The organism is Salipiger marinus (assembly GCF_900100085.1).
GTDB classification, from domain to species: domain Bacteria; phylum Pseudomonadota; class Alphaproteobacteria; order Rhodobacterales; family Rhodobacteraceae; genus Salipiger; species Salipiger marinus.
On the sequence record NZ_FNEJ01000006.1, the window covers coordinates 1 to 55,198 of the forward strand.

The 55,198-nt window shown below is 67.5% G+C and carries 54 protein-coding genes, 1 tRNA gene and 1 riboswitch (1 of these 56 cut by a window edge); of the genes, 25 read left to right on the top strand and 30 right to left on the bottom strand.

Annotated features, from left to right (window positions below; translation table 11 throughout):
* Both BLR51_RS07815 and BLR51_RS07820 read left to right on the top strand, forming a co-directional pair.
* On the top strand, positions 1-337 hold a 337-nt coding region (locus BLR51_RS07815), incomplete at its 5' end, for a transposase (protein ID WP_165616772.1).
* An 85-nt stretch (positions 338-422) separates the two neighbouring features.
* Complete coding sequence (locus BLR51_RS07820) at positions 423-890, top strand: hypothetical protein (RefSeq protein WP_089845696.1); 468 nt, start codon at positions 423-425, stop codon at positions 888-890.
* A 151-nt stretch (positions 891-1,041) separates the two neighbouring features.
* On the opposite strand, the gene BLR51_RS07825 is transcribed toward BLR51_RS07820, so the two are convergent.
* Both BLR51_RS07825 and BLR51_RS07830 read right to left on the bottom strand, forming a co-directional pair.
* A tRNA-Arg gene (locus BLR51_RS07825) sits at positions 1,042-1,118 on the bottom strand.
* A 479-nt stretch (positions 1,119-1,597) separates the two neighbouring features.
* Complete coding sequence (locus BLR51_RS07830; RefSeq protein ID WP_089845699.1) at positions 1,598-2,695, bottom strand: CaiB/BaiF CoA transferase family protein; 1,098 nt, start codon at positions 2,693-2,695, stop codon at positions 1,598-1,600.
* A 255-nt stretch (positions 2,696-2,950) separates the two neighbouring features.
* Here BLR51_RS07830 and BLR51_RS07835 point away from each other — a divergent pair, with 255 nt between their 5' ends.
* Together BLR51_RS07835 and BLR51_RS07840 are read left to right on the top strand one after the other, a co-directional pair.
* Positions 2,951-4,441 (top strand): fumarate hydratase, encoded by a 1,491-nt coding sequence (locus BLR51_RS07835; RefSeq protein ID WP_089845701.1) that lies wholly within the window; start codon positions 2,951-2,953, stop codon positions 4,439-4,441.
* Between the two features lie 159 nt (positions 4,442-4,600).
* Positions 4,601-6,043 (top strand): aldehyde dehydrogenase family protein, encoded by a 1,443-nt coding sequence (locus BLR51_RS07840; protein ID WP_089845703.1) that lies wholly within the window; start codon positions 4,601-4,603, stop codon positions 6,041-6,043.
* A 254-nt stretch (positions 6,044-6,297) separates the two neighbouring features.
* Here BLR51_RS07840 and BLR51_RS07845 read toward each other — a convergent pair whose 3' ends face one another.
* Positions 6,298-6,609 carry an ETC complex I subunit gene (locus tag BLR51_RS07845; protein WP_089845705.1) on the bottom strand — a complete coding sequence of 104 codons (312 nt, stop codon included), beginning with the start codon at positions 6,607-6,609 and terminating at the stop codon, positions 6,298-6,300.
* A gap of 180 nt (positions 6,610-6,789) precedes the next feature.
* Here BLR51_RS07845 and uvrB point away from each other — a divergent pair, with 180 nt between their 5' ends.
* Positions 6,790-8,988 (top strand): excinuclease ABC subunit UvrB, encoded by a 2,199-nt coding sequence (gene uvrB / locus BLR51_RS07850; RefSeq protein ID WP_089845707.1) that lies wholly within the window; start codon positions 6,790-6,792, stop codon positions 8,986-8,988.
* A 91-nt stretch (positions 8,989-9,079) separates the two neighbouring features.
* On the opposite strand, the gene BLR51_RS07855 is transcribed toward uvrB, so the two are convergent.
* Complete coding sequence (locus tag BLR51_RS07855; protein WP_089845709.1) at positions 9,080-9,316, bottom strand: hypothetical protein; 237 nt, start codon at positions 9,314-9,316, stop codon at positions 9,080-9,082.
* Between the two features lie 212 nt (positions 9,317-9,528).
* On the opposite strand from BLR51_RS07855, the gene BLR51_RS07860 reads away from it, so the two are divergent.
* Positions 9,529-9,918 carry an excinuclease ABC subunit B gene (locus tag BLR51_RS07860; RefSeq protein ID WP_089845711.1) on the top strand — a complete coding sequence of 130 codons (390 nt, stop codon included), beginning with the start codon at positions 9,529-9,531 and terminating at the stop codon, positions 9,916-9,918.
* An 8-nt stretch (positions 9,919-9,926) separates the two neighbouring features.
* On the opposite strand, the gene BLR51_RS07865 is transcribed toward BLR51_RS07860, so the two are convergent.
* A complete protein-coding gene (locus BLR51_RS07865; RefSeq protein ID WP_089845713.1) occupies positions 9,927-10,334 on the bottom strand; it encodes a universal stress protein in 408 nt (135 codons plus the stop codon).
* Positions 10,335-10,574: 240 nt separating this feature from the next.
* On the opposite strand from BLR51_RS07865, the gene BLR51_RS07870 reads away from it, so the two are divergent.
* From BLR51_RS07870 to BLR51_RS07910, 9 genes are all read left to right on the top strand, one after another.
* Complete coding sequence (locus tag BLR51_RS07870) at positions 10,575-11,270, top strand: winged helix-turn-helix transcriptional regulator (RefSeq protein WP_089845714.1); 696 nt, start codon at positions 10,575-10,577, stop codon at positions 11,268-11,270.
* Positions 11,271-11,420: 150 nt separating this feature from the next.
* Positions 11,421-12,128, top strand: coding sequence for a DUF484 family protein (locus tag BLR51_RS07875; protein ID WP_089845716.1), 708 nt, complete (start codon positions 11,421-11,423; stop codon positions 12,126-12,128).
* A complete protein-coding gene (locus BLR51_RS07880) occupies positions 12,125-13,048 on the top strand; it encodes a tyrosine recombinase XerC (RefSeq protein WP_089845718.1) in 924 nt (307 codons plus the stop codon). The genes BLR51_RS07875 and BLR51_RS07880 overlap by 4 nt, the downstream gene beginning before the upstream one ends.
* Before the next feature lie 74 nt (positions 13,049-13,122).
* On the top strand, positions 13,123-13,728 hold the full coding sequence (locus BLR51_RS07885) for a glutathione S-transferase (RefSeq protein WP_089845720.1): 606 nt from the start codon (positions 13,123-13,125) through the stop codon (positions 13,726-13,728).
* An 81-nt stretch (positions 13,729-13,809) separates the two neighbouring features.
* Positions 13,810-14,487, top strand: a complete 678-nt coding sequence (locus tag BLR51_RS07890) for a phosphatidylserine decarboxylase (RefSeq protein WP_089845722.1) — start codon at positions 13,810-13,812, stop codon at positions 14,485-14,487.
* Positions 14,477-15,265 (top strand): CDP-diacylglycerol--serine O-phosphatidyltransferase, encoded by a 789-nt coding sequence (gene pssA, locus BLR51_RS07895; RefSeq protein WP_089845724.1) that lies wholly within the window; start codon positions 14,477-14,479, stop codon positions 15,263-15,265. The genes BLR51_RS07890 and pssA overlap by 11 nt, the downstream gene beginning before the upstream one ends.
* Positions 15,262-15,552, top strand: coding sequence for an alkylphosphonate utilization protein (locus BLR51_RS07900; RefSeq protein ID WP_089845726.1), 291 nt, complete (start codon positions 15,262-15,264; stop codon positions 15,550-15,552). The genes pssA and BLR51_RS07900 overlap by 4 nt, the downstream gene beginning before the upstream one ends.
* A gap of 39 nt (positions 15,553-15,591) precedes the next feature.
* Complete coding sequence (locus BLR51_RS07905) at positions 15,592-16,095, top strand: GNAT family N-acetyltransferase (protein ID WP_089845730.1); 504 nt, start codon at positions 15,592-15,594, stop codon at positions 16,093-16,095.
* Positions 16,096-16,172: 77 nt separating this feature from the next.
* Positions 16,173-16,595: a hypothetical protein gene (locus BLR51_RS07910; RefSeq protein ID WP_089845732.1), complete on the top strand. Its 423-nt coding sequence runs from the start codon at positions 16,173-16,175 to the stop codon at positions 16,593-16,595.
* 47 nt (positions 16,596-16,642) lie between these two features.
* Here BLR51_RS07910 and BLR51_RS07915 read toward each other — a convergent pair whose 3' ends face one another.
* Complete coding sequence (locus BLR51_RS07915; protein WP_089846095.1) at positions 16,643-17,305, bottom strand: outer membrane protein; 663 nt, start codon at positions 17,303-17,305, stop codon at positions 16,643-16,645.
* A 222-nt stretch (positions 17,306-17,527) separates the two neighbouring features.
* On the opposite strand from BLR51_RS07915, the gene petA reads away from it, so the two are divergent.
* From petA to BLR51_RS07930, 3 genes are read left to right on the top strand one after another with little or no spacing between them, the layout of a single operon-like run.
* The gene (petA, locus tag BLR51_RS07920; RefSeq protein ID WP_089846097.1) at positions 17,528-18,103 is read left to right on the top strand and encodes a ubiquinol-cytochrome c reductase iron-sulfur subunit; all 576 of its coding nucleotides are present in this window, start codon (positions 17,528-17,530) and stop codon (positions 18,101-18,103) included.
* Between the two features lie 12 nt (positions 18,104-18,115).
* Positions 18,116-19,456 (top strand): cytochrome b, encoded by a 1,341-nt coding sequence (petB, locus tag BLR51_RS07925; RefSeq protein ID WP_089845735.1) that lies wholly within the window; start codon positions 18,116-18,118, stop codon positions 19,454-19,456.
* 18 nt (positions 19,457-19,474) lie between these two features.
* Positions 19,475-20,263 carry a cytochrome c1 gene (locus BLR51_RS07930; RefSeq protein ID WP_089845737.1) on the top strand — a complete coding sequence of 263 codons (789 nt, stop codon included), beginning with the start codon at positions 19,475-19,477 and terminating at the stop codon, positions 20,261-20,263.
* Between the two features lie 78 nt (positions 20,264-20,341).
* On the opposite strand, the gene BLR51_RS07935 is transcribed toward BLR51_RS07930, so the two are convergent.
* Genes BLR51_RS07935 through thiB form a run of 3 tightly spaced genes read right to left on the bottom strand, consistent with a single transcriptional unit; the run spans position 20,342 to position 23,539 of the window.
* Positions 20,342-21,055, bottom strand: a complete 714-nt coding sequence (locus BLR51_RS07935; RefSeq protein WP_089845739.1) for a thiamine ABC transporter ATP-binding protein — start codon at positions 21,053-21,055, stop codon at positions 20,342-20,344.
* Positions 21,042-22,583 (bottom strand): ABC transporter permease family protein, encoded by a 1,542-nt coding sequence (locus BLR51_RS07940; RefSeq protein WP_089845740.1) that lies wholly within the window; start codon positions 22,581-22,583, stop codon positions 21,042-21,044. The genes BLR51_RS07935 and BLR51_RS07940 overlap by 14 nt, the downstream gene beginning before the upstream one ends.
* Positions 22,559-23,539 carry a thiamine ABC transporter substrate binding subunit gene (gene thiB / locus BLR51_RS07945; RefSeq protein ID WP_207543592.1) on the bottom strand — a complete coding sequence of 327 codons (981 nt, stop codon included), beginning with the start codon at positions 23,537-23,539 and terminating at the stop codon, positions 22,559-22,561. The genes BLR51_RS07940 and thiB overlap by 25 nt, the downstream gene beginning before the upstream one ends.
* A gap of 37 nt (positions 23,540-23,576) precedes the next feature.
* Positions 23,577-23,680: riboswitch (TPP riboswitch) on the bottom strand.
* Positions 23,681-23,772: 92 nt separating this feature from the next.
* Between thiB and aroC the strand changes: the two genes are divergently transcribed.
* Positions 23,773-24,873 (top strand): chorismate synthase, encoded by a 1,101-nt coding sequence (gene aroC / locus BLR51_RS07950; protein WP_089845746.1) that lies wholly within the window; start codon positions 23,773-23,775, stop codon positions 24,871-24,873.
* Positions 24,874-24,907: 34 nt separating this feature from the next.
* On the opposite strand, the gene BLR51_RS07955 is transcribed toward aroC, so the two are convergent.
* From BLR51_RS07955 to BLR51_RS07975, 5 genes are all read right to left on the bottom strand, one after another.
* A complete protein-coding gene (locus BLR51_RS07955) occupies positions 24,908-26,782 on the bottom strand; it encodes a methyl-accepting chemotaxis protein (protein ID WP_089845748.1) in 1,875 nt (624 codons plus the stop codon).
* Positions 26,783-26,950: 168 nt separating this feature from the next.
* Positions 26,951-28,063, bottom strand: a complete 1,113-nt coding sequence (locus tag BLR51_RS07960) for a site-specific DNA-methyltransferase (RefSeq protein ID WP_089845750.1) — start codon at positions 28,061-28,063, stop codon at positions 26,951-26,953.
* A gap of 92 nt (positions 28,064-28,155) precedes the next feature.
* Positions 28,156-28,785 (bottom strand): ribonuclease HII, encoded by a 630-nt coding sequence (gene rnhB / locus BLR51_RS07965; RefSeq protein WP_089846099.1) that lies wholly within the window; start codon positions 28,783-28,785, stop codon positions 28,156-28,158.
* A 113-nt stretch (positions 28,786-28,898) separates the two neighbouring features.
* Entirely contained in the window at positions 28,899-30,542 is a 1,644-nt protein-coding gene (gene groL, locus BLR51_RS07970) for a chaperonin GroEL (protein WP_089845752.1), read from the bottom strand.
* A 77-nt stretch (positions 30,543-30,619) separates the two neighbouring features.
* Positions 30,620-30,913, bottom strand: a complete 294-nt coding sequence (locus BLR51_RS07975; protein WP_089845754.1) for a co-chaperone GroES — start codon at positions 30,911-30,913, stop codon at positions 30,620-30,622.
* Positions 30,914-31,248: 335 nt separating this feature from the next.
* Here BLR51_RS07975 and BLR51_RS07980 point away from each other — a divergent pair, with 335 nt between their 5' ends.
* Entirely contained in the window at positions 31,249-32,163 is a 915-nt protein-coding gene (locus BLR51_RS07980; RefSeq protein ID WP_242656682.1) for a DMT family transporter, read from the top strand.
* Here the strand turns inward: BLR51_RS07980 and BLR51_RS07985 are convergent.
* On the bottom strand, positions 32,160-32,825 hold the full coding sequence (locus BLR51_RS07985) for a DUF2161 domain-containing phosphodiesterase (RefSeq protein WP_089845756.1): 666 nt from the start codon (positions 32,823-32,825) through the stop codon (positions 32,160-32,162). The two genes, BLR51_RS07980 and BLR51_RS07985, sit on opposite strands and share 4 nt — an antisense overlap.
* Positions 32,826-32,893: 68 nt before the next feature.
* Between BLR51_RS07985 and BLR51_RS07990 the strand changes: the two genes are divergently transcribed.
* The gene (locus BLR51_RS07990; RefSeq protein WP_089845758.1) at positions 32,894-33,883 is read left to right on the top strand and encodes a TraB/GumN family protein; all 990 of its coding nucleotides are present in this window, start codon (positions 32,894-32,896) and stop codon (positions 33,881-33,883) included.
* Positions 33,884-33,893: 10 nt separating this feature from the next.
* Here BLR51_RS07990 and BLR51_RS07995 read toward each other — a convergent pair whose 3' ends face one another.
* The 8 genes from BLR51_RS07995 to BLR51_RS08030 all read right to left on the bottom strand — a co-directional run bounded on the left by BLR51_RS07995 (position 33,894) and on the right by BLR51_RS08030 (position 42,274).
* Positions 33,894-35,915: a M3 family metallopeptidase gene (locus BLR51_RS07995; RefSeq protein WP_089845759.1), complete on the bottom strand. Its 2,022-nt coding sequence runs from the start codon at positions 35,913-35,915 to the stop codon at positions 33,894-33,896.
* A 125-nt stretch (positions 35,916-36,040) separates the two neighbouring features.
* Positions 36,041-36,823 carry an amino acid ABC transporter permease gene (locus BLR51_RS08000; protein ID WP_089845762.1) on the bottom strand — a complete coding sequence of 261 codons (783 nt, stop codon included), beginning with the start codon at positions 36,821-36,823 and terminating at the stop codon, positions 36,041-36,043.
* A gap of 10 nt (positions 36,824-36,833) precedes the next feature.
* Positions 36,834-37,616, bottom strand: a complete 783-nt coding sequence (locus BLR51_RS08005) for a transporter substrate-binding domain-containing protein (RefSeq protein ID WP_089845764.1) — start codon at positions 37,614-37,616, stop codon at positions 36,834-36,836.
* Positions 37,617-37,661: 45 nt separating this feature from the next.
* Positions 37,662-38,720 (bottom strand): HesA/MoeB/ThiF family protein, encoded by a 1,059-nt coding sequence (locus tag BLR51_RS08010; protein WP_089845766.1) that lies wholly within the window; start codon positions 38,718-38,720, stop codon positions 37,662-37,664.
* Entirely contained in the window at positions 38,720-39,175 is a 456-nt protein-coding gene (dut, locus tag BLR51_RS08015) for a dUTP diphosphatase (protein WP_089845768.1), read from the bottom strand. Before dut ends, BLR51_RS08010 begins: the two co-directional genes overlap by 1 nt.
* A 14-nt stretch (positions 39,176-39,189) precedes the next feature.
* On the bottom strand, positions 39,190-40,386 hold the full coding sequence (gene coaBC, locus BLR51_RS08020; RefSeq protein ID WP_089845771.1) for a bifunctional phosphopantothenoylcysteine decarboxylase/phosphopantothenate--cysteine ligase CoaBC: 1,197 nt from the start codon (positions 40,384-40,386) through the stop codon (positions 39,190-39,192).
* A gap of 104 nt (positions 40,387-40,490) precedes the next feature.
* Positions 40,491-41,234 (bottom strand): ChaN family lipoprotein, encoded by a 744-nt coding sequence (locus BLR51_RS08025; protein WP_242656690.1) that lies wholly within the window; start codon positions 41,232-41,234, stop codon positions 40,491-40,493.
* A gap of 161 nt (positions 41,235-41,395) precedes the next feature.
* Positions 41,396-42,274, bottom strand: a complete 879-nt coding sequence (locus tag BLR51_RS08030) for an RNA polymerase factor sigma-32 (protein WP_089845772.1) — start codon at positions 42,272-42,274, stop codon at positions 41,396-41,398.
* Positions 42,275-42,595: 321 nt separating this feature from the next.
* Here BLR51_RS08030 and BLR51_RS08035 point away from each other — a divergent pair, with 321 nt between their 5' ends.
* Positions 42,596-44,110 (top strand): YifB family Mg chelatase-like AAA ATPase, encoded by a 1,515-nt coding sequence (locus tag BLR51_RS08035; RefSeq protein ID WP_089845774.1) that lies wholly within the window; start codon positions 42,596-42,598, stop codon positions 44,108-44,110.
* Here BLR51_RS08035 and BLR51_RS08040 read toward each other — a convergent pair.
* From BLR51_RS08040 to rsmI, 4 genes are all read right to left on the bottom strand, one after another.
* A complete protein-coding gene (locus BLR51_RS08040; protein ID WP_089845775.1) occupies positions 44,080-44,979 on the bottom strand; it encodes an alpha/beta hydrolase fold domain-containing protein in 900 nt (299 codons plus the stop codon). The genes BLR51_RS08035 and BLR51_RS08040 overlap by 31 nt on opposite strands.
* Positions 44,976-45,920 carry a glutathione synthase gene (gshB, locus tag BLR51_RS08045; RefSeq protein WP_089846105.1) on the bottom strand — a complete coding sequence of 315 codons (945 nt, stop codon included), beginning with the start codon at positions 45,918-45,920 and terminating at the stop codon, positions 44,976-44,978. Before gshB ends, BLR51_RS08040 begins: the two co-directional genes overlap by 4 nt.
* Positions 45,921-45,996: 76 nt before the next feature.
* Positions 45,997-46,446 carry a YraN family protein gene (locus BLR51_RS08050; protein WP_089845777.1) on the bottom strand — a complete coding sequence of 150 codons (450 nt, stop codon included), beginning with the start codon at positions 46,444-46,446 and terminating at the stop codon, positions 45,997-45,999.
* On the bottom strand, positions 46,443-47,321 hold the full coding sequence (gene rsmI / locus BLR51_RS08055; RefSeq protein WP_089845779.1) for a 16S rRNA (cytidine(1402)-2'-O)-methyltransferase: 879 nt from the start codon (positions 47,319-47,321) through the stop codon (positions 46,443-46,445). Before rsmI ends, BLR51_RS08050 begins: the two co-directional genes overlap by 4 nt.
* Positions 47,322-47,413: 92 nt before the next feature.
* On the opposite strand from rsmI, the gene BLR51_RS08060 reads away from it, so the two are divergent.
* The 3 genes from BLR51_RS08060 (at position 47,414) to BLR51_RS08070 (ending at position 52,493) form a co-directional block, all read left to right on the top strand.
* Positions 47,414-48,610: a penicillin-binding protein activator gene (locus BLR51_RS08060; protein ID WP_089845780.1), complete on the top strand. Its 1,197-nt coding sequence runs from the start codon at positions 47,414-47,416 to the stop codon at positions 48,608-48,610.
* Positions 48,570-51,374, top strand: a complete 2,805-nt coding sequence (locus tag BLR51_RS08065) for a [protein-PII] uridylyltransferase (RefSeq protein ID WP_089845782.1) — start codon at positions 48,570-48,572, stop codon at positions 51,372-51,374. The genes BLR51_RS08060 and BLR51_RS08065 overlap by 41 nt, the downstream gene beginning before the upstream one ends.
* A gap of 93 nt (positions 51,375-51,467) precedes the next feature.
* On the top strand, positions 51,468-52,493 hold the full coding sequence (locus tag BLR51_RS08070; RefSeq protein WP_089845784.1) for a hypothetical protein: 1,026 nt from the start codon (positions 51,468-51,470) through the stop codon (positions 52,491-52,493).
* Positions 52,494-52,514: 21 nt separating this feature from the next.
* On the opposite strand, the gene BLR51_RS08075 is transcribed toward BLR51_RS08070, so the two are convergent.
* The 3 genes from BLR51_RS08075 to BLR51_RS08085 all read right to left on the bottom strand — a co-directional run.
* Positions 52,515-53,912: an SPOR domain-containing protein gene (locus tag BLR51_RS08075; protein ID WP_089845786.1), complete on the bottom strand. Its 1,398-nt coding sequence runs from the start codon at positions 53,910-53,912 to the stop codon at positions 52,515-52,517.
* Positions 53,913-53,980: 68 nt separating this feature from the next.
* Positions 53,981-54,610, bottom strand: a complete 630-nt coding sequence (upp, locus tag BLR51_RS08080) for a uracil phosphoribosyltransferase (protein WP_089845788.1) — start codon at positions 54,608-54,610, stop codon at positions 53,981-53,983.
* Positions 54,607-55,198 carry the 3' portion of an adenosine deaminase gene (locus BLR51_RS08085; protein WP_242656683.1) on the bottom strand. 434 nt of this gene lie beyond the right edge of the window, so 592 of the gene's 1,026 nt are visible here — the last part of the coding sequence; its start codon lies beyond the right edge, outside the window; the stop codon is at positions 54,607-54,609. Before BLR51_RS08085 ends, upp begins: the two co-directional genes overlap by 4 nt.

Below are 55,198 nucleotides of genomic sequence, written 5' to 3' on the forward strand. Positions count from 1 at the left end.
GCAGACATCCGATTACCTGGGGTTCGACCTGGTCATGGTCAACAACCTGCCAGAGCCGAGCGTCCTGCTGGCTGACAGAGGCTATGATGCTGACCGCATTCGGAAAAAGATGGAGGCGCGGGAGGTGCTCACCCAAATTCCCATGCGCAAATCACGCAGGATGCGCGTGGGTGTGGATCATTCTCTCTATTCCTTGCGCAACCTTGTCGAGCGGTGCTTCAACAAGTTGAAAAACGCACGCCGTGTCGCCACACGCTACGACAAAACCGCTGAGAGCTTCTTGGGCTTCATCGACATCACCTCCATCCGACTTTGGCTGCGCCTTTTGTCAACATGACCTAGGGTGGGAGACGATCCAAATCGTTCACAAGCGGCTGGACCTTCCTGTTGGCGAGATCATTACGGCCATCCGGACGGGTGCTTTGCGCCTTGGTCAGCGCCCTGATGTGTTCGGCTACCACGGGCTTGTGGTGGAAATCACTGAGGTTGCTGCGTTCAAAGCAAAGGCCGCGCCGAAGCCTAAGCCATCGACCAACCAGGGAGAGGTGACCGCAGCGGCCTTTGCCCGGTCGGCGGGTATTCGGGGGAAAGGGCAATTCCTGGCTCTGATCGAAGGTGGTTACACGCCCGCGACGCTGGTTTTGAATCCTACGACTAAGCGTCGGGAATGGCGCATGAGCCGCGACGACATCGCTGCGTTTGAGGCCAACTACACGACACCATCGATGCTGTCGGCCGAAACCGGTGCGCATTTGAACACGATTCGGGCCGTTCTGCAGAGCGAGGGGGTCCAGCCGTTCCGCCCGAACGGCCTGGATGTCGGACCGGTCTATCTTCGCAACGCTGTTGAGCCGGTTGTGGCACTCCTGAAATCTCAGGAAGGAAAGTGACCGCCAGCCACGGGTCATGCTGAGACACCGTTCTATCTCAGTGCGCTAGAAGAAATCGTTTACATGGCACCTCAAGCCTCTTGACAGCGGGTGTGCATGAAAAACGCCAAATCGTGCAAGCTTATGGTGCATTGGCAAAATGGAAGGGCGGTGGCGATCCCGGGAGGACTCGAACCCCCAACATCCTGATTAGAAGTCAGGTGCTCTATCCAGTTGAGCTACGGGACCGCTGCCGCCTGTCGGGTGCGGGACCGGCGGGGCGGTCTGCGCCCGGCGGGTTGCCGACACCTCGGTCTGGACGGGTCCGAGGTCGCAGAGTCTGTGACTCTTGTCAAGAACCCGCAGCCGCGTCCCCCTGCCCCAAACAGCGACCTTGCCGGGGGGTGCGGTCCAGCAGCCGCAGGGCCGTGGATCATCTGCCCGTCAAGGCGCGCGGTCTCTTCGTCCGCCACAGCCATCCGAGTTCGGCCTCGGAGGGGCGGACGGGGGGATGCACGTCTTGCCACCCGTCCCCAGTTCGCGGCCATGGGCCGCATCCCGCGTCGCCAAGCTGCAGCGTGACCCCGTCCAGCGGCGGCACGATCCCCGCCAGTCACGCGCAAGTTCGCAGCGCCCGCTGAGCAGCGTCGTTTCCAGATCAACGATCCGCCCCCCGCCGCCTTGGCAAAGGGCTCCGTCCGGTCAGCGGGCGACCAGCGGCGGCAGGGTCATGGCAGGCTCTCTCCGACGGCGGGCACGGCGCGATAGGCGCGCGGCGCCTCGGCCACGCGCGGCGCAGGCGCGGGATAGCGCACCGGCCCGCCCGGGGTCTGCACGGTGATGCGGCGCAGATGCGGGTGGCTGGACAGGCCCGCCATGTCATTGACCCGTGCCAGCGCCACATCGGCCTCGCGCAGCCGCGCCTCGGCCTGATCGGCGGTCAGGGTGGCAAAGGCCTGCGCCACCAGCGCGTCGGTCTGGTCGCGATGGGCCACGCGGGCCACGTTGGTGGCGAAACGCGGATCCGTCCCAAGACCGGGCTCCCCCAGAAACACCTCCGCCAGCTTGCGCCATTCCCGGTCGCTCTGGACAGAGATCAGGATCAGCTGCCCGTCGGCGGTGGAAAAGGCGCTGTAGGGTGAAATCGACGGATGCGCCATGCCCACCCGCTGCGGGCTGCTGCCCGCCTCGTGGTTCAGCAGCGGCACGGTCAGCCAGTCCGCCATCACGTCGAACATCGACACCGACAGCGTGGCCCCCTGCCCGGTGATGCCGCGCGCGATCAGCGCCTCCAGAATGGCGGCATGGGCGGTGGCCCCGGTCGCCACATCGACGATGGACATGCCCACCCGCGCGGGTTCGGACGGCCCCCCGGTGATGGAGCACAGCCCGGATTCGGCCTGTATCAGCAGATCATAGGCCTTGCGGTCGGCCAGCGGCCCGCCTTCGCCATAGCCGGTGATGGAACAGGTGATCAGCCGGGGATGACGGTTCCGCAGATCCTCGGGGGCAAAGCCCAGCCGGGCCAGCGCGCCGCGTTTCAGATTCTGCACCAGCACATCCGCACCCGCCACCAGATCGGCGAACCGGGCCTTGTCGGCGGGATCGGTCAGATCCATCACCACCGAGGACTTGCCCCGGTTCAGCCAGACAAAATAGCTGGACTGCCCGGCGGCGGCAGTGTCGTAGCCACGCGCAAAATCGCCCTCGGGGCGTTCGATCTTGATGACCTCCGCCCCGGCATCCGCAAGGCGCGAGGTGGCAAAGGGGGCGGCAACCGCCTGTTCAACGGCCACGACCCGCAGGCCGGTCAGCGGCAGGGTCATGGCCGCCTCCGGAATTCCCGCCGCTCAGGCGTCGTCAGAACCGTTGTCATGCACTCCTCCGCTCAAGGCTGGTCCCATGGCGGGTGCCGCCGCGCCATCCGGCCCCGCCACGTCCCGCAGGGCCAGTCTACGCAGCGGGCGGGGCGCGCAAAAATAGCAAGGCGCGCTAGAGGCGATAGGTTTTGCCTTTAGCCCCCCCGGCTTTGCCTGCCGCCTGCCGCATGGCAGTCTTGCCCCATGCAAGGGAGAGGCAGAATGCCGGCCATCACCGAAAGCCACGTCACCGACAGCATCGCCGAGGCGCTGCAGTTCGTCGCCTGCTACCACCCGCCCGATTTCATCGCCGCCCTGAGCCGCGCCCATGCCGCCGAAGAAAGCCCCGCCGCCCGCGAGGCCATCGCACAGATCCTTGTCAATTCGCGGATGTGCGCGCTGGGGCAGCGCCCGATCTGTCAGGATACCGGGGTGGCCAATGTCTTTGTCGACATCGGCGTGCAGGCCCGGCTGGACTGGCACCGCCCCCTGCAGGACATCGTTGATGATGCCGTGCGCCGCGCCTACCGGCTGGACAGCAATCCGCTGCGCGCCTCGGTGGTGCGCGATCCGTTCGACAGCCGTCAGAACACCGGCGACAACACGCCCGCGATGATCCAGACGCGGATGGTGGCGGGCGACCGGGTAGAGATCACGGTTTCGGCCAAGGGCGGCGGGTCGGAAAACAAGACGCGCTTTGCGGTGCTGGCGCCTTCGGCCTCCGTGGCGGACTGGGTGGTGGAGCAGATGCGCGGCATGGGCGCGGGCTGGTGCCCGCCGGGGCTGCTGGGTCTTGGCATCGGCGGCAGCGTCGACAAGGCCATGGCCATGGCCAAGGAGGCGCTGAACGATCCCATCGACCTTGACGCCCTGCGCGCCCGCGGTCCGCAGTCCGCCGCAGAGCGCCTGCGGCTGGAAATCTGCGACCGCGTGAACGCGCTTGGTCTGGGCGCGCAGGGGCTGGGCGGGCTGACCAGCGTTCTGGACGTAAAAATCCGGCATTTTCCGACCCATGCAGCCTCGCTGCCGGTTGCGCTGATCCCCAATTGCGCGGCAACGCGGCATGTGCGCTTCACGCTTGACGGCACGGGGCCCGCGCGGTTCACCCCGCCGGATCTGGCGCTCTGGCCGCAGATCACGCTGGAGACGGCAGCGGCACAGGCGCGCCGCATCGATCTGGATACGCTGGATCAGAGCACGCTGGACAGTCTGCAGCCGGGCGAGCGGCTGCTGCTTTCGGGCACGCTGTATACGGGGCGCGACGCGGCGCACAGGCGCATGGTCGATCATCTGGACCGGGGCGAGGCGCTGCCCGTCGATCTGCGCGGGCGCGCCCTCTATTACGTGGGCCCCGTCGATCCGGTCGGGGCGGAGGTGATCGGCCCCGCCGGTCCCACAACCGCCACGCGCATGGACCGCTTCACCGACCGGATTCTGCGCGACACCGGGCTGAAGGTGATGATCGGCAAGGCGGAACGCGGCCCCGAGGCCCTGCGCGCCATCGCCGAACATGGCGCGGTCTACATGGTCGCCGTCGGGGGCGCCGCCTATCTGGTGGCACAGGCCATCCGCGAAGCAACACAGGTGGCATGGCCCGATCTGGGAATGGAGGCGATCTATCGCTTCCGGGTGGAGGACATGCCGGTGCTGCTGGCCGTCGACACGCAGGGCCGCTCCATCCACGAGATCGGACCCAAGGCGTGGCGGCGCTGAGCCCGCGCCCCTTGCGGCCATAGCCCCCGGCTCTGGCGCCAAGACCGGAAAGATATTTCCGCCCCGCCCCGCGCCGCGCCAGACTTCGGCCCGCAGGGCGCACGGTTCCGCCGGACCGCAACGGCGCGCGCCCTTTCAGGACAAAGGGAGAGGACAGGCATGTATCGGCTGGAGCACTGGATCGGCGGCGCCTTGGTGGCGCCCGAGCGCGGCGCCTATCTGGACGCCGTGAACCCCGCAACCGGACAGGTGGCGGGACAGGTGGCGGCAGGCGACCGCGCGGATGTCGACCGGGCCGTGGCTGCGGCGCAGGCCGCCGCCGAAGGCTGGCGCCGCTACCCCGCGGCAGAGCGGGGCCGGATCATGCTGGCCATCGCCGCCGCCCTGCGCGCCAACCGCGACCGGCTGGCGGCGCTGGAACGCGCCGATACCGGCAAGCCGCTGCCCACCGCACTGGCCGAGGTCGAGGGCAGCGCCGCCTATTTCGAATTCTACGGCAGCCTCGTCTATCTGCCTGCGGGCGATGTTCTGGACGTGGCACCCGACCAGCATGTGTTCACCCGGCGCGAGCCTTTCGGGATCGTGGGTGTGATCACGCCGTGGAACCTGCCGCTCAATCAGGCCGCGCGGGCCATCGCCCCGGCGCTGACCGCAGGCAATGTGGTGGTGGCCAAACCGTCCGAGGTGACCTCGCAGTCCACCCTCGCGCTGGCGGAACTGGCCGCCGGGGCGGGTCTGCCTGCCGGGGTGATCAACGTGGTGCTGGGCACGGGTCCGGAGGCGGGCGAGGCGATCGTGCGCCATCCTCAGGTGCGCAAGGTGGCCTTTACCGGCTCGGTCGGCGTGGGTCAGGCCATCGGGCGCATCGCCGCCGACCGGATCATTCCCCTGACGCTGGAACTGGGCGGCAAATCCGCCAACATCATTTTCGAGGATGCCGATCTGGATCTGGCGGCGCGGGAGTCGGTCCGGGGCTTTACCCTGAACGCCGGGCAGGTCTGTTCCGCAGGCACGCGGATTCTGGTGCAGCGCGGCGTCTATGACCGCTTTCTGGACGCTGCCCGCACCGCCGCAGAGGCGCTGATCCCCGGCGACACGCTGGGCCCCATCATCACCGAGGCACAGTTCCGCCGCGTTCAGGGGTTTTTCGAGGTGGCCCGGCAGGACGGCGCGCGGCTGGTCACCGGGGGCCGGGTGGCCGAGGTGGCGGGGCATCCGCAGGGGCATTTCATCGCGCCCACGCTTTATGCCGATGTCTCGAACGACATGCGCATCGCCCGGCAGGAAATCTTTGGCCCGGTCGGGGTGGTCATCCCCTTCGACACCGAGGCGGAGGCGGTGGCGCTCGCCAATGACAGCGAGTACGGGCTGATCGGCACGCTCTGGACCCGCGATGTCAGCCGCGCGCTGCGGGTCGCGGACCGGATCGAGGCCGGGCAGATTTTTGTCAATGTCTGGAACACCATGTCGGTGCAGACCCCGTTCGGCGGCCACAAGAACAGCGGCTACGGGCGCGAAAAGGGCATCGAGGCGCTACACCATTACGGCCATGTAAAGACCGTGACGCTTCGGGTGGACCCGGCTCCGGACGGGCGGCATTGACGGTCTCTGCCAAGCCCGCAGCCTCGACGGCGAGGCCCCCGCTTTCCGGGTGACCAAACCATTCCGAAAGCACGCATCCCGGAAGGCTGCCTGAGGGACCGTCTGGGCCGCCTCTGCCGGGACATTGCCCCCTGCAGAAACCCCGACCGCCGTCGCCAAAAGTCAATGGGCGCCCAAGGGCGCCCTGCATATGGGTAAGCAAAAGCCTCGGCGCACGCTGTCGCCTCTTCGGCCCTTGAGCCCGGTCTGCAGCCTCAATGCGTCCAGGCGCCGCGGCGGTCTACGGCGAAGTTTTCGGCATAGCCGCGGGCGCGGACGTTGGGCTTGCGCTTGTGCGGTTCGGTCACCACGGCCTCGATGCCGTTTTCGCGGGCATAGGCCAGCGCCGCTTCCTTGCTGTCAAAGCGCAGCCGCACCTGGCTCTGGGTGTCGGCGGAGGAGGTCCAGCCCATCAGCGGATCGACTTCGCGCGCGCTGGCGGGGGCGAAATCCAGAATCCAGTCCTTCGTCTTGCCCTGCCCCGAAGACATGGCGGTTCTGGCGGGCTGATAGATCCGTGCGCGCATGGACACTCTCCTGACAATCTGCCGCTTTATCGGCAATTCCCGCGCGCAGGGCAAGAGAGCGCCGCGGATTTTCGGCAGATCGCCCCGCCCCTGCCGCCGCAGATGGGACAGAGGGACGCGCTCTCTTGAATCCGCGCGCAGACGGGCCAATTCTGGACAGGTCTCAGGAAAGTGTCCCCCATGTCCTACGCCCATTCCGACAAATCCGCCCCTTCGGTGCTGCAGGCCGTTCCCGACCGTGCGCCACGCGAAAAGCTGGAGGGCGGGCGCCGCTTCGTGATGAAGACCGAATTCCAGCCCGCGGGCGACCAGCCGACGGCGATCGTCGAGCTGGCGCAGGGGGTGACGTCCGGAGAGCGCAATCAGGTGCTGCTGGGGGCGACCGGCACCGGCAAGACCTTTACCATGGCGAAGATCATCGAAGAAACCCAGCGCCCCGCCATCATCCTTGCGCCGAACAAGACGCTGGCGGCGCAGCTTTATGGCGAATTCAAGGGCTTCTTCCCCGACAACGCGGTGGAATACTTCGTCAGCTACTACGATTACTACCAGCCCGAAGCCTATGTGCCGCGCTCGGACACCTATATCGAGAAGGAAAGCCAGATCAACGAACAGATCGACCGGATGCGCCATTCGGCCACCCGGGCGCTGCTGGAGCGGGATGACGTGATCATCGTGGCCTCGGTCAGCTGCATCTACGGCATCGGCTCGGTGGAGACCTATGGCGCGATGACGCAGGATCTGCTGGCCGGGCAGGACTATGACCTGCGCAAGGTCATGGCCGATCTGGTGGCCCAGCAATACCGCCGCAACGACGCGGGCTTCCAGCGCGGCAGCTTCCGGGTGCGCGGCGATTCGCTGGAAATCTGGCCCGCCCACCTTGAAGACCGGGCATGGCGGCTGTCCTTCTTTGGCGAGGAACTGGAGGCGATCACCGAATTCGACCCGCTGACCGCCGAAAAGACCGGCAGTTTCGACCGCATCCGGGTCTATGCCAATTCGCACTACGTGACCCCCAAGCCCACGATGAATCAGGCGGTGATCGCCATCAAGAAAGAGCTGCGGCAGCGGCTTGACCAGCTGGTGAACGAGGGCAAGCTGCTGGAGGCGCAGCGGCTGGAACAGCGCACCAATTTCGACATCGAGATGCTGGAGGCGACCGGCGTCTGCAACGGCATCGAGAACTATTCGCGCTACCTGACCGGGCGCGCCCCCGGCGAGCCGCCGCCCACGCTGTTCGAATTCATCCCCGATACCGCCATCGTCTTTGCCGATGAATCCCACGTCACCGTGCCGCAGATCGGCGGCATGTACAAAGGCGACTTCCGGCGCAAGATGACGCTGGCCGAACATGGCTTCCGCCTGCCCTCCTGCATGGACAACCGCCCGCTGAAATTCGAGGAATGGGACGCGATGCGCCCGCAATCGGTGTTCGTGTCCGCCACACCTTCGGCATGGGAACTGGAACAGGCGGGCGGCGTCTTTACCGAACAGGTGATCCGCCCCACCGGGTTGCTGGATCCGCAGGTGGAAATCCGCCCCGTGGAGATGCAGGTGGACGATCTGCTGGACGAAATCCGCCGGGTGGCGCAGGCAGGCTTCCGCACGCTGGCCACGGTGCTGACCAAGCGCATGGCGGAGGATCTGACCGAATACCTGCACGAACAGGGCATCCGCGTGCGCTACATGCACAGCGACATCGACACGATCGAGCGGATCGAGATCCTGCGCGACCTGCGGCTTGGCACCTTCGACGTGCTGGTGGGCATCAACCTGCTGCGCGAAGGTCTGGACATCCCCGAATGCGGGCTGGTGGCGATTCTGGATGCCGACAAGGAAGGCTTCCTGCGGTCGGAAACCTCGCTGATCCAGACCATCGGGCGGGCCGCGCGGAACGCCGAGGGCCGGGTCATCATGTATGCCGACCGCATGACCGGCAGCATGGAGCGCGCGATCGGCGAGACCAACCGCCGCCGCGAAAAGCAGATCGCCTATAACGTCGAACACGGGATCACCCCCGCCACGGTCAAGAAGAACGTCGATGACATTCTGGCCGGGCTCTACAAGGGCGATACCGACATGAACCGCGTCACGGCCAAGATCGATCCCAAGCTGCAGGGATCGAACATGCGCGCGGTGCTGGAGGGGCTCAAGACCGACATGCGCAAGGCCGCCGAGAATCTGGAATTCGAGGAGGCGGCGCGGCTGCGCGACGAGGTCAAGCGGCTGGAGGCGGTGGAGCTTGCCCTGCAGGACGATCCGCTGGCGCGGCAGTCGGCGGTGGATCAGGCGGCAGAAGCGGCGGTGGGCGGGCGTGGCCGGTCCACCGGGGGCCGTGCCGGGCAGCGCGGCGGCAACGTCAAGCGCCGCGGCCGCTAGAGCACGCCCCGCGCAACGAAAAACCCCCGCAGCGCGCAGCTGCGGGGGCGTCGTGCCCGGCTGGACGCGGGGGCGGCCGTCGGATCAAGGATCAGTTGGAGTTTTCTTCGGGCGGGGTCACGTCGACGGTGGGCACTTCGATGGTTTCGGTGGTGGTGCCCACGTCCACATCGCCCACGTCGGCCTCGACCTCGGGCATGTTGCCGCCTTCGACGCTGACCTCGGGCATCGAGCCCTCTTCGGTGACGTTGAAATCGATCATATAGGCCCCGACGGCGATCACGATGGCGGCGGCGACCACGAGGCCGATGATGGATCCGGTTTTCATGTCCTGCTCCTTGGCTTTTGTTGCGAGCCGCGGCTTGTCGCAGCGGCGTTCCCTCAAGCAACTGTGAGGCGGGCGTGCAGGTTCCCGGATTTATTTCCGGAACCTCCCCGCGCGGCCCCGCGTTAACCGTGCCTTGTCCGCCGGATCACGGCGGCGCGACGGGGGCCGCGCGCCCCTCGACAGGGGGCAGAGGCCGCGCTACGTATCTTGCCATGCGCGCATCTCTCCTGCTTCTCCTGCTTGTCCTGACTGCCTGCGGCACCCCGCAGGAACGCTGCGTCCGCGACGCGGCGGCGCCCTATCGCGACGCGCTCAAGGAACGGCAGCGCATCGCGCAGGATCTGTCGCGCGGCTTCACCTACGAGACCGAATTCGAACGGGTGGAGCGTTTTACGTGGTGCCGCGGCCCCAAGGGCAGCGCCTATCCCTGCTGGGAAACCGACATGGAGCCGGTCACCCGCCGCGTGCCGGTGGACCGTGCCGTGCTGCGCGCCCGCGACGCCGATCTGGCGCGGTCGCTGCCCACCCTGCGCAGCGATGCCCAGCAGGGCACCGCCGAATGCCGCATCGCCTTTCCGGAGCCGGAAACCGCCCCGACCTGACCCGGCTGTCAGCGCAGCACATGCACCGAACAGGCCGCATGACGCACCACCATCGAGGCGGTGGATCCCAGCAGCAGATCGCTCATCCCCGGACGGTGCGAGGCAATGACGATCAGGTCGCTGCCCTGCTCCGCCGCATAGTCAAGGATGGTGCGCCCGGAATGCCCCTCGACCACCACGCCGCGCCCATGCGGCAGCGTCAGTGCCATCTGGTGCAGTTCCGCCTCCACCGCCGCGCGCGACTGCGTCACGTAATCGGCGGGCAGATAGGTGATGGCATAGCCCGGCACATGTTCCATGACATGCAGCAGGGTGATCCGCGCCTCGGGCTTGGCCAGATGGCGGGCGATGGCGATGGCGCGTTCCGTCTTCGTGTCGCTGTCGAACGAAATCGGCACCAGAATGTTGCTATACATGAGAATCCTCCTGTCTCTGCCATGGACAGGATGCGCTATGCGAACGATGCGCACATTGATACAAATCATACCGAAGCCGCTGAGGACGCACCACATTTTGGGCACAATCCGGGCCTAGCTTCTTGGACAGGCCGCAGAATGCGCCGCTGAACGCCACCGTCCGCCCAGAAGGTCCGGACGCCCGGCTCAGCCCCGCCCCCTTGGGTGGACGGCATCCCGACATAGAAAAGGAGCGGCCTCATGCGGTATCTGATCGCCGAAACCACATGGAAAATGATGAGCCTGTCGCATGTCCATGCGGGCAACGGCACCCTGCTGACGCGCTGCGATCAGGCGGAAGAGATCGAGGAGTTTCACCGCGCGGGCGCCCATGACCTGCTGGTCTGCGACGCCTCGCTGCTGGTGCAGCACAGTTCGCTGGCGCGGCTGCGCGACATCAAGCCCGATGTGCCGATCTGCCTTCTGGCGCGCAACGCCGCCTCGGACCAGACCGCCGCATGGCTGATGGCGGGCGCCGATGCGGTGCTGCCCGACAGCGCCGCCCTGACCGAGATGGCGGCCCGGCTGAACGCCGTGGCCCGCCGCGCGCTGGGGGTCGCCCGGCCCGTGCTGGAATGCGGCCCGCTGCTGCTGGATCTGGAACTGCGCCGCGCCCGGGTCGGCGAGGTCACGCTGTCGCTGTCGCCCAAGCTTTACGAGCTGCTGGAATTTCTCGCCCTGCGCCCCGGCAGGCTCGCCTCCCGCGAGGAACTGATGAGCCATGTCTATGGCTTTGAAAACGAACCGGCGCCGCGGGTGTTCGACGTGTATATGTGCAACCTGCGCTCGCATCTGGCCTCGCTCAAGGGCGCGCTCGCCATCGAGACGGTGCGCGGCGAAGGCTATCGCCTGCAGGTCACCGAACGCCGGGGCACTGCTCGCCCGCTGGCCGCCTGATCCGGACCGGGGGACGGGTGCCGCCTGCGCCCGCCCCCCCTGACCGATGCGCAACAGCACGCCGAAACCCGACTTTTGGGGCGAAATACCTGACGCGCCGTCTGGCCGGACCTGATAGGGTCGTCGCCAAAAGAAACCCAAGAGACAGGCATGAGCAGCAGTTCGCGTATCGACGAAACCCTGCGCGAAGAGATCATCTCGCGCCCCGACATTATTCTGGACGACCGGGATCTGATGCAGGCGCTGATCGCGTCCAACGAGCGTGCGATGGGCGGCAACATCGTCGATCTGCGCGGCATCGCCATGGAACGGCTGGAGGCCAGGCTGGATCGGCTGGAGGACACGCATCGCAGCGTGATCGCCGCCGCCTATGAAAACCTTGCCGGCACCAACCAGATTCACCGCGCCGTGCTGCGCATGCTGGATCCCATCGAATTCGAACCCTTCCTGCGCGATCTGGCGGGGGATGTGGCGGCGATCCTGCGGGTCGACGTGATGCGGCTGGTGCTGGAATCGACCCAGTCCGACCGCGACAGCGCGGTGCGCCGCGTCGGAGAGGTGCTGTCGGCGGCAGAGCCCGGCTTCATCGAGGATTACATCACCGAAGGCCGCAACATCCCGCTGCGGCAGGTCACGCTGCGGCAGCTGGCGGGGGGCGATGCGCGCATCTATGGCGACCGCGCCGCATGGATCCGCTCCGAAGCCTGCCTGAAGCTGGATTTTGGCCCCGGACGCCTGCCCGGTCTGCTGGCCATGGGATCGGAGGATCCGCACCTGTTCACGCCGCAGCAGGGCACCGACCTTCTGGGCTTTTTTGCGGGCGTGTTCGAACGGACGATGCGCCGGTATCTGTCATGACACTGGAGATCTCTGCCGCCGCCCGCGACGCGCTGCAGACATGGCTCGCCTCGGCGCGGGCGCTGAACGGGGTGTCGGAAAACACCGTGACCGCCTATCGCGGCGACGTGCTGGATTTCATCACCTTCCAGACCCGGCATCACGGCGAACCGCAGGGGCTGGCGCCGCTGGCGCGCATCACCACCTCGGACATGCGGGCCTTTCTGGCGCATCTGCGCGCCGAGGGCGTGGCCTCGCGCTCCATGGCGCGCAAGCTGTCGGCGGTCAAAAGCTTCTACCGCTGGCTGGCCGAACGCGAGGGGTTCGAACCCACCGCCGTGCTGTCGGCCCGGTCGCCCAAGTTCCAGAAGAAGCTGCCGCGCCCGCTGACCGAAGACGCCGCCCGCGCCATGATCGGCACGGTGGAGATGCAGTCGCAGCAGGGCTGGATCGGCGCACGCGACGCGGCGGTGATCACCCTGCTTTACGGCTGCGGCCTGCGCATCTCCGAAGCGCTGGGGCTGACGGGATCGCACTGGCCCTTTGGCAGCGCCCTGCGCATTCTGGGCAAGGGCAACAAGGAACGCATCGTGCCGGTGCTGCCGGTGGCGCAGCGCGCCGTCGCCACCTATCTCGATCTCTGCCCATGGCCCATGGCCCCCGATCTGGCGCTGTTCCGGGGCGCGCGCGGCGGTCCGCTGAACGCGCGGCTGATCCAGAAGGTCACCGAACAGGCGCGGATGCAGCTTGGCCTGCCCGCCACCGCCACCCCCCATGCCATGCGCCACAGCTTCGCCACGCATCTTCTGGCGGCGGGCGGCGATCTGCGCGCGATTCAGGAACTGCTCGGCCATGCCTCGCTGTCGACGACGCAGGCCTATACCTCGGTGGATCAGGTACATCTGATGAAGGTCTACGAGGCGACACATCCCAAGGCGTGACGCCCAAGGATGCCGTTTCCCTTTCAGGGCCCGCCGCGTTAGGCTCCGGCCATACGAGACAGGAGACCGTTCGCATGAAACTGCTCAAGGCCGGGCCCTCGCCCTTTGTCCGCAAGGTTCTGGTGACCCTGCACGAAACCGACCAGATCGGCGATGTGGACATGGTGGATGTCACCGCCTCGCCCGTGGCGCCCGATCCGGCGCTGATCGCGGCCAACCCGGTGGGCAAGATCCCCGCGCTGGTGCGCCCCGACGGGCCCGCGCTGTATGACAGCCGGGTGATCTGCCGCTTTCTGGACCATCGCGCGCAGAGCGGGCTTTATCCCGACTCCCGGATCTGGGACACCCTGACGCTGGAGGCCACGGCGGATGGCATCATGGATGCCGCCGTGCTCATCATCTACGAAGAACGCTTCCGCCCGCGCGAACAGGTGTCGATGGACTGGATCGAAGGCCAGTGGGGCAAGGTCGCGCGCGCGCTCGACGCGCTGGAAACCCGCTGGCTCAGCCATCTGGCCGGACCTCTGGACATGGGCCAGATCGCCGTGGCCTGCGCGCTGGGATATCTGGATTTCCGCCATGACGCGCGCAAATGGCGCACCGGGCGGGACGGGCTGGCGCGCTGGCACGAAGCGTTCTGCACCCGCCCGTCGATGGTGGCGACCGATCCCATGGCGTGACGCCCCGTCCGCGGGACTTGCATCGCAGGCCCCGCGGGCTTAGCTGCGGACCACCTCACGTCCTGAAAGGAGCCCCGCCCGATGCGGATGCGCGACACGTTCATCAAGCCCATGCACCCCGAAGGCCGCAAGTTCGTGGCGATTTTCGCCGCGATCTCGCTGGTCCTGTTCCTGATCTGGGATCCGCTGGGCTGGCTCGGCGTCGGGCTGACGGTCTGGTGCTACTACTTCTTCCGCGATCCCGAACGGGTGGTGCCGCAGCGCCCCGGCCTGCTGGTCAGCCCCGCCGATGGCATCGTGTCGCTGATCGAACCCGCCGTGCCCCCCGCCGAACTGGGCATGGGCCCCGAGGCGCGCACCCGCGTGTCGGTGTTCATGTCGGTGTTCAACTGCCATGTGAACCGTTCTCCGGCGGCGGGCGAACTGGTCAAGATGGCCTATCGTCCTGGCAAGTTCCTCAACGCCTCGCTGGACAAGGCGTCGGAGGACAATGAACGCCACGCCCTGCGCATCCGGCTGGAAGACGGGCGCGAGATCGCCGTGGTGCAGATTGCCGGTCTGGTGGCGCGGCGCATCATGTGGTGGAAATCCGAAGGCGACCATCTGGAGCGCGGCGAACGGTTCGGGCTGATCCGCTTCGGCTCGCGGCTGGATGTCTACCTGCCCGATGGCGTGGCGCCGCAGGTGCTGATCGGCCAGACCATGACGGCGGGCGAAAGCGTGATCGCCGATCTGCGGAGCCCCGCGGATGGCGCCTGAGCAGCCCAAGCCCCCCGCCCCCAAGGAGCGCGCCGCCGAAAAGCTGACGCTGGTGCAGCTTCTGCCCAACATGCTGACCGTGCTGGCGATCTGTGCCGGGCTGACCGCGATCCGCTTCGGGCTGCAGGGATCCTATGAATTCGCCGTGCAGCTGATCATGGTGGCCGCCGTGCTGGACGGGCTGGACGGGCGGCTGGCCCGCGCGCTGAAATCCGAAAGCGGCATGGGGGCGGAACTGGACAGCCTCGCTGATTTCATGAATTTCGGCGTGGCCCCTGCCCTGCTGCTGTACACTTGGGCGCTGGAAGACAGCCGGAATTTCGGCTGGCTCGCGGTGCTGGCCTATGCCGTCTGCGCCGTGGTGCGGCTGGCCCGGTTCAACGTGATGCGCAAATCCGAAGACAAGGCGCATGACAACGCCTATTTCACCGGCGTGCCCTCGCCCGCCGGGGCCATGCTGGTGCTGCTGCCGATGTATCTGAGCTTTGCTTTCGGCAGCGGGCCCTTCCTGCCCGATCTGGTGATCGCGGGCTGGATGGTGCTGACCGGCTTTTCCATGATCAGCCGCGTGCCGACATGGTCGTTCAAGACCACGCGCATTCCGCGCCGCAACGTGAAATACCTGCTGCTGGGGGTGGCGCTGGCCATTGCCGCCGTGGCCACCTATGCGTGGATCACGCTGGCGGTGTTCTGCGTGGTCTATGTGGCTGCCGTCTTCGTCATGATGCCCCGCAAGCGCGCCCTGACCGGCGCCGACCCGCATGAGGACCGGCCATGAGCGATGAAGATTACGTCTATGACGAAGCAAGCGGCGAATGGCGCCCCGCCTCCGAGCTGTCGCAGCCCGAAAGCGTGGTGGTGCGCGACGCCTCCGGCACGGTGCTGGCGGATGGCGATTCCGTGGTGCTGGTCAAGGATCTGAAGGTCAAGGGCGCGGGGCAGACGCTGAAACAGGGCACGGTGATCCGGTCGATCCGGCTGACCGACAACCCCGAAGAAATCGACTGCCGCCACGACACGATCAAGGGGCTGGTGCTGCGCACGGAATTCGTGCGCAAGCGCTAGGGTGCGCATGGGGCTGCTGACAAACCGAAGGCCGGGCCCATGACCCTGACCCTGCGACCGCTGCGCGCCGAAGATTACCGTGACGCCGCGCGCATCTTCTTCTGCGCGGTCCATGACGGCACGCGCCACGCCTATACGCTGCAGGAGCGGCGGGCATGGGCAGGCGACAGCATCGACCTGCCGCGCTGGCAGACCCGCCTTGCCAGCCTGACCGGCTTTGTCGCGGTAGAAAACGCCGAGCCGGTCGGCTTCATGGCCATGATCCCGGACGGTCACCTTGATCTCGCCTTCGTGCTGCCCTCCTGCGCGGGCCGGGGCATCGGTCGCGCCCTGCTCGACGCGGTCGAGGCGCGGGCCCGTGCGCTCGGCCTCGGGCGGCTCACCACCCATGCAAGCCTTGCCGCGCGGCCTTTCTTTGCAAGGCAGGGCTGGCGAGTGATGTCAGAGGAGACGGTGCTGCGCGCGGGTGTCAGCCTCCGCCGTTTCGCCATGGACCGGCAGCTTGGCGATGCCCGCGACCAGCCCTGCGACATCCGGCGTTGACCTGCCCGCCCCGCGACGTGCAAGCTTGTCATGTGCCGGGTGCCGGCGCGGATATTCCCGCAGATTCAAGGACTGAGATGACTTATCCTGACAGACTGGTGCTTTCGACGCGGCTTGGCCTTTGCGCGGGCCTGATGCTGGCGCTAGGCGCGTGCGGCGGCGGCGGCTCCTCGGGGGCGGGGATCGCCACCAGCAACCCCAACTTCTTCTCCGGCTCCGTGTCGGCGGCAACCATGACCGGCAGCTTCAACCCTGCAGGCTACAGCGCGGCACAGGTGCAGGGCCTCGTCTCGCAGGTCTGCGCCGATGGCGGTCTGGCGGGCTTTGGCACCGCACCGCGCGAGGACGGGCTGACCGGCTTCTCGGCCAGCTGCGCCACGTGGCGCGACAACGCGCGGGCTGTGGAGTTTGAGCGGACAGGTCCGCAAAGCGTGATGATCGAGATCACGGGAAGCAGCAGCGGCAACATGACCTACAGCCGGATCGAGGCGCAGGGCTGAACGGGTCCGGCGCGGGGCAAGGGCTGCGGCCCTGCCCCCTGCCCTGTTCAGAATTTCAGCGTCAGGCCGACATTCAGCGCGTTGGTCTTGATGTCGGTCTTGAGCGTGCCGCCCTCGTCCAGATCGGCCTCGTTCCACGAATAGGTGAACTGATATTCGCCAAAGACCGAGACGCGGTCGGTGATGGGGTAGCTGACGCCCGCCAGCAGCCGCGCGGCGGGGCCGGTCAGCTGATATTCGAAAGTGTCATCGGTGCCGCCGGTGGTCGCCACCTCGACATGGGGGATCGACACGCCCAGACCCGCGCCCGCGTAAGGCGTGGCGCTGCCCCAGAGACCGGGCCAGCGCTGCATCGCGTTCAGCGTCAGGATGTTGATGCCGTCGGTGAATTCCAGCGTGTCGAAGCCCGCATCGTCGCGGTCATCCTCGTTGGCATAGACCTTGGCATGGGTGAATTCCAGCGCCACACCAAAGGTGTCAGACCGCCACCACGTGCCGCGCAGACCGTAATAGGGCGGCATCTCGAAGGACTTGCCCTCCCAGCCGATCAGCTCGTCGAAGCTGGCGCCGGTGCCGGGATAGTCGCCTTCGATGCGGCTGTGCGGCGAGGTCTGCCAGCCGGTATAGACCGACAGGTCATAGTCCTGCGCCGCAGCGGGCGCCGCGATGGCCGCTGCAACCAGAGCGGTCGATAGAATCAGTGCTTTCATGCCCATGCCTCCGGGAGGGAACCGTCCCCCGCGCGGGGACATAACCACCGCCGATGCAGAGTTTCAACCGCGACACATCCGCACTCTTGCCAGTGTGGCGTTCAAGTTTGCTTTACGGCCCTGCGGCATGCCGCTAATAACGCGGTCGGAAATGCCGCGCTTGCCCGCGGCCTATCTGCGTTTGGGCCGACGCGCGGCCCCCGAGGAATGGAGAAGACCCCCGTGTCACAAGCAGAAGATCACGAAGGCACCCGGAGAGATTTCCTCTTCTACGCCACCGGCGGCGCAGGCGCCGTCGCAGCCGGAGCGGCGATCTGGCCGCTGGTCAACCAGATGAACCCCTCTGCCGATGTGCGCGCGCTCAGCACGATCCGCGTCGATGTCTCTGGCGTCGAGACCGGAACGCAGCTGACGGTCAAGTGGCTGGGCAAGCCGGTCTTCATCCGCCGCCGCACCGAAACGGAAATCGAGGACTCGCGCGCCGTGACCGTCGACCAGCTGGTCGACCCGGTGGCGCGGAACGAAAACATCGATGCCGGCGCCGGCGCGCTCGACGAGAACCGCACGCTGGACGAAGCTGGCGAGTGGCTGGTCATGATGGGCGTCTGCACCCATCTGGGCTGCGTGCCGCTTGGCAATGCCGGGGAATATACCGCGGGCGGCGTAGGCGGCTGGTTCTGCCCCTGCCACGGTTCGCATTACGACACTGCCGGCCGCATCCGCAAAGGTCCGGCACCGCAGAATCTTCACGTTCCGGTCGCCTCCTTCGTGGACGACACGACCATCCTGCTGGGTTAAGGAAACGCGCACATGTCCGGTATTCCGCACGACCACTACGAACCGAAGACAGGCGGAGAGCGCTGGGTGCACAAGCGCCTGCCGATCCTTGGTCTGCTTTACGACACCATCATGATCCCCACCCCCAAGAACCTCAACTGGATGTGGATCTGGGGCATCGTCCTGACCTTCTGCCTTGCCCTGCAGATCATCACCGGCATCGTGCTGGTGATGCACTACACGCCGCATGTGGATCTGGCCTTTGCCAGCGTCGAGCACATCATGCGCAACGTGAACGGCGGCTACATGCTGCGCTACCTGCACGCCAACGGCGCCTCGCTGTTCTTCGTGGCGGTGTATCTGCACATCTTCCGCGGGCTCTATTACGGCTCCTATAAGTCCCCGCGTGAAATCACGTGGATCATCGGCATGCTGATCTATCTGGCGATGATGGGCACCGCCTTCATGGGCTACGTGCTGCCCTGGGGCCAGATGTCCTTCTGGGGCGCCACCGTGATCACCGGCCTGTTCGGCGCCATCCCGTTCATCGGCGAGCCGATCCAGACCTGGCTTCTGGGCGGACCGGCGGTGGACAATGCCACGCTGAACCGCTTCTTCTCGCTGCATTACCTGCTGCCCTTCGTCATCGCGGCGCTGGTGGCGGTGCATATCTGGGCCTTCCACACCACCGGCAACAACAACCCCACCGGGGTTGAGGTGCGCCGCACCTCCAAGGCGGATGCCGCCAAGGACACCGTGCCGTTCTGGCCCTATTTCGTGATCAAGGACCTGTTCGCGCTGGCGGTGATCCTTGCGGTCTTCTTCGCCATCGTCGGCTTCATGCCCAACTATCTGGGCCACCCCGACAACTATCTGGAAGCGAACCCGCTTTCGACACCCGCGCATATCGTGCCGGAATGGTATTTCCTGCCCTTCTACGCGATCCTGCGCGCCTTCACCTCCGAAGTCTGGGTGGTGCAGATCGCCTCCTTCGTCACCGGCGGCATCGTCGACGCGAAGTTCTTCGGCGTGCTGGCCATGTTTGGCGCCATCATCGCCATGGCGCTGGCGCCGTGGCTCGACACCTCCTCGGTGCGCTCGGGCCGCTATCGCCCGATGTTCAAGTGGTGGTTCGGCCTGCTGGTCATCGACTTCATCGCGCTGATGTGGCTGGGCGCCATGCCCGCCGAAGAGCCCTATGCCAGCTTCTCGCTGATCGCTTCGGCGTACTGGTTCGGCTATTTCTTCGTGATCCTGCCGCTGCTTGGCGTGATCGAGAAGCCGCTGCCGCAGCCCGCGACCATCGAGGAAGACTTCGATGCCCATTATTCGAAGACCGGTGGCACCAAGACCGCCGTGTCGCCGGCCGAGTAAGTGAAAGGACAAGCCACAATGTTCCGGAAAATTGCCCTTTCCGCCGCCACGGCCCTCAGCCTTGTCACCGGCAGCGCCTTTGCTGCCGGTGAGGGCGGCCATGTGACGGACTATGCCTTCTCCTTCGAAGGGCCCTTCGGCGCCTATGATCAGGCCCAGCTGCAGCGCGGCCTGCAGGTCTTCACCGAGGTCTGCTCCGCCTGTCACGGTCTGAAATACGTGCCGCTGCGCAGCCTCTCCGAAGACGGCGGCCCCGCCATGCCCGAGGATCAGGTCCGCGCCTATGCGGCGCAGACCTTCACCGTCTATGACCCCGAGCTGGACGAAGACCGGCCCGCGATCCCGACCGACCACTTCCCGGAGAACAACGGCGTCGGCGCGCCCGACCTGTCGCTGATGGCCAAGGCACGCGCGGGCTTCCACGGCCCCTATGGCACCGGCCTGTCGCAGCTGTTCAACGGCATGGGCGGGGCGGAATACATCGCCTCGCTGCTCACCCATTACACCGGTGAGGAAAAGGTCGAAGCGGGCACCACGTTCTACGAAAACACCGCCTTCCCCGGCGGCTGGATCGCCATGGCCCCGCCGCTGGCGGGCGAGGACGTGGAATATGCCGATGGCCATTCCAACGAACTGCACCACGAGGCGCAGGACGTCGCGGCCTTCCTGATGTGGACGGCGGAACCGAAGATGATGGCGCGCAAGCAGGCGGGCTTTGTCGGCGTGGTCTTCCTGACCCTGCTGGCCGTGCTGCTGTATCTGACCAACAAGCGGATCTGGCGCAACGTCAAGTACAAGAACGACTGACACGCCCGCCCCACCGGGCTGAAGGTCCAGGCCCCGCCGCAAGGCGGGGCTTTTTCTTTGCGCGGCGTCGGGCGCGCCTTATTCGGTGCCGGAGCCAGTCCCGAGATAGGCGCGCAGCGCGGGCGGCGGATCGGCAAACAGCGCCTCCGTCGCCACGGGCGGATGCGCGCGCCCTTCGGCCACCAGCACCGTCGCCTGCGCAAAGCGGCGGGCATCCTCGGGATCATGGCTCACCAGCAGCACCAGCGCGCCCAGATCCTCCGCCACCTCGCGCAGCAGATCGAGCATCTGCGCCTTCAGCGCCGGACCCAGTGCGGCGAAGGGTTCGTCCAGCGCCAGAATGGGCCGGGCCTGCAGCAGCACCCGCGCCAAGGCCGCGCGGCTTTGCTGCCCGCCCGACAGCGCGCCGGGGCGCCGCGCCTCCATCCCCTCCAGCCCGACGCGGGCCAGTGCGGCGAGCACCCGCTCGCGCTCCGGTCCCCGCAGCCGCCTGCCATCGGGCCGCAGCGCAAGGCCAAGGTTCCGCATCAGGTCGAGATGCGGGAAGAGGTTGTTTTCCTGAAACAGCAGCGCCACCGGGCGCCGGTCGGGCGGGGCGGCGGTGATGTCCTGCCCCTGCCAGAGCACCCGTCCCGCCTGCGGCGTCCGGAACCCGGCGATCAGGTCCAGCAGCGTGGACTTGCCCGCCCCCGATGGCCCCACCACCGCCACCCGCGCGCCGGGATCCAGCGCCAGATCGGCCTGCAGGGTAAAATCGGCTTCGGTGAAGCTCAGCCCCTCAAGCGTCAGCACCCATCCGCCCTCCCCTGTCGAACAGCCAGAACGCTCCGAAACTCAGCACCAAGAGCAGCAGCGCCGCCCCCGTCGCCGCGTCCATCTGATAGGATCCCATCAGCCGGTAGACCTGCAGCGGCAGCGTCGCGCGATCGGGATTGGCGAAAAGCGCAATCACCCCCAGATCGCCGATGGACAGCGCGGCGGTCAGCCCGGCAGCAAAGCCCAAGGGACGGCGCAGACGCGGCAGCAGCACCAGCCGCAGCCATGCCAGCGGCGTCAGCCCCAGCGCCTGCGCCAGCCGCCCGTAATCCTGCCGGGCCGCCTGCGCCTGCGGGCGCAGGATGCGCAGCGCAAAGGGCAGCGCCATCAGCGCATTGACCAGCGTGGTGACCGGCAGCGCAAGGCTCAGCGGGTTGACCAGCGGCTGCAGGATCAGGAACAGCCCCGTGCCCAGCACCAGCGGCGAGACGGCGATGCCCGCCAGCCCCACCACCTCGCCCCAGCGGCTGGCCAGCGCCAGCGCCCAGATCAGGCACAGCAGGGTGGAGGCCAGCGCCACGCTCAGCGAATGGCTGGCCGCCTGCCAGATGCCCGCATCCAGCAGCAGCAGGCCGGGCAGCCCGCGCGCGGCCACCAGCGCCAGCGGCAGCAGCAGGAACAGCGCGGCAAGCCCGATCCACAGCGCGTCCAGCCCCCGCGACCAGCCGCCCCGCGCATCCCAGCGCGGCAGCACCCGGTCGAGCCCGGCGCCAAACCCCGCCCCTGCCCCCAGCCGCAGCGCCACCAGCCCCGCCGCCAGCGCAAGCCCAAGCTGGACCACCGACAGCAGCGCAGCGCGGCCCAGATCAAAATCGAAGCGCACCGCCTGATAGATCGCCAGTTCCACCGTGGTCGCCCGCGGGCCGCCACCCAGCGTCAGTGCCACGGCAAAGCTCGACAGACAGATCACGAAGATCACCGCAAAGGCGCCGGGGGCGATGCGCGTCAGCATCGGCGCCTCCAGCGTGCGGAACAGCGCCCAAGGGCTCAGCCCCAGCGAGGCGGCAAGCCGGAACCGCTCTGCCGGGATGGCGTGCCAGCCCTGCAGCAGCAGCCGTGTCGCCAAGGGCAGGTTGAAGAACACATGCGCCAGCACCACGCCATGCAGCCCGTAAATGCTGAGCGTGGGCAGGCCTGCGGCGCGCAGCGCGCCGTTCAGCACGCCGTTCTGGCCGAACACCGCCACCAGCCCCAGCACCGCCACCAGCGTCGGCAGGATGAACGGCGCCCCCAGCAGCGCCACCAGCAGGCCGCGCCCGGCAAAACGCCGCCGCGCCAGCGCCCGCGCCAGCGGAACCGCCAGCACGGTGCTGACGGCCGCCGACAGCAGCGCCTGCCAGAGCGTGAAGCGCAGCGCCTGCCAGTCGCCGGGGCCGAGCCGCCCCCAGTCGCCCGCGCGCCACAGCACCGCCGCCACCGGCCCCAGCACCAGCCCTGCCACCGCCAGTGCCGCCACTGCGGCAGGCAGGGCGCGCAGGCTCACTGCGACAGCGCCCGCCGCCACGCCTCGATCGACTCGTCGCGCAGCGCCGCCGCCTCGTCTTCGGAATAGAACAGCACGGTCTCGGGCAGGTCCAGCTCGCGGAAGCCTTCGGGCCAGCTCTCGCGCGGCAGCGCCGCCGGGAAGGACCAGTTGCCGGTGGCGATCATCTCCTGAAACTCGGGCGTCAGCAGAAACTCCATGAACTGCTGCGCAAGCTCCGGCTGGTCGGTGGAGGCGACCTTCGCCGCCAACTCCACCATCAGGTAGTGACCTTCGGGAAAGATCGCGGCCTTCTTGCTGCGGTCATCCTCGGCGATGATGTGATAGGCGGGGCTGGTGGTGTAGCTCAGCACCATATCCGCCTCGCCCTCGGTGAACAGGCCATAGCTTTCGGACCAGCCCCGGGTCACGGTCAGGATCTTGGGCGCAAGCTTCGCCCATGCCGCCTCGGCCTCCTCGCCGAACACCGCCTGCACCCAGAGCACCAGCGCCAGACCAGAGATGGAACTGCGCGGATCCTGAAGGACGATCTTCAGGTCATCCGGCGCGTCCAGCAGCGCCTGAAAGCTCTGCGGCGGTTCCGCCAGCCGGTCACTGTTGTAGACAAAGGCGGTGTGGCCGTAATTATAGGGCAGGAACGTGTCGTCCTGCCAGTCGATCGGCAGGGTCAGCGGCGCCAGATCGACGCCATGCGGCGCGAACAGGCCCGATTCCCGCGCCTGTTTCGTCACGTCGGTGTTCAGTCCAAAGACCACATCGGCCTCGGTCCGTGCGCCTTCCAGCAGCAGCCGGGGCAGCAGGTCGCCGGGACGGAACTGCAGGTCGCAGTTGCAGCGCGCCTCGAACATCTCTTCGATCCGGGGGCCGGGCCCCCATTCCGAAACGATGTAATCGCCCGCATAGACGGTCAGAACAGCGTCCTGCGCCAGAGCGGAACTGGCGGCCAGACATCCCGCGGCAAAGGTGATGGCCTTCATGGCATCCTCCATACTTGCGGCGAGAGGGCAAGACGGGCCAAGGGGCCGGAACCTTCCCTCCGCCGGTGTCAACCGGATCAGGTTCAACGGGTTCGCGTCGCGCATCTCAGCCGGTTCGATCCGGCACCCCGAGGTAGCGCCAGACCTAGCTCTGCGCCCCGGCTCTGGCAAGGTGAAATCCCTTGAGCGGCAGGCAGCGCTGCCCTAGGAGGGGCCGCAAAGGAGACCCGCCCATGAGCCTCAACACCTTCGGCCATCTCTTCCGCGTCACCACCTGGGGCGAAAGCCACGGGCCGGCGCTTGGCGCCACCGTGGACGGCTGCCCGCCGGGCATCGCCGTGGACGAGGCGGCGCTGCAGCGCTGGCTGGATCTGCGCAAGCCGGGACAGAACCGCTTTACCACGCAGCGGCGCGAACCCGACGCGGTGCGCATCCTGTCGGGCGTGTTCGACGGGCGGACCACCGGCACCCCGGTGCAGCTGATGATCGAAAACACCGACCAGCGGTCCAAGGATTATTCGGAGATCGCCGAGAAATTCCGCCCCGGCCATGCCGACATCACCTATTTCCAGAAATACGGCCTGCGCGACTATCGCGGCGGTGGCCGGTCCTCGGCGCGGGAAACCGCCGCGCGGGTGGCGGCGGGCGGTCTGGCCCGGGCGGTGCTGGCGCAGCTTATGCCGGGGCTGACGATCCGGGGTGCCATGGTGCAGATGGGGCCGCGCGGCATTGACCGCGCCCGGTATGACGCCGAGGAGATCGCCCGCAACCCGTTCTGGTGCCCCGATGCGCAGGCGGCGGCAGACTGGGCCGAGTATCTGGACGGGCTGCGCAAATCCGGCGAAAGCGTCGGCGCCGTCATCGAGGTGGTGGCAGAGGGCCTGCCCGCCGGTCTGGGTGCGCCGATCTATGGCAAGCTCGACACCGAACTGGCGGCGGCGATGATGTCGATCAACGCGGTCAAGGGCGTGGAGATCGGCGACGGCATGGCTGCCGCCGCGCTGACCGGCACCGAGAATGCCGACGAGATCTTCATGGGCCCCGATGGTCCGGTCTATGGCTCCAACCATGCGGGCGGCATTCTGGGCGGCATCTCCACCGGGCAGGAGGTGGTGGTGCGCTTTGCCGTCAAGCCGACCTCGTCGATCCTGACGCCGCGGCGGACCATCACCCGCGACGGCACCGAGACGGAGATCGTGACCAAAGGCCGCCACGATCCCTGCGTGGGCATCCGCGCCGTGCCGGTGGGCGAAGCGATGATGGCCTGCGTGCTGCTGGATCATCTGCTTCTGCATCGCGGTCAGGTGGGTGATGCGGGCGGGCAGATCGGCTGACCCGTCGCCGCGCCAGTTCCTGAGCCGCAGCGGCTCAGAACTCCTGCCATGAGACGCCGCCCCCCATAGCGGCGCGGATGGGCTGCGCCACGACGGGTTGCGACGGGGCTGCCGGGGCAAAGCTGCTTGGCGGGGCGGAGACCGGCACCACATCGGCCAGATCCGCCCCCTCTTCGCCCACGAAGCGGCTCAGCTGCGCGCTCAGCCGCTGCGCCTCGCTGTTAAGCTGCTGGCTGGCGGAACTGGTCTCGCCGACCATGGCGGCGTTCTGCTGGGTCACTTTGTCCAGCTCTGCCACGCCCACGTTGATTTCCTGAAGCCCGGCAGCCTGCTCCCGCGCGGCGGTGGCGATCTCGGCGACCATCTCGGACACTTCGTTCACGCTCTGCACGATATCGGCCAGCGAGGCGCCGGTCTGCTCCACCAGCTGCCCGCCATCGCGCACCTGCTGCGAGCTGTTGGAGACCAGCGCCTTGATCTCGCGCGCCGATTCCGAGGCCCGCTGCGCCAGCGACCGCACTTCGGAGGCCACGACGGAAAAGCCCTTGCCGCTTTCCCCGGCCCGCGCCGCCTCGACCCCGGCATTCAGCGCCAGAAGGTTGGTCTGGAAGGCGATGTCGTCGATCACGCCGATGATCTGGGTGATCTGCTCTGACGAGCCCGCGATGGAGCTCATGGCGGCCAGCGCCCGCTCCATCACCAGCCCGCCCTCTTCGGCCCTGCGGCGGCCATCGGACACCCGGCGATCCGCCTCTTCGGCCCGCTCCGCCGCCGCCTTGACGCTGGAGGACAGCTCTTCAAGTGCGGCGGCGGATTCTTCCAGCGTGGCCGCCTGCACCTCGGAGCGGCGCGACATTTCGATCGACATGGTGGACAGCTCCTGCGAGTTGCGCTGCACCATCAGCGCCGAGTCCCGCAGCGAGGCGATCAGATCGCCGATCTTGCCGGCCAGAGCATTGTAATCGTTGCAGAGCGAGACATAGCTTTCGCCAATGTCGCGCCAGTCTTCTGCGGTCATGCGGTGACCAAGCTCGCCCTGCGCCATCGCGCCCATGGCATCCCCCAGCGCCTCGAACAGTGCGATGCGGCGCTCGTTGGTCACCCGCTCCTTCTCGGCCACGGCTTCCGAATGCTGCAGCTTGTCGCGCAGCGCCTCGAGGCTGCGGGCGATGGCTCCGGCCTCGTCGCGGCGCAGCACGCCGTCGATGCGCGCGGAATATTCGCCATCGGCAATCCGCTCCACCGCGCCGGCGACCGAAAGATAGGGCCGTGACAGCACCCGCCCAAAAAACAGCGCGCCAAGCAGCGAGGCAAGCACGGCGCTGCCATTGGTGACCACAAGGATCCAGACACCCGTCTCCGCCGCCCTGACCGAGTCCTGTTCTTCGGCGACCATCAGCACATCCAGCCGGTCGCGGATCCTGCCGATGGCCGCGGTGACATCCTCCAGCGCCGGCAGCACCACGGTGGTCATCTGCAGCTCGCGCTGTTCCACAGAAATGCCGGGGGCGCCGAGCAGATCAAGAGACGGCAGCATCAGCCTTGCCTGCTCCGCCACGGCCTCGAGCTGCGGCAGGAATTCCGGTCGGCTCGATTCAGGGCGTTCGGTATCGGTAAACACCTTCGTGCCCTCGGCCACCAGACCGCCGACGCCCTGCAAAACCTCGCGCGCGTCGACCAGCCCTTCGGCATTGCCATGATCAAATTCCAGCAGATGGGTGGCAGCACTGTCCACCGTCATCTGCAACCGCAGCAGATACTGGCTTTGATGGATGACATCACGGCTGAATCCGATGCGGTTGGTCATGCCCGCCTGCACGATCCAGGACGTGACCGCCACGCCCAGAGTGAGGAGCATGAACACCGATCCAAGGATCAGCAATTGGTAGCGGATGGAAAGCCTGCTCATCATCGGTCCCTTGACAGCTCGACCGGCGCTGCTTGCGCCCTGCGCTGTTGGTATCAGAGCCGGGTAAACAAAGGCTTTGAGACTGCCGGAGCATTTGCGGCACCGCAAAGAAAATCCCCGCCCGCCGACCGGCAGACGGGGATGGCCCTGCGGCAGCCTGCGCAGCGATCAGTTCGGGCGGTCGGCCAGTTCGGCGCGGATCTGCTGGCGCAGCACGTCGATCGGCACCGTCTTGCCGTCGCGCTTGAAATGCCAGTAGGTCCAGCCGTTGCAGGAGGGAGCCCCCTCCAGATGGGCGCCGACCTGATGGATCGAACCCTTCACATCCTCGCCGATCAGCGTGCCGTCGGCGCGCACCTTGGCAAGCTTGCCCGTGGCCGAAACCAGCATTTCGCCGGGCCGCAGCATGCCGCGTTCGACCACCTGCCCGAAGGGAATGCGCGGCTCTGCCCGCTTGGAGCTGGACACCTCCAGCGCGGCGCGGTCCAGCGGCCGGACATCGGCGATGCGCCGCTCCGCCACCTCGATATAGGCGGGTTCGCGTTCGATGCCGATCCAGTCGCGGCCCAGCATCTTGGCCACGGCGCCGGTGGTGCCGGTGCCAAAAAACGGATCCAGCACCACATCGCCGGGATTGGTCGAGCCGACCAGCACCCGGTGCAAGAGCGACATGGGCTTCTGCGTGGGATGGGCCTTGTCGCCCTGCGCGTCCTTCAGCCGCTCGCCGCCATTGCAGATCGGCAGCACCCAGTCCGACCGCATCTGGATGCCCTCGTTCAGCGCCTTCAGCGCCTCGTAATTGAAGGTGTATTTCGACCCTTCGGATTTGGACGCCCAGATCATCGTCTCATGCGCGTTGGTGAACCGCTTGCCCCGGAAATTCGGCATCGGGTTCGACTTGCGCCAGACCACGTCGTTAAGGATCCAGTAGCCTTCGTCCTGCAGCGCGGTGCCGACGCGGAAGATGTTGTGATAGGATCCGATCACCCAGAGCGCGCCATTGGGTTTCAGCAGCCGCCGCGCGGCCTTGAGCCATGCGCGGGTGAAGGCGTCATAGACCGAAAAGCTGGAAAACTGGTCCCAGTGATCGTCCACCGCATCGACGCGCGAATTGTCGGGGCGGTGCAGATCTCCCTTCAACTGAAGGTTGTAAGGCGGGTCCGCGAAGATCAGATCGACCGACGCTTCCGGCAGCGCATTCATCGCCTCGATGCAGTCGCCGCGCAGGATCGTGTTGAGGGGAAGCGCCGCAGCACCCTTGATCTTGGTCATCGTCGTCATTCTCTGCCTCTGGTCCCGCGGCGCGTCGGCGCGCTCTGTGGCTGGCTGCGAAGATGAGTCAAAGGTGATTCGGGGTCAATTTGTTTTTTGAATCAAACCCTTGAGATTTCGACTTGATACAAGATGTTGTGGATAGGTCGGAAAGATCTTCTATGGTGGGGCGTTATGCCCAGATTTTGCAGGGCCTGCATGTGGATTTTGGACCCATAGCCCGCGTTGGTTTCCCAGCCATAGCCCGGATGGTGTTGCGCCAAATCCCGCATCAGCGCGTCGCGGTGGATCTTGGCCACCACCGAGGCGGCGGCGATGCTGACCGAACGGGCGTCGCCGCCGATCACCGCCGTGCCCGGACAGGGCAGCGGATGGGGCAGCCGGTTGCCATCGACCAGCAGATGGCCCGGTGCCACGGGCAGCGCCGCGACCGCCCGGCGCATGGCCAGCAGACTCGCCTGCAGGATGTTCAGCCTGTCGATTTCCTCGACCGTCGCCACGCCCAGCCCGACCCCCGCCACCGCGCGGATCACGGGCTCCAGCGCCTCGCGGCGCTTCTGGCTCAGCTTCTTTGAATCGTTCAGCCCCTCGGGGATGCGGGCGATGTCCAGCACCACGGCAGCGGCCACCACCGGCCCTGCCAGCGGGCCACGGCCCACCTCGTCCACCCCGGCGACAAGGGTGCCCCGCGCCCAGTGCGGCGCCTCGAATGTCGAATCCGGTCCGGTCATGCGCCGTTTCAACCGCAGCGCGGCGGCCATGGCAAGGGCCCGGAACGCAACACGGGGGGCCAGTGGCCCCCCGTGCGTCTTAGCCTTGCGGCAGACAGTCCCGAAGGGCTGTCTTACATCATGCCGCCCATGCCGCCCATGTCGGGCATGCCGCCGCCAGCGTTGCCGCCGTCTTTCTGGGGCTTGTCGGCCACCATCGCTTCGGTGGTCACCAGCAGGCCAGCGATCGAGGCTGCGTCTTCCAGCGCGGTGCGCACGACCTTTGCGGGGTCGATCACGCCGAACTTGAACATGTCGCCATATTCGTCGGTCTGGGCGTTGTAGCCGAAGCGCAGATCGGTCGACTCGCGGACCTTGCCTGCCACGACGGAACCGTCGACACCGGCGTTTTCGGCGATCTGACGCAGCGGAGCTTCCAGAGCCTTGCGCACGATGGCGATCCCGGCGTTCTGGTCGCTGTTGGCGCCAGTGAGGCCTTCAAGCGCCTTGGCACCCTGCACCAGAGCGACGCCGCCGCCGACCACGATGCCTTCCTGAACGGCAGCGCGGGTCGCGTTCAGCGCGTCGTCGACGCGGTCCTTACGCTCTTTCACTTCCACTTCGGTCATGCCGCCGACGCGGATGACAGCCACACCGCCAGCCAGCTTGGCCACGCGTTCCTGCAGCTTCTCGCGGTCGTAATCGCTGGTGGTCTCTTCGATCTGGGTGCGGATCTGGGACACACGCGCTTCGATCTCGGCTTTCTCGCCGGCACCGTCCACGATGGTGGTGTTGTCCTTGGTGATCGACACTTTCTTGGCACGGCCCAGCATGTCGATGGTGACATTCTCAAGCTTCATGCCCAGATCTTCGGAGATCACCTGACCGCCGGTCAGGATCGCGATGTCCTGCAGCATGGCCTTGCGACGGTCACCGAAGCCCGGTGCCTTCACGGCGGCGATCTTCAGGCCGCCACGCAGCTTGTTGACCACGAGGGTCGCCAGCGCTTCGCCTTCGACGTCTTCGGCGATGATCAGCAGCGGCTTCTGCGACTGGATCACCGACTCGAGCAGCGGCACCATCGGCTGCAGCGACGAGAGCTTCTTCTCGTGCAGCAGGATCATGCAGTCATCCAGCTCGGCGATCATCTTGTCGGCGTTGGTCACGAAATACGGCGACAGGTAGCCGCGGTCGAACTGCATGCCTTCGACGACATCGGTCTCGGTCTCGAGGCCTTTGTTCTCTTCGACGGTGATGACACCCTCGTTGCCGACCTTCTGCATCGCATCAGCGATCTGACGGCCAATTTCGGCCTCGCCGTTTGCGGAGATGGTGCCGACCTGAGCAACTTCGTCCGAATTCTCGACCTTGCGCGAGGCGGATTTGATGTGATCGACGACCTTGGAGGTCGCGAGATCAATGCCGCGCTTGAGATCCATCGGGTTCATGCCGGCGGCAACCGCCTTCATGCCTTCGCGGACGATGGCCTGCGCCAGAACCGTCGCGGTGGTGGTGCCGTCGCCAGCTTCGTCATTGGTGCGGGAAGCAACTTCCTTCACCATCTGGGCGCCCATGTTCTCGAACTTGTCTTCCAGTTCGATTTCCTTGGCGACCGACACACCGTCCTTGGTGATGCGGGGCGCACCGAAGGATTTGTCGAGCACGACGTTACGGCCTTTGGGGCCCAGCGTGACCTTCACCGCGTCGGCGAGGATGTTCACGCCCTTGAGCATGCGCGAGCGGGCGTCGGTGCTGAACTTCACGTCTTTAGCAGACATATGCGAGTTCTCCTGAATAAGGGTTTGATATCAGACGGACGGAGGCGCGGATCGCCCCCGGGAGCGGTCAGCCGGGATCAGGCGGCCTCGGTGATGCCGAGGATGTCCGATTCCTTCATGATGAGCAGCTCTTGCCCGTCGATCGTCACTTCGGTGCCCGACCATTTGCCGAACAGGATGCGGTCGCCAGCCTTCACGGCCATCGCGATCAGTTCGCCGCTGTCCTTGCGTGCGCCTTCGCCGCAAGCCACGACCACACCTTCGGCGGGCTTCTCTTTTGCGCTGTCGGGGATGATCAGACCGCCCTTGGTCTTGTCGTCACCTTCGACACGGCGGACCAGCACGCGGTCATGAAGCGGTTTGAATGCCATCTTCGAGGCTCTCCTAGCTCAAAGTTTGTCCCTTGGGCGCCTCGGGGAGGCGCCGTTAGCACTCATAGGGGTCGAGTGCTAACGAGGCATAGCTAGGCAGCAGAGCGAGTCGTGTCAACATGAGCTTCGCGAAATTTTTAAGACGCAGGGCCGCCGTCCTGCCCTGTCATATGGGCATCCGGACCCGCCTCTGCCATGGCCGCCCCGCACCCCCGGGCCTTGAATTCTGGCCGAAAATCCGGGTTTTTCCGCGAAAGGCGGTTTTATGCCCGTGCAAAGGGTCAGGAAACCTGATCCTTTGGACCCACCCCAGCATCGGGAATCGGAACCCCCTCATGGCCTTGCCCGTCACGCCGCTTTCGGCGCGCCCGCTTTCGTCCTCCAATACGCCCGACAATCCGCGCGGCCTGCTGTTCATGGCGCTGGGGTTCTTTGCCTTCGGCATCACCGACCTGCTGGCCAAGCTGCTGTCGCAGGAATTGCCGGCGGTGCAGGTGGTCTGGCTGCGGCAGTCGGGGCTGTTCGTCGGCGTCATGGTGCTGCTGGCGCTGCGCGGCAGCCATATCCTGCGCACGCCGCATCCGGTGCTGCAGATGCTGCGCGGCGCCATCGCGCTGGGATCCGCCTTCTGCTTCATCATGGCGCTGCGGTTCGTGCCGCTGGCCGATGCCACCGCCGTCACCTTCATGGCGCCGTTCATCGTCACCGTCATCGGCGCGCTCGTGCTGAAGGAGCCGGTGGGCCCGCGCCGCTGGGCCGCCGTGGCCGCCGGATTCATGGGCATGCTGGTGGTGATCCGGCCCGGCATGGGCGTGTTTCACCCCGCCATAGGCTTTGCGGTGCTGGCCGCCCTGCTGTTTTCCAGCCGCCAGATCCTGTCGCGGATGCTCAGCGGCCATGACAGCATCGCCACCACCGTAACCTATACCTCGATCACCTCTACCCTGCTCTGTTCGGTGCCGCTGGCCTTTGTCTGGGTGACCCCCGCAAGCGGCACGCTGGTGCTGCTGGCGCTCGCCATGGCGGTCTGCGCGGCGCTGGGGGAATTCCTGCTGATCCGCGGGCTCGACATCGGTCAGGCCACGGTGCTGGCCCCCGTGCAGTACAGCATGATCGTCTGGAGCACGATCTACGGCTTTCTGGTCTTTGCCGACCTGCCGGATCTGTGGACCTTCATCGGCTGCGGCATCATCATCGCCTCGGGGCTTTACACGCTCTACCGCGAGCGGGTGAACCAGCGGCGCAGCTAGTCCTCCCAGCTGTCGGCCCAATGCACCAGCCCGGCCCGCCCGGCCTCTGTCAGCGCATAGACCCCCAGCGACACGCGCGCGAACCAGCCATAATGGTTGTCGGCCATCAGCCGCGTCGCGGTCTTCACCCCCGTTGCCGCCGCCACGTCGCGCCCGCGCGCGGGCCCCTGTTCGGCCAGATGCGCGGCGCAGCGCAGCGCGTCCTGCCGATAGCCGGTGACCAGCCCGTGCCGGGTGGCGCCGCCCGCATTGGGATCGCCGCTGAGCCGGTGAAAGGCGCGCAGCAGCGCCGCCTGCCCCTTGGCGTTGCGGCGCGGCGCATAGGGGCCGGGATCGCACAGCACCTCGGCCCGGCCCTCGCGCACCACGATGAACCCCAGCCCCAGCCTGCGGCACAGCGTCAGCGTGTCGCGCAGCACCCGGCGGGCGCTGCGGCCCTCGGGGCGGGGCACGGCAATATAGACATGCTCGGTCAGCCGCAGCCGCGCCACCGCCTGATGGAACAGCGCCAGCGACAGGCGCAGCTTCAGCTCAACCACCAGCGGCGGCTCGTCGCCGCGCAGCGCCACCAGATCGGCAGCCCCCACCTCGCCCTTGACCTCATAGCCCTGCCGGGTCAGCAGCGCCTTGACCGGCGCGTAAAGATCGCTTTCCCGCTGCATGTCTGCTCCCTTGCCGCCAGATTGCGCCTGTCCTACCCTCTGCGTCACCCCCTGACAAAGGAAGCCAGATGCCGCGTCCCGCCTTCGCCCTGCTGCTTGCCCTCGCCCTGCCCTCCGCCGCTGCCGCGCAATGCCATGGCACTGATCTGCGCGCCAGCCTGACCGCAGAGGAACAGGCCGAACAGCAGGCGGCGCTGGACGGTCTGCCCTATGCCACCGGCAATCACTGGCTGGCCGAGAAGGACGGCGAGGTGATCCACCTGATCGGCACGATCCATCTGGGCGATGCGCGGCTTGATCCGGTGGTGGCGCGGCTGGCCCCGGTGATCGAGGCGGCGGGGCTGCTGCTGCTGGAGGCGGATACCGCAGCCAAGACCCGGCTGGAGCAGCGCATGGCCACCGAACCCGGCCTGCTGACCCTGACCGGCGCCACCCTGCCCGAGGTGCTGCCCGAGGCCGACTGGCAGCGTCTGGCCGAAGCCGCGCGCAGCCGCGGCATTCCCGCCGTCATGGCGGCGAAGTTCCAGCCATGGATGCTGTCGATGCTGTTGGCCACCCCGGCCTGCGCGATGGATCTGCTGCAGGCGGATGGCGGGCTTGACGCGCAGCTGCAGGATCTGGCCGATACGGCAGAGGTGCCCACCCGCGCGCTGGAACCGGTGGACACGATCTTCAACGTGTTCAACGCCGAACCGCTGGAGGTGCAGGCGCAGATGCTGGTGGCGAGCCTCCCCGATCAGGACACCGGCGCCGACCAGATCGTCACCACCATCAACGCCTATTTCGACGAGGCCAATGCCGAAGCCTGGACCCTGTCGCGCGTCATCGCCCAACGCGGCGCCACGGACAGCGCAGCCCTTGATGCCGCCTTCGACGCGATGGAGACGCAGCTGCTGACCAACCGCAACCGCGCATGGATTCCGGTGATCCTGCAAGCTGCGGCGACAACCGAGGCACCCGTGGTCGCGGCTTTTGGCGCCGCACATCTTTTCGGCGAGGACGGCGTGGCAAACCTGCTGGCGGCAGAGGGGTACAGCCTCCGCCGCCTGCCGTTCTGAGGCGCCCCGCTCAGGCGGCGAGCCCGCGGCCTTTCAGCAGCGCCTCGACGCCCGGCATCCGGCCCCGGAACCGGGTATACAGCGCCTCCGCCTCCTCGGATCCGCCCTTGGACAGGATGAACTCCTCTAGCCGCGCCGCCATTTCGGGATCAAAGGCGCCCCCCGCCTCCTGAAAGGCGGCGAAGGCGTCGGCATCCATCACCTCGGACCACATGTAGCTGTAATAGCCCGCCGAATAGCCGTCCCCGGCAAAGACATGGGCGAAATGCGGCGTGGCATGGCGCATGGCGATGGCCTCGGGCATGCCCAGACCGGCAAGGATCTCGGCCTGCCGCGCCATGGGATCCGCCGGGGCCGGGCCGCTGTGAAACTCCAGATCGACCAGCGCCGAGCCGATATATTCCACCGTCTGGAAGCCCATGTCGAAACTCGCCGCCGCCAGCACCTTGTCAAGCAGCGCGCGCGGCATCGGGGCCCCGGTTGCGGCATGGGTGGCATAGGTTTCCAGCACCTCCGGCACCTCCAGCCAGTGCTCGTAAAGCTGGCTCGGCAGTTCGACAAAATCCCGCGCCACCGACGTGCCGGAGATCGAGGCAAACTCCACATCCGACAGCATCTGGTGCAGCGCATGGCCGAATTCGTGAAACAGCGTGCGCGCGTCGTCATAAGACAGCAGCGCGGGCTTGCCCGACGGGGGCTTGGCGAAATTGCAGATATTGAGAACGACAGGCGCGCGGGTCTCGGGGCGCTTGGCCTGCACCTGCATGGCCGAACACCACGCGCCGGAGCGTTTGGAGGCGCGGGCGAAATAATCGCCGATGAACACCGCCACATGCCGCCCCTGCCGCGTCACCTCCCACGCGCGGCAGTCGGGATGGTAAAGCGGCACGTCCAGCGGCCGGAATTCCAGCCCGAACAGCCGTGTCGAACAGGCAAAGGCCGCCTCGATCATGCGGTCAAGCTGCAGATAGGGCTTCAGCTCCGCCTCATCCAGATCATGCAGCGCCTGCCGCCGCTTCTCCGCGTAATAGCGCCAGTCCCAAGGCCGGAACGCGTCGTTAAGACCCTCGGCGCGCAGCATCTCCTCCATCTGCGCCTGATCGCGCAGCGCCGCATCGCGCGCGGGTTCCCAGACCTGCCGCAGCAGATCGCGCACCCGGTCCGGGCTGCCCGCCATCTCCGTCTCCAGCTTGAAGGCGGCAAAATCGGCATAACCCAGCAGGGCGGCCCGCTCCTCGCGCAGGCGCAGGATCTCGGCGGCAATGGCGCGGTTGTCGGTCTCGCCGCCGTTTTCGCCGCGCGCGGTCCAGGCCCGCCACGCCGCCTCGCGCAGATCGCGCCGCGGCGAGAACTGCAGGAACGGCACGATCAGCGAGCGCGACAGCGTCACCACCGGCCCCGACCGCCCCAATGCGGCCCCCGCCGCGCGGGCGGCATCCACCACAAATTCCGGCAGCCCTTCCAGATCGCCTTCCGCCAGCGGCAGAACCCAGGCCGCTTCGTCTTTCAGCAGGTTCTGGGTGAACTGCGTGCCCAGCACCGCCAGCCGCGACTTCACCTCCTTCATGCGCGCAGCCTCGGCCCCGCTCAGCGCCGCCCCCGCCCGCACGAACCCGCGATGCGTCAGCATCAGCACCCGCGCCTCCTCGGGCGACAGATCCAGCGCGTCGCGCCGCTCCCACAGATCGCGCACCCGCGCAAACAGCGCGGCATTGGCATAGATCGCGGAACTATGCGCGGCGAGCTTCGGCGAAAACTCCCGCTGCAGCGCCTGCCGCGCCTCGTTGCTGTCCGATCCCGCCACGGTGAAAAACACCGACAGCACCTGATCCAGCGCGCGCCCCGCCCCCTCCATCGCCTCGATGGTATTGGCAAAGCTCGCAGGCGCTGCGGCCCCGGCGATTGCCTCGATCTCGGCCAGATGCGCCGCCAGCGCCTCCTCCAGCGCGGGGGCAAAATCCTCGTCGGAAATGGCGTCGAAAGGCGCCAGCCCGAACGGCGTCTCCCATGTGGCCAGCAGCGGATTGGTCATGAACACTCTCCTTTTGCCGGAAAGCTAATCCCGCGCGCCGCCCCCCGCAATGCCCCGCGCCCTGTGGTTTCCATTGGCCCCAAATATCCCCGCCGGAGGCTCCAGCGCCGCCACGGGCAAAGGGGTCAGGGCCGCGCGCGCAGCCGCGCCTCAAGCCGGCGCAGCAGCAGCGACAGGCCGATGGTCAGCGTCAGATAGATCAGCGCCACCACGTTATAGGTCTCGAAATAGCGGAAATTCCCCGCCGCCGTGACCTTGCCCAGTTGCGTCACGTCCAGCACCCCCAGCACCGACACCAGCGAGCTGTCCTTGACCATGGCGACAAAATCATTCCCCAGCGGCGGCAGGATGGTGCGCAGCGCCTGCGGCAGCACGATCAGCCGGAACCGCTGCCAGTCCGACAGGCCAAGCGCCTGCGCCGCCTCGATCTGGCCCTCGGGCACCGACAGCAGCCCCGCCCGGAACACCTCCGCCAGAAAGGCGGCATAGCCCAGCGTCAGCGCCAGCACCGCGCGCCACAGCAGCGGAAAATCCCGCACCCGCGCGGGATCAAGCCCCAGATGCCCCGCGATCCAGTTCCAGCCCGCCACCAGCGCGGGCGCCAGCACGAAGGCCACGTACAGCAGCAGCACGAGGATCGGCAGGCCGCGCAGGATCTCGGTGTAGAACCGCGCCACCTGCCGCAGCAGCAGCGAGCGCGACAGCGACATCAGCGCCAGCGCCAGCCCCAGCACCGAGGCCGCGGCGAAGCTGACCAGCGTCACCCCCACCGTCACCTGCACCCCGCGCAGCAGCGTCGCCAGCACCTGCCGCTGCTCGGCCTCGGCCAGCACGGAGGCGAAGGCCAGCGCCCCCAGCCCGCCCGCGACCAGCAGCCACCACGGGAAATCCTGCTCCGGGGTCTTCACGCCTGCCCGCTCACTCGCCCATCTTGTAGTCGAGGAACCACTTGGTGTTCAGCGCCTCCAGCGTGCCATCCGCCTGCAGCGCCGCGATGGCGGCATCGACGGGCGCCACCAGTTCCGATCCCTTGGGGAAGATGAAGCCGAAATCCTCGGCGCCCAGCTTGTCGCCCACGATCTTCAGCGCCCCGTCCGTGGCCGCGACATAGCCCGCCCCCGCCGTGCCATCGGTCAGCACCAGATCGACATCGCCGGTGCGCAGCGCCTGCACGCTGGCGCCGAACGTGTCGAACAGGGCGATGCGCGGGTTGGTCTCGTCGCCGTCCAGCACCTCGTAGACGCCGACATAAAACGGCGTGGTGCCGGGCTGTGCGCCCATCAGCAGGTCGGGATCGGCGGCGAAAGAGGCGGCATCGTCAAACCGCGCCTCGTCACCCCGCACCAGCATGACCATTTCCGACCGCATGTAGGGGGCGGAAAAATCCACCATCTCCGCCCGGTCCTCGCGGATGGTGATGCCGGTCATGCCCATGTCCATCTGGCCCTCGCTGACGGCGGGGATCATCGCGTCCCATGCGATGGTTTCATAGACCACGGTCATGTTCAGCCGCGCCGCGATCTCGGCCAGCGCGTCATATTCCCAGCCAACCGGCGTGCCGCTGGCGGGATCGACAAACTGCAGCGGCGGATAGGCGTTTTCGGTGGCCACCACCACCTCGCGCCCCTGCAGGTCGGGCAGATCCTGCGCGGCAAGCGGGGCGGCGGCAAGGCAGAACAGGGCGGCAAGTCGGGCGATCATCACTCATCTCTCCGGAATAGGGTCAGGCGGCAGTATGGCGCGCGGTCAGGGCTTGGCAAGATCGGGCGCAGCAGCACCGCAGACCGGGCAATCGGCACGGCGGTGCAGCCGGATCTTGCGGGTCTCGCCCCAAAGCGCGTCGTAAATCAGCATCTCGCCGCGCAGCGGCTGGCCCGCGCTCGCGATCAGCTTGACCGCCTCCACCGCCATCATCGCGCCGACCACGCCCGGCAAGGGCCCCAGCACCCCCGCTTCGGCACAGCTTGGCGCCAGCCCCGGTGCCGGGGCTTCGGGAAACAGGCACTGATAGCAGGGGGCGCCGCGCGCGGGATCAAACACCGACAGCTGCCCCTCCCACTGGCTGAGCGCGCCGGAGACCAGCGGCAGACGCGCGGCCACCGCAGCGCGGTTGACCAGATAGCGCGTGGTGAAATTGTCGGTCCCGTCCAGCACCAGATCATAGTCGGCGAAAAGCTCCGGCGCGATCTCCTCGGTCAGGCGGCGGTGATAGGGGCGCACGGTCACATGCGGGTTCTGCGCCAGCATCGCCGCCTGCGCGGAAAACACCTTTGGCATGCCGATGCGCGCATCGGTATGGATCACCTGCCGCTGCAGGTTGGCGTTTTCCACCACATCGCCGTCGATCACGCCAATGGTGCCCACGCCCGCCGCCGCCAGATATTGCAGCGCGGGCGCGCCAAGCCCGCCCGCGCCCACCACCAGCACCCGCGCCGCGCGCAGCTTTTTCTGTCCCGGCCCGCCCAGTTCGCGCAGCACGATATGGCGGGCGTAGCGGTCCAGTTCGCTGTCGGACATGCGGGCGGAGACGGGGGCGGGATCCACCTGCGGCTGCGCCCGGGCGCGCAGCTTGCCCAGCCCCAGCCTATAGACCAGCACCAGCACCGCAAAGCCCCCCAGCAGCAGCCACAGCGCGGCACTGCCGCCCGTCGCCGCGCGCAGGCCATGCCCCTCTGGCAGCGCCACATGGATCATCAGCACCGCGACATAAAGCAGCCCCAGCAGATAAAGCCGCGCGCTGCGCGAGGCGCCCATCAGGCGCCCCAGACCCCAGATCGCCGCCGCCAGCGCCAGAACCAGCAGCATCAGCGCCGCCCGGTGGAGCCAAAGCCCCCGACGCCGCGCAGCGTCTCGTCCAGGTCTTCGACCACCTGCAGCGCCGCCTGCACCACCGGGGCCACCACCATCTGCGCGATGCGGTCGCCATGCGCGATGGTAAAGGGCTCGGATCCGGCATTCATCACGATCACCCCCAAGGGTCCGCGATAGTCGCTGTCGATGGTGCCCGGCGTGTTGGGCAGGGTGATGCCATGTTTCAGCGCAAGGCCGGAGCGCGGGCGCAGCTGCACCTCGTAGCCTGCGGGGATCGCCAGCCGCAGCCCGGTGGGCACCAGCGCGCGGGCGCCGGGCTGCAGCGTGATCTCGCCCCGGTCGGGCAGGTTGGCGCGCAGATCGGCGCCCGCCGCCCCGCCCGTCGCATAGCCCGGCAGCCCCAGCGCGCGGTCAGCGCCCTCGTCCCACATCACCTTGATCGTGACCATATCCGTTCCTTCCGTCATGCCATCAGCGCCTCTGCGATGCGCTGCGCCAGCCGTGCCGCCACCTCGGCCTTGGCCATGCGCGGCCAGACCTCGGCGCCCTCGTCAGAAATCAGCACCACGGCATTGTCGGGCCCGCCCATGATGCCCGTCGCCGGAGAGACATCATTGGCGAGGATCCAGTCGCAGCCCTTGCGCGCGCGTTTGGCGGTGGCGTGCGCCACCACATCGTCGGTTTCCGCCGCAAAGCCCACCACCAGCCGGGGCCGTGCCTCTGGCAGCTGCGCCACCTCGGCCAGAATGTCGGGGTTTTCGGTGAATTCCAGCACCGGCAGCGCGCCCTTGGTCTTCTTGATCTTCGACAGATGCTCGGAGGCGACCCGCCAGTCCGCCACCGCCGCCGCAAACACCGCCGCGTCGACCGGCAGGGCCGCCAGCACAGCGGCGCGCATCTGGCGGGCGGTTTCCACCTCGATCACCTCGACGCCCTCGGGGCGCGCGGCCTGCGCGGGACCGGTCACAAACACCACCTGCGCCCCCAGATCGCGCAGCGCTGCGGCAATCGCCGTGCCCTGCGCGCCAGAGGAGCGGTTGGCGATATAGCGCACCGGATCAATGGGTTCATGGGTGGGGCCGGAGGTGACCAGCACCCGCTTTCCGGCCAGCGGGCCAGCCACCAGCGCCGCGCGCACCGCCTGCAGGATCGCGACGGGTTCCGCCATGCGCCCGGGGCCAAATTCGCCGCAGGCCATGTCGCCCTCGTCGGGGCCGACGACGCGCACGCCATCGCCGCGCAGCACCGCCAGATTGCGCTGGGTGGCGGGATGCTGCCACATGCGCACATTCATGGCGGGGGCGATCATCACCGGCGTGTCGGTGGCCAGCAGCAGGGTGGAGGCAAGATCGCCCGCCAGCCCCTGCGCCATCTTCGCCATCAGATCGGCGGTGGCGGGCACCACCAGCACCAGATCGGCCACACGGGACAGCTGGATATGCCCCATCTCGGCTTCCTTGGTCAGGTCGAACAGGTCGCGATGCACCGCTTCGCCAGCAAGGGCGGAGACGGCGAGCGGGGTGACGAACTGTTCCGCCGCAGCGGTCATCACCGGGGTCACCGCAGCCCCCTGCCCGCGCAGCAGCCGGATCAGCTCCAGCCCCTTGTAGGCGGCAATCCCGCCGCCAAGGATCAACAGGATACGTTTGCCCGACAGCATGGCGGCGCCCCCTCTGGCCTGTCGCGGACGCATCAGCCCGCCCGCAACTTCGGCCCCACAGTTAGAGACCCCGCAGGCAAAACTCAATCTCCGGAAGGTGGGGGTCAGTTGCCCTCTGGCGCCTCGAACTCGGCGCAGGGATCGCCGCGATCTACCGGCGCGCTTTCCTCCAGCGCGTCAAAGCGCCCCTCGGGGGCGCCGCGCCCGGTCTCGCCCTGCCCCAGTGCTGCCACGCTGACCTCTGGCGCCGCAAAGCGCAGCAGCGCGGGCGCGCCCCAGTCGGCGCGGGCATGGCCATTGCCGGTGATGACCACCACCGGTCCGCCATGTTCGGCCCAAGCCTCCAGCGCGACCTCGGCAAGGCGCGCGTCGCGCAGGCGCTGGATGTTGACCATCATCGGCAGCATGTCGGGCGGCAGCGCATCGCAATGCGCGGCGCGCTGCAACTCCTCGCGCGCCGCCTGCTGTTCGGGCGGCAGCGGCTGGTCAAGCCCGTAGAACCCGGCGCTCTGGCCAAACACCTCGGCGGGGGAGGCATCGCGCACCGCCCGCGCCTCTTCGCGCGGCATCTGCGCGCCATAGATCACCGCCTCGGGGGCGGCGGTAAAGATCGGATGATACATGGCAAAATCGGGCCAGCCGCTGTCAGCCCAGCCCAGAGCCTCGGCCAGTGCTGCGGCATCGCCGCGCAGATCGGGGGTCACCCGCGCGGCCTGCTCGGCGGTCAGCATCTCGAACACCAGCGCCACGGGCTGCAGTTCGGCCACAAGCTCCGCCTGCCTTGCGTGATGGCCGGGATTGTCGTGCTGTTCTCCCAGAAAAACCACCTGCGCCTCGTCCAGCGCCATCTGCGGCGGCTCTTCAAGATCCAAAGGCTGTTCGGGGGCAGGCACCATGTCGGGCTGCAGATCGGGGGCCAGTTCGGGGATCTGGTCCGGCAAGGTCTCCTGCGCCACCGCGGCAAGCGGCAGCGCACAGGTCAGCATCACGGTCAGGGCACGAAACAGGGTCATGCGAGGAAGTCTTGCACCTCGCGCGACTGCGCCTCAAGCGATTTGCGCATCTTGGCAAAGGCCGCCGCCTCCAGCTGCCGCACCCGCTCCTTGGACAGGCCCAGTTCCTGACCCAGACTTTCCAGCGTGCGGCTGTCGTCGCGCAGCTTGCGCTCGCGCACGATGAACCGTTCGCGGTCATTGAGCGAGGTCAGCGCCACCACCAGCCATTCGCGCAGCTGTGCATTGTCAAGCTTGCCTTCGACCAAGGAGGCGCCCTGTTCGGCGTCATCCTCCAGCGTCTCGATCCATTCGCGCCCTTCCTCGTCCGAAGACTGCGTGGCGTTCAGCGAATAGTCGGAGCCGGAAAGCCGGCCCTCCATCATCTCGACATCCGACAGCGGCACACCGATCTCGATGGCGATCTTTTCGCGCAGCTGGTGGCGGTCCAGCGACATGCCCTCGGCAGCGGCTTCCCGCTCCAGCCGGGCCTGCACGCGGCGCATGTTGAAGAACAGCGATTTCTGCGAGGAGGTGGAGCCGGTGCGCACCATCGACCAGTTGCGCATCACGTAATCCTGGATGCTGGCCTTGATCCACCAGACGGCATAGGTGGAAAACCGCACGCCGCGATCGGGGTCGAACTTGTCGGCGGCCTTCATCAGACCCAGACCGGCTTCCTGCACCAGATCGTTCATCGGCGCGCCGTAACGCTTGAATTTCGCCGCCATCGAAATAGCTAGTCGCATGTAGGCGGTGATGAGCCGGTGCAGCGCCGCCTCGTCCCGGCGGTCCCGCCAGGCATAGGCGAGGGTAAGTTCGGTTTCCGCGTCCAGAAGTTCGGCCTTCATGGCCCGGCGCGACAAGGTCTGGTCGTTGAAGGTATCCAATGGCATCTCGCCCCCCGTCGGTTCTCCGGACCCGGGATCAGTCCGGCGTTTGAAAACTCATCTTAGAAACGCAGGGAACGCGCGTTTGGTTTCTTTTAAATTCACAAATCAAGGGCGATGGACGATCACAAAAATATCATCAGCGGGCTTTTGTCGCGAAATTTCTCTGTTTTTATGATGCTTTATAAAGGTTTACTGCAGGCACATATTTTTCGGCAAAGCCGTCCCTCTATCCGTATTTCCTCCCCCCGCTCCGGCTCAAAGCGGTGTTAACGCTTTCCTAACACCGCGCGGCGATGCTGCAGGGGCGGCAAGCGAGGGGCACAGATGGGAGCGTTGGCCTATACGGTCGCCTTCGAGGGCGTGGAGGCGCGACCGGTCGAGGTGCAATGCGCCGTCTCGCCCGGCGTGCCGGGATTTGCCATCGTGGGCCTGCCCGACAAGGCGGTGTCGGAAGCGCGCGAACGGGTGCGCGCGGCGCTCACCTCCATGGCGATCGCGCTGCCCTCCAAACGCATCACCGTCAACCTCTCCCCCGCCGATCTGCCCAAGGAGGGATCGCATTTTGATCTGCCCATCGCCCTTGGCCTGCTGGCAGCGCTTGGCGTCATTCCAGCCGACGAACTGGCGCAGACCATCGCCCTGGGTGAGCTGACGCTGGAGGGCGGGCTGGTCGCGGTGGCGGGGGCCCTGCCCGCCGCCCTCGCCGCCGCAAGCGAGGCGCGCAGCCTGCTCTGCCCGCTCGCCTCAGGGCGCGAAGCGGCATGGGTGGACAGCTGCCGGGTGCTGGGGGCCGCCCATCTGGCCGACATCATCCGGCATTTTTCCGGCACGGCGCCAATCCCCCCCGCGCGGCCCGGCACCCCTGCGGCGCCGCGCCCGTTCCGCGACATGGCGGATGTCATCGGGCAGGAACGCGCCCGCCGCGCGCTGGAAATCGCCGCCGCCGGACGGCACCATCTGCTGTTCGTCGGCCCGCCCGGCAACGGCAAGACCACGCTGGCCTCCTGCCTGCCGGGGATCCTGCCGCCGCTCACGCCGCGCGAGGCGCTGGAAACCTCGCTGGTGCATTCGGTGGCGGGCCAGCTCAAGGAGGGCGCGCTGCTGTCAGAGCGGCCCTTTGTCGAGGAACATCACACCGTGTCCAAGGTGGCGCTGGTGGGGGGCGGGCCCCGGGCCCGGCCCGGCTCGGTCAGCCTTGCCCATAACGGCGTGCTGTTTCTGGACGAATTGCCGGAATTCCAGAGCAATGTGCTGGAGGCGCTGCGCCAGCCGCTGGAACGCGGCACCATCCCGGTATCCCGCGCCGGGGCGCATGCCACCTATCCCTGCCGCATCCTGCTGATCGCCGCCGCCAATCCCTGCCGCTGCGGCCATGCGGCGGATCCCGCCCGTGCCTGTTCGCGGGCGCCGGTCTGTTCCGAAACCTATCTGGGGCGGCTGTCCGGCCCCCTGCTCGACCGGTTCGACATGCGCATCGAGGTGCCGCCGGTGCCCTTTGACGACATGCAGCGCGCCGCCCCGTCGGAAAGCTCGGCGCGTGTCGCCGCCCGGGTTGCCGCCGCCCGCAGCCTGCAGCAGGCGCGGCTGGCGCCATGGCCCGACCTGCGCACCAATGCCGATGCCACCGGGCGCGTGCTCGGCGAGATCGCGCCGCTTGATGCCGAGGGTGCCGCCCTGCTGACCCGCGCGGCGGACCGGTTCGGCCTGACGCTGCGCGGCTATCACCGCATCCAGCGGCTGGCCCGCACCATCGCGGATCTGGATGGCGCGCCCGAGATCCGCCGCGCGCATCTGTCCGAGGCGCTGAGCTACCGGCTGGTGTCGCTGAAGGACTCCTGAACAAACCGGCCCGCCCGTTTCAGCGTCGCCCGCGCCTCGGGGATCCAGCCGTCAAAAACCGGCCAGGCATGCGGGGCGGCGGGATGCACCTCCTGCAGCACCCGCCCGCCGAAGCCGCGCAGCCGGTCCGCCATGCGGGAGGCATCATCGGCGAGAATCTCGGTTTCGCCATGGCAGAGCATCACCGGCGGCGGGTCCGGAAACTCGGCATAAAGCGGCGACAGGCGCGGATCGCGCGGATCGGCATCCCCCCGGACCGTGGCGACCAGTTCGCCGATCCGCTCCACCGGCAGGAACGGGTCGCGCCTGCGGTTGCGGCGCAGGCTGTCCCCGGTCATGGCCAGATCCGTCCATGGCGAAAACGCCACCACGCAGGCGGGCGGCGTGCCTTCGGCGCAGAGCTGCGCCAGCAGCGCCAGCGCCAGCCCGCCGCCTGCGGAATCCCCCGCAAGGGCGATCGCCCGCGGCCGGTAGCCAAGACGGCGCAGATGCGCCCAGGCTGCCAGCGCCGCCTCGAATCCTGCGGGAAAAGGCGCGTGCGGCGCCAGCGGATAATCCGGCGCGCAGGCCTCGGTCGCGGCATGGCGCGACAGGCGGGCGATCAGGCCCCGGTGGCTGTCCGGGCTGCCCGCGACATAGCCGCCGCCGTGAAAATAGAGCAGCGCCCGGCCCGGCACGCAGGGCCCGGCGCTGATCCAGTGCAGCCCGCCGCCGCCCCGCACCTGCCGCAGATGCGGCGGCTGGCGCAGGAAAAGCCGCGCATTGCGGGCAAAATCGCGCTCCGCCGCCTCCGGTCCCGGCACCCGCGCCAGCCGCCGCTTGACCGCGCATCGCAGCAGCAGCGTCAGCGCGGTAAGCCGCCGGCTCATGCCCGGGCGGCGACCCGCGCTTCCACCGCCTGCCAGATCATCTCTGCCACATTGACCCCGTCAAACCGCTCCAGCTCCTGAATGCCGGTGGGCGAGGTGACGTTGATTTCGGTCAGCCAGTCGCCGATCACGTCGATGCCGACAAAGACCTGCCCCTTTTCGCGCAGCACCGGCCCGATGGCAGCGCAGATCTCTCGGTCGCGGTCGGTCAGCGCCACCTTTTCAGGGCGCCCGCCCACATGCATGTTCGACCGCACCTCGCCTTCGGCGGGGACGCGGTTGATCGCGCCCACCGGTTCGCCATCAATCAGGATGACGCGCTTGTCGCCCTTGCTGACCGCAGGCAGGTATTTCTGCACGATCAGCGGCTCGCGCGAGAAGCCGGTGAAAAGCTCGTGCAAAGAGCTGAGATTGCGGTCATTGGCGTCCAGCCGGAACACCCCCGCGCCGCCATTGCCGTAAAGCGGCTTCAGGATGACATCGCCATGTTTCGCCTTGAACTCGCGGATGGTCTGCAGATCCCGGGCGATGGTGGTGGGCGGCGTCAGATCCGGGAAATTCAGCACCAGCAGCTTTTCCGGAGAATTGCGCACCCAGAACGGATCATTGACCACCAGCGTCGTGGCCGCCAGCCGGTCAAGCAGATGGGTCGTGGTGATGTAATGCATGTCAAAGGGCGGATCCTGACGCAGCCAGACCACGTCAAACCCTGCCAGATCCACCTTCTCGCGCGGGCCGAGCGTGGCATGCGCCCCTTGCTGGCGCTGCACGGTCAGGGACTGGCCGCGGGCGGTGATCCGCCCCTCTTCATAGGCGAGATCGTCGGGACCATAGTAGAAAAGCTCGTGCCCGCGGGCCTGCGCTTCTTCGGCAAGACGAAAGGTGCTGTCCGCGGTGATGTTCACGGACCCGATCGGGTCCATCTGGAAAGCGATTTTCATGGGCATCCCCTGACTGGTTCCGGCAGACCGGCTTGGCACCTTCATGGCCCAGCCTGCCCCGGCGTGCAATGCCCGGTCAGGGACCGAAGGCGTTCTCCACCACCCGGACCCGGCCCTGCGCATCCAGCAGCGCCACATCAAACCGCATCTCGGTCAGGGATCCCAAGGGTTCGCCGCCCGCAAATTCCTCTGCCGCGGCCATCAGCCGCCGCACCTGCCGCCAGCCCAGATGGCGGAAGGCCTCGTCGTAGCTGCGGCTTTTCTTGACTTCGACGAACACCAGCGCCAGCCCGTCGCGCAGGATCAGGTCAATTTCGCCGCACTGGCCGCGCCAGCGGGTGCCCGCCACCACATATCCGCGCCGTTCGTAATCCTGCGCGACCCGCGCTTCCGCCGCGAGCCCGGCAAGATGGTTGACCTGCCCGCGCTGGCGCCGCGCATCCCGCGCCAGCGGCGAGGGCAGCACCGGGCAGGGCAGCACCGGAGCGGCAAAATCAAACTCCATCTGGCGGGCGGCAATGCTCATGTGTCGGACTCCCCCTCGACCTCCTTCGACAGACGCAGCGCCAGCTGATAGACCTGACGCCGCGGCAGATCATGCAGCGCCGCGACGTGATCGGCCGCATCCCGCACCGACCGCCCCCCCAGCGCCTCCTTCACCTCTGTTTCTAAGCCAGATTCGCTAATTTTCTCCGAATCCCCTTTGCCCACCAGCACCACGATTTCGCCTTTTGGCGCGGCTCCGGCATAGGCTTCGGCCAGATCCGACAGGCTGCCGCTGCGGATTTCCTCGAATTTCTTGGTCAGTTCGCGACAGACGGCGGCGGGCCGGTCGGGCCCGAGGATCTCTGCCGCATCCGCCAGCATCGCCCCGACCCGGCGCGGCGATTCGTAAAAGGCGAGCGTGGCGGTCTCGGCCCGCAGCGCCAGCAGCGCGCTGCGCCTTGCCCCGGCGGCATTGGGCAGGAAGCCCGCAAACAGGAAACGGTCGGTGGGCAGCGCGGCCAGCGTCAGCGCGGTGACCACCGCCGACACCCCCGGCGCCGCCGTCACCATATGGCCCGCCTCCCGCGCCGCGCGGGCAAGGTCGAACCCCGGATCGGAGATCATCGGCGTGCCCGCCTCCGAGGCATAGGCGACCGACCGGCCCTCCGCCAGCGCTGCCAGCAGCCGTGGCCGCATCCGCCCGCCATTGTGATCGTGATAGGCCAGACAGGCCCGGTCCCCCAGCGGCACGCCATGTATTTCCAGCAGCCGCTTGAGACTGCGCGTGTCTTCCGCCGCCAGCACATCCGCCGCGCGGAGCACGTCCAGCGCCCGCAATGTGATGTCGCGCGCGTTGCCGATCGGTGTCGACACCAGATAAAGACCCGGCGCCAATCCGCCCTTTTCGGGATTCATCACTGGACCCGTCCCCCTCCTCGACTATGATTGATGGAAAATCCACGCGGGCACGTTGCCCCGTGCCCGTCACACGAGGGAGCCCACCACCCATGTTCGCCGTTTTATCCCGCGCCCGCAAGGCGCTGCGTCCGATCGCCACGCTGGCCGCTGTCGGCTTCATCGCCGCCTGCGACGTGGCACCGCTGACTGACCTGTCTTCCGGCAGCTCCACCTCGGGGGGGCCCAGCATCGAACCGGGCCAGCCGGTGCGCGTGGCGCTACTGGTGCCCCGGTCCGATCCGGGCGCGGGCGCCATCGCCCGCGATCTGGAAAACGCCGCCCGTCTGGCCATCGCCGATCTGGACGGGGCGCAGATCGACCTTGCCGTCTATGACACCGGCGGTTCGCCCGCCCGTGCCGCCGCAGAGGCACAGCGCGCCGTCGACGAAGGCGCCCGCATCATCCTTGGCCCGCTGCGCGGCGAGGTCGCGGTCGAAGCGTCGAAGGTGGTCTCGGACGAGGGCGTGAACGTGCTCTCCTTCTCCAACAACCCCTCCATTGCCGGGGGCAACCTGTTCATCCTCGGCCCGACCTTCGTGAACACCGCAGACCGGCTGATGGCCTATGGCAAGCGGCAGGGCATCGACAGCGTGGCGATCCTGCATTCGCAGGACGTGCCGGGTGAATTCGGCAAAACCGCGATCCAGCAGGCGGCCTCGGCCAATGGCGTGTCGGTGGCCACGGTGCAGGGCTATCCGCTGAGCATGGAGGGCGTGACCGAAACCGCGCGCGCCATGGGCGGCGTGATCGAACAGAGCGGCGCGGAGTCGGTGTTCATCTCCACCGATGCCACCAATGCGGCCATGCCGATCCTGCTGCAGATGATGCCGGAAGCGGGCGTGGCCCCGGCGCAGGTGCAGTATGTCGGCCTGACCCGCTGGGATGTGGCGCCGCAGCTCTTCTCCTTCCCCGGCGCGCAGGGCGCGTGGTTCGCGATGCCCGACCAGTCGACGCAGCGCAATTTCAACAGCCGCTACCGTGCCGCCTATGGCGCCGATCCGCACCCGCTGGCCGGGCTTGCCTTTGACGGCATCGCGGCGATTGGCGCGCTGGTGGAACAGGGGCGGCGTGATGCGCTGACCGGTCGCGCGCTGACGCAAGGCGCTGGTTTCCAAGGCACGGGCGGTGTATTCCGGCTGAAAACCAACGGCACCAACGAACGCGGGCTGGCCGTCGCCACCGTCCAGAACAACCAGGTGACCATTCTTGACCCTGCCCCCTCCAGCTTCTCCGGCGCCGGTTTCTGATCTCCGGCCCGAGGACATCCTGCCGGACGATCTGATCGCGCCGGCAGCCACCATCTTCGACCTTCCCGCCCTGCGCGCGCGGCTGTTTGACAGCCTGCCCGCGGAGGGCGGCGAACCCGCGATCCGCGCCGCCACCGTCCGCCTGCTCAACGAGGCGCGCCATGCCGGACGCGAGACCATCGCGCAGGCCTTTGCCGCCCAGCCCCGCAACGCCTTTCCCGTCACCCATGCCTATACCTGGGTCACTGACGGGCTGGTGCGCCTGTGTTTCGAGGTGGCGACCGAAGTGCTGCACCCCCGCCCCAATCCCACCGCAGGCGAACGGCTCGCCGTTCTGGCGGTGGGCGGCTATGGCCGGGGCGAGATGGCGCCGCATTCCGACGTGGATCTGCTGTTCCTGACCCCGCACAAGATCACCGCATGGGCCGAAAGCGTCATTGAATCGATGCTCTACATGCTGTGGGATCTGAAGCTGAAGGTCGGGCATGCCTCGCGCACGGTGAAGGACTGCCTGCGGCTCGGGGCCGAGGATTTCACCATCCGCACCGCCATGCTGGAACACCGCTACCTGATCGGCCACCGCCCGCTGGCCGAGGATCTGGACAAGCGGCTGTGGAATGACCTCTTCAAGGGCAGCGAGCGCGCCTTTGTCGCCGCCAAGCTGGAAGAGCGCGGCGAGCGCCACCGCAAGCAGGGGCTGCGCTATGTGGTGGAGCCCAACGTCAAGGAGGGCAAGGGCGGGCTGCGCGACCTGCAGTCGCTGTTCTGGATCACCAAATACATCCACCGCACCGACGACACCGAGGCGATGGTCCGGCTTGGCGTGTTCCGCCCCGAGGAATACCGCACCTTCCACAAGGCCGAGGAATTTCTCTGGGCGACCCGCTGTCACATGCATCTGGCCACGGGCCGGGCGGTGGAACAGCTGACCTTCGACATGCAGGTCGAGGTGGCGGACCGCATGGGCTATGTCGACAAGGGCGGGCGCCGCGCGGTGGAATGGTTCATGCAGGATTACTTCCGCCACGCCACGGCGGTGGGCGATCTGACCCGCATCTTCCTGACCTCGCTGGAGGCGGAGCACCAGAAGGACGCGCCGCTGATCCTGCGCATGTTCAAGCGCGGTCCGCAGGTCAAGGACGGCTACGAGGTGGTGCACAACCGGCTGGCCATCATCGACCCCAAGGCCTTCCTGACCGACAAGATGAACCTGCTGCGCATCTTCGAGGAGGCGCTGCGCACCGGCCTGCTGATCCATCCCGACGCGATGCGTCTGGTCAAGGCCAACCTGACGCTGATCGATGACGACATGCGCACCGACCGCGAGGCGCAGCGCATCTTCATGGATCTGATGCTGAAACACGGCAATCCGGAACGCGCGCTGCGCCGGATGAACGAACTGGGCGTGCTGGCGGCCTTCATCCCCGAATTCGAACCCATCGTGGCGATGATGCAGTTCAACATGTATCACGCCTTTACGGTGGACGAGCATACCATCCAGTGCATCCGCCACCTGTCAGAGATCGAACATGGCGATCTGACCGAAGAACTGCCCGTTGCCTCGCATATCCTGCGCGAGGGCGTGAACCGCAAGGTGATCTATGTCGCCCTGCTGCTACATGACATCGGCAAGGGCCGTGACGAGGATCACGCCGTGCTGGGCGCGCAGATCGCCCGCCGCGTGGCGCCGCGTCTGGGGCTTGGCAAGCAGGAAAGCGCCACGGTGGAATGGCTGGTGCGCTATCACCTGCTGATGTCGGACATGGCGCAGAAACGCGACATCGCCGACCCGCGCACCGTGCGCGATTTCGCCAAGGCGGTGCAGACCCGGGAACGGCTGGATCTGCTGACCGTGCTCACCGTCTGCGACATCCGGGGCGTCGGCCCCGGCGTCTGGAACAACTGGAAGGCAGCACTGATCCGCGCGCTTTACCGTCAGACCCGCCGCGCGCTGGAAGACGGGATGGAAGCGCTCAATCGCGAGAACCGCGGCACCGAGGCCAAGCGCGCGCTGCGCGAGGCGCTGGCGGACTGGGACGGCAAGGATCTGCGCACCGAAACCCAGCGCCATTACGAACCCTACTGGCAGGGGCTGCATGTCACCGCACATCAGGTCTTTGCCCGGCTCCTGCGCGACATCCAGCAGGACGAGATCAAGATCGACATCCATCCCGACGAGGATCGCGACGCCACCCGCGTCTGTTTCGCGCTGCAGGACCATCCCGGCATCTTCTCGCGGCTGGCGGGCGCGCTGGCGCTGTCGGGGGCAAATGTGGTGGACGCGCGCACCTTCACCTCCAAGGACGGCTATGCCACCGCCGCCTTCTGGATTCAGGATGCCGACGGCTCGCCCTATGAATCCGCCCGCATCCCGCGGCTGCGCGACACCATCCGCAAGACCCTGCTGGGCGAGGTGAAGCCGCGCGAGGCGATCCAGTCCCGCGACAAGCTGAAAAAGCGCGAGCGCGCCTTCAAGGTGCCCACCTCGATCACCTTCGACAACGAGGGGTCGGACATCTACACCATCATCGAGGTCGACACCCGCGACCGCCCCGGCCTGCTTTATGACCTGACCCGCACGCTGGCAGAGGCGCATGTCTACATCGCCTCCGCCGTCATCGCGACCTATGGCGAACAGGTGGTCGACAGCTTCTACGTCAAGGACATGTTCGGCCTGAAATATTTCAGCCCCTCGAAACAGCGGACGCTGGAGCGCAAACTGCGCGACGCCATCGCCGCAGGCGCAGAGCGGGCACGGGCCTGACGTGGCGCGGATCCGCTGCGGCGCGGTCGGGCGATTGCCCCCGCTTGCGCCGCCATGCTAAGCAGGCCCTGACATGAGGCAGAGCAGCCCAGCATGACCGCACTCAAGGAGTTTCAACGCCTCGAAGCGACTGCGCTGTGGCGGCCAGAGCCGCAGGCGCAGCGCCGTGAGGTGATCGTGTCGCTGGGCGATGCCACCATCACCATTTCGGAGTTTTCCGGACGGCCTCTGGCGCATTGGTCAATTGCCGCGATCATCCGCGCCAATCGGGGCCGCCTGCCCGCGATCTATCACCCGGATGGCGATCCCGGCGAAACGCTGGAACTGCCCGAAGACGAAACCACCATGGTCGACGCGATCGAACGGCTGCTGCGCGCCATCGAACGCCGCCGCCCGCAGCCGGGCACGCTGCGGCAGCGGGTGATTGCCGGGGTGGCGGGGGTGCTGGCGCTTGGCGCGCTGGTCTGGCTGCCCTCCGCGCTGCTGGACCATGCCGAACGGGTGGTGCCGCGCGTGAAACGGGCCGAGATCGGCGAAGATCTTCTGGGGCGGATCACCCGCGTCGCCGGACAGCCCTGCATCGCACCAGAGGGGCGGCTGCCGCTCCGGCATCTGGCGCAGCGGGTTCTGGGCGAGGCGCGCAGCGATGCGCTGGTGGTGCTGCCCGAGGGCGTGCGCGACACCGCGCATCTGCCCGGCGGCATGATCCTCGTCAACGCCGCGCTGCTGGAGGATTACGAGGATCCGGATGTGGCGGCGGGCTATATTCTGGCCGAGGCGCTGCGCGCGCGCCATTCCGATCCCTTGGGCGATCTGCTGCGCCATGCCGGGCTGTGGTCCAGCCTGAAGCTGCTGACCACTGGCAGGCTGCCCGATGGCGCGCTGCAAAGCTATGCCGAAACGCTGCTGACCACGCCCGCCGATCCGGTGCCGACCGAGGCGCTGCTGGATGCCTTTGCCGCAGCGGAACTGCGGTCCAGCCCCTATGCCTATGCCCGCGATGCCACCGGCGAATCCACCGTCGCGCTGATCGAGGCTGACCCGCGCGCCCGCGAAGGCAGCCGTCAGGTGCTCAGCGATGCCGACTGGCTGCGGCTGCAGGCGATCTGCGACGGCTGAGCGCCGCCGCGCGCGCCTGCCTCAGCGCAGATAGGCCCGAACGTAGCCGGTGGCCTGCACCGCCGACAGCGCGCCGCGCAGCGCGGTGCTGCTGTGATAGGGGCCGACCCGGACGCGGCGCATCTCCTGACCGGCATGGCTCATCTGCGACAGGCGCACGGGCAGACCTGCGCCCTGCAGACGCCGCGCCGCCTCTGCCGCCCCGCCCGCGCTGGTGAAGGCGCCGATCTCGACATAACGCGCGTCACCGCCCTGCGGCTCTGACCGGGTGGACACGGTGGCGCTGCGCAGCGGCGGATCCGACCGGGTGGACATGGCGGGGGTGCGATAGCGCGCCTCCTCGACCACCGGTTTCCAGCGGCCCGGCACGCCCGGGAACAGCAGGATCGGATCGCGCACCGAATGGTTCCGGGCGGTCGCCGCCGAGTCCCGTGGCACGGTGTTGGTCCAGACCTGCTGCGTGTCGTAATAGCCATCCACCGTCTGCCACGCGCGATAGGGGTTGAGCCGGTCATCCTCCCATGCGGGGCGATAGCCTGCCGGGGTGACGGTCTGCACCGCCGGTCCTTCGCGATAGACATGCGCGGGCACCAGCCGGTCGCGGCGTCCCACGCTCAGATTGCTGTCTTCCCAGCTGCCCTTCCGGCCAGCCGTGCCGTTGCGATAGACGGTCTTGCCCGGCCCCGGCGCCTCGCCCCGGCGCACCTCGGTCACGAAGGGGCTGGTCTGCGGGCCGCAGCGCACCGCCATGCCGTTGCGCTGCATCTCGCCGGTAAAGCCCGGCGGGCAGGTGCTGCCGGTGATCACGCGCTTGGGCTGCGGCGCGGGCGCCGCAGCAGGTGCGGGCACGCGGCGCACCAGTTCCGGCGGCGGGGCAGAGGGCGGTTTCGACGCGGGCGCCTTGACCACCGGCGCCGGTTTGGAGGCGACGGTGCGCATCGGCTGGCCCACCGGAGCGGGACGCGGCTTGCGCACGGTCGCTGCGGGTTTCGGCGCGGGCCGGGGCGCCGGAGCCGCCTGCGGCTGCGGACGGGGTTCCGGGGCCGTGGCCACGCGCGGCACCGGGGCCGGCGTGGGTGTGGGCTCGGGTGCAGCGGCGGGGGCCGGAGCGGGCGCAGGCGCAGGCGCCGGTGCGGGCTCTGCCGCCGCCCGGCGGCTGGCGCCGCCAAGGCTTGGCGCATAGCCGCAAACCTGATCGCCGGCCCGCGTCATCTGCGGCACCCAGATCACCGCGCCGTCAAACCCGGCGCGGATGAAGACGCAGCCGCGGCTGTCCACGTAACGGCCGCCCTGAAAGCTGCCCGGCGGCATTTCGGCGGGGCTGGCGATGGTCTCGATCCCCTGCGCCAGCGCGGGCATCGCAGCCCCCCCGGCACCTAGGACCAGCATGGCACAGGCCGTCAGCGTCTTGAAACTCATGTCCGCTCCCACAACATACCGGGCAAAGCATGCCCGATCCCCCGTGACCTGTAAAGCCGCGCGCCCGCCTATTTCGTGCCGAACATGCGGTCACCCGCATCCCCTAGTCCCGGAAGGATATAGCCTTTTTCGTTCAGCCGCTCGTCCAGCGCCGCCGTGATCACCGGCACGTCGGGATGGGCCTGCCGCATCCGCTCCACCCCTTCGGGGGCGGCCAGCAGGCACAGGAAGCGCAGGTCGGTGGCCCCCGCCTGTTTCAGCAAATCAATCGCCGCCACCGAGGAATTGCCGGTGGCCAGCATCGGATCCACCGCGATCACCGTCCGGTCCTCGAGGTTCTTCGGCACCTTGAAGTAATACTGCACCGGCTCCAGCGTGTCCTCGTCGCGGTAAAGCCCGACAAAGCCCACCCGCGCGGCGGGGATCAGTTCCAGAATACCGTCGAGCAGCCCGTTGCCCGCGCGCAGGATCGACACCAGCACCAGCTTCTTGCCCTCGATGGTGGGGGCGTCCATCTCGACCAGCGGGGTTTCGATGCGCTTGCTGGTCACCGGCAGGTCGCGGGTGATCTCATAGGCCAGCAGCAGGCTGATTTCCCGCAGAAGCTGGCGGAAGCTGGCGGTGGAGGTGTCCTTTTCCCGCATCAGGGTCAGCTTGTGCTGCACCAGCGGGTGATCGACGATCGTGAGGTGTTTCATGTGGCGGGCTCCAGTCGTTTCAGCAGGGCCGCACGGGTGTCCGCAGAACAGAACGCCGCCTCGGCCGTGGTCTTGGCAAGGTCTCTGAACTCCTCTTCCTCCCAGCCGAAGACAAGCGCAAGGTTCTGGTATTCCTGCACCATCGTGGTGTGGAAAAACGGCGGGTCATCGGTGGAAACGGTGACTTTCACGCCACGCGCGCGCAGATCGTTGATCGGATGGCGGCGCAGGTCGGGATAGACCCCCAGCGCCACGTTCGACCCCGGACAGACCTCCAGCACCACGCCCGTCTCGGCCAGCATCTCGCACAGCGCCGGATCCTCGGCGGCCCGCACGCCATGCCCCACCCGTTCGACCCGCAGATCGGTCACCGCGTCGCGCACCTCGCGCGGGCCGCGCCATTCGCCCGCATGGGTGGTCAGCCGCAGCCCCGCCTCGCGCGCCATGTCGAAGGCATAGGCGAAATCGCGCTGCGATCCGCGGTTTTCATCCCCGCCCATGCCAAAGCCGCAGAGCCAGTCATCCGCCGTCTCGGCGGCACAGCGCGCCGCCGCCTTGGCCTTGTCGGGGCCGAAATGCCGCACGCAG

What these genes read in the sequence shown, in the direction of transcription:
- dut (WP_089845768.1), bottom strand. Translation starts at nt 39,175, where the DNA reads ATGGTCACGATCAAGGTGATGTGGGACGAGGGCGCTGACCGCGCGCTG.
- BLR51_RS07835 (WP_089845701.1), top strand. Translation starts at nt 2,951, where the DNA reads ATGCCGGCCATCACCGAAAGCCACGTCACCGACAGCATCGCCGAGGCG.
- BLR51_RS07955 (WP_089845748.1), bottom strand. Translation starts at nt 26,782, where the DNA reads ATGAGCAGGCTTTCCATCCGCTACCAATTGCTGATCCTTGGATCGGTG.
- BLR51_RS07985 (WP_089845756.1), bottom strand. Translation starts at nt 32,825, where the DNA reads ATGCAGCGGGAAAGCGATCTTTACGCGCCGGTCAAGGCGCTGCTGACC.
- upp (WP_089845788.1), bottom strand. Translation starts at nt 54,610, where the DNA reads ATGAAACACCTCACGATCGTCGATCACCCGCTGGTGCAGCACAAGCTG.
- BLR51_RS07880 (WP_089845718.1), top strand. Translation starts at nt 12,125, where the DNA reads ATGACACTGGAGATCTCTGCCGCCGCCCGCGACGCGCTGCAGACATGG.
- BLR51_RS08075 (WP_089845786.1), bottom strand. Translation starts at nt 53,912, where the DNA reads ATGAGTTTCAAGACGCTGACGGCCTGTGCCATGCTGGTCCTAGGTGCC.
- rnhB (WP_089846099.1), bottom strand. Translation starts at nt 28,785, where the DNA reads ATGACCGGACCGGATTCGACATTCGAGGCGCCGCACTGGGCGCGGGGC.
- groL (WP_089845752.1), bottom strand. Translation starts at nt 30,542, where the DNA reads ATGTCTGCTAAAGACGTGAAGTTCAGCACCGACGCCCGCTCGCGCATG.
- gshB (WP_089846105.1), bottom strand. Translation starts at nt 45,920, where the DNA reads ATGAAAATCGCTTTCCAGATGGACCCGATCGGGTCCGTGAACATCACC.
- BLR51_RS08005 (WP_089845764.1), bottom strand. Translation starts at nt 37,616, where the DNA reads ATGATCGCCCGACTTGCCGCCCTGTTCTGCCTTGCCGCCGCCCCGCTT.
- thiB (WP_207543592.1), bottom strand. Translation starts at nt 23,539, where the DNA reads ATGAAGGCCATCACCTTTGCCGCGGGATGTCTGGCCGCCAGTTCCGCT.
- BLR51_RS07915 (WP_089846095.1), bottom strand. Translation starts at nt 17,305, where the DNA reads ATGAAAGCACTGATTCTATCGACCGCTCTGGTTGCAGCGGCCATCGCG.
- BLR51_RS07855 (WP_089845709.1), bottom strand. Translation starts at nt 9,316, where the DNA reads ATGAAAACCGGATCCATCATCGGCCTCGTGGTCGCCGCCGCCATCGTG.
- BLR51_RS07910 (WP_089845732.1), top strand. Translation starts at nt 16,173, where the DNA reads ATGACTTATCCTGACAGACTGGTGCTTTCGACGCGGCTTGGCCTTTGC.
- BLR51_RS07875 (WP_089845716.1), top strand. Translation starts at nt 11,421, where the DNA reads ATGAGCAGCAGTTCGCGTATCGACGAAACCCTGCGCGAAGAGATCATC.
- BLR51_RS08010 (WP_089845766.1), bottom strand. Translation starts at nt 38,720, where the DNA reads ATGCTGCTGGTTCTGGCGCTGGCGGCGGCGATCTGGGGTCTGGGGCGC.
- petB (WP_089845735.1), top strand. Translation starts at nt 18,116, where the DNA reads ATGTCCGGTATTCCGCACGACCACTACGAACCGAAGACAGGCGGAGAG.
- BLR51_RS08030 (WP_089845772.1), bottom strand. Translation starts at nt 42,274, where the DNA reads ATGCCATTGGATACCTTCAACGACCAGACCTTGTCGCGCCGGGCCATG.
- uvrB (WP_089845707.1), top strand. Translation starts at nt 6,790, where the DNA reads ATGTCCTACGCCCATTCCGACAAATCCGCCCCTTCGGTGCTGCAGGCC.
- BLR51_RS08025 (WP_242656690.1), bottom strand. Translation starts at nt 41,234, where the DNA reads ATGGCGCTGGACGAGGCGCAGGTGGTTTTTCTGGGAGAACAGCACGAC.
- BLR51_RS07900 (WP_089845726.1), top strand. Translation starts at nt 15,262, where the DNA reads ATGAGCGATGAAGATTACGTCTATGACGAAGCAAGCGGCGAATGGCGC.
- BLR51_RS07980 (WP_242656682.1), top strand. Translation starts at nt 31,249, where the DNA reads ATGGCCTTGCCCGTCACGCCGCTTTCGGCGCGCCCGCTTTCGTCCTCC.
- BLR51_RS07860 (WP_089845711.1), top strand. Translation starts at nt 9,529, where the DNA reads ATGCGCGCATCTCTCCTGCTTCTCCTGCTTGTCCTGACTGCCTGCGGC.
- BLR51_RS07870 (WP_089845714.1), top strand. Translation starts at nt 10,575, where the DNA reads ATGCGGTATCTGATCGCCGAAACCACATGGAAAATGATGAGCCTGTCG.
- BLR51_RS08060 (WP_089845780.1), top strand. Translation starts at nt 47,414, where the DNA reads ATGTTCGCCGTTTTATCCCGCGCCCGCAAGGCGCTGCGTCCGATCGCC.
- BLR51_RS08070 (WP_089845784.1), top strand. Translation starts at nt 51,468, where the DNA reads ATGACCGCACTCAAGGAGTTTCAACGCCTCGAAGCGACTGCGCTGTGG.
- BLR51_RS07865 (WP_089845713.1), bottom strand. Translation starts at nt 10,334, where the DNA reads ATGTATAGCAACATTCTGGTGCCGATTTCGTTCGACAGCGACACGAAG.
- BLR51_RS07845 (WP_089845705.1), bottom strand. Translation starts at nt 6,609, where the DNA reads ATGCGCGCACGGATCTATCAGCCCGCCAGAACCGCCATGTCTTCGGGG.
- pssA (WP_089845724.1), top strand. Translation starts at nt 14,477, where the DNA reads ATGGCGCCTGAGCAGCCCAAGCCCCCCGCCCCCAAGGAGCGCGCCGCC.
- BLR51_RS07840 (WP_089845703.1), top strand. Translation starts at nt 4,601, where the DNA reads ATGTATCGGCTGGAGCACTGGATCGGCGGCGCCTTGGTGGCGCCCGAG.
- BLR51_RS07830 (WP_089845699.1), bottom strand. Translation starts at nt 2,695, where the DNA reads ATGACCCTGCCGCTGACCGGCCTGCGGGTCGTGGCCGTTGAACAGGCG.
- BLR51_RS08035 (WP_089845774.1), top strand. Translation starts at nt 42,596, where the DNA reads ATGGGAGCGTTGGCCTATACGGTCGCCTTCGAGGGCGTGGAGGCGCGA.
- coaBC (WP_089845771.1), bottom strand. Translation starts at nt 40,386, where the DNA reads ATGCTGTCGGGCAAACGTATCCTGTTGATCCTTGGCGGCGGGATTGCC.
- rsmI (WP_089845779.1), bottom strand. Translation starts at nt 47,321, where the DNA reads ATGAATCCCGAAAAGGGCGGATTGGCGCCGGGTCTTTATCTGGTGTCG.
- BLR51_RS08040 (WP_089845775.1), bottom strand. Translation starts at nt 44,979, where the DNA reads ATGAGCCGGCGGCTTACCGCGCTGACGCTGCTGCTGCGATGCGCGGTC.
- BLR51_RS07990 (WP_089845758.1), top strand. Translation starts at nt 32,894, where the DNA reads ATGCCGCGTCCCGCCTTCGCCCTGCTGCTTGCCCTCGCCCTGCCCTCC.
- BLR51_RS07995 (WP_089845759.1), bottom strand. Translation starts at nt 35,915, where the DNA reads ATGACCAATCCGCTGCTGGCCACATGGGAGACGCCGTTCGGGCTGGCG.
- BLR51_RS07960 (WP_089845750.1), bottom strand. Translation starts at nt 28,063, where the DNA reads ATGACGACGATGACCAAGATCAAGGGTGCTGCGGCGCTTCCCCTCAAC.
- BLR51_RS07930 (WP_089845737.1), top strand. Translation starts at nt 19,475, where the DNA reads ATGTTCCGGAAAATTGCCCTTTCCGCCGCCACGGCCCTCAGCCTTGTC.
- BLR51_RS08050 (WP_089845777.1), bottom strand. Translation starts at nt 46,446, where the DNA reads ATGAGCATTGCCGCCCGCCAGATGGAGTTTGATTTTGCCGCTCCGGTG.
- aroC (WP_089845746.1), top strand. Translation starts at nt 23,773, where the DNA reads ATGAGCCTCAACACCTTCGGCCATCTCTTCCGCGTCACCACCTGGGGC.
- BLR51_RS07905 (WP_089845730.1), top strand. Translation starts at nt 15,592, where the DNA reads ATGACCCTGACCCTGCGACCGCTGCGCGCCGAAGATTACCGTGACGCC.
- BLR51_RS07885 (WP_089845720.1), top strand. Translation starts at nt 13,123, where the DNA reads ATGAAACTGCTCAAGGCCGGGCCCTCGCCCTTTGTCCGCAAGGTTCTG.
- BLR51_RS07890 (WP_089845722.1), top strand. Translation starts at nt 13,810, where the DNA reads ATGCGGATGCGCGACACGTTCATCAAGCCCATGCACCCCGAAGGCCGC.
- BLR51_RS07975 (WP_089845754.1), bottom strand. Translation starts at nt 30,913, where the DNA reads ATGGCATTCAAACCGCTTCATGACCGCGTGCTGGTCCGCCGTGTCGAA.